The sequence below is a fragment of the Alteromonas sp. ABH4_453 genome (genome assembly GCF_056160665.1).
Genome location: NZ_JBSWXP010000004.1, coordinates 230686 through 288356 on the forward strand (window position 1 = coordinate 230686; position 57671 = coordinate 288356).

Here is a 57671-nt window from a genome sequence, read left to right on the forward strand (position 1 = left end):
CTCACAACCCGCTTTAGTGGCTTTGCTTACCATATTCTGACCAGCCGCATCACCGCAGGTGAAATTGAATCTTAACCAGCGTAGCTTAGATGCAGCGTACTGCTCAATATCCCTTAGTTTGCCCACGCTGGTGGTATTATCACAGGCTCGTTTGATGGCTACAAAGTTTTGCTCGACCCACCTGCCAAATTCTAGGGCTTCGCGTGCATCGGAAAACGCGAACATGGGCGCTCGCTGCATGGCATCGTCAATAACGGTGGTCGTTATGCCCCCAGCCTCTCTTGTTAGGCGCATGCCTCTACTGTAACTTGCGGTCAAGGTGCCCTCTGTTGTTGCCATTGGAACGTAGAACTCCCCTTTGGCGTGCTCTCCATTCACTAGCATCGGGCCTGCAAAGCCAATAGGCACCTGTGCAACGCCAGCAAAGTTTTCTACGTTTCCCGACAAGGCTTCAGGTTGAATAGAATAGTGTCCTAAGTGGTTTAGCTGGGTGCCGGTTTCGCGCGCAATAAACTCGCGGCGTGTTCGGCTCATCTCGTGGGTATAGTCGTTGTCTGAGGAACGTGGGATTTTAGGCATCGGGCCACTCCTTTTTTCTTTAATAATAGGAGTGCTGATACCGAATGAAAACTGTTTACAATTTATACATGGGGATAAGTGCCGCCTATGTATGCGCTTTTTATGTAGAAAGGCAGTAAATTCACCTTTCTACACGCAAAAAACAGGGGACATTGCTTATTTCGAACTCACTAGCGACGCGAGACTGCGCCGCATACTGCTGATGATGCTATGCTTTTTGAGTCAATTTTGCTTGAAGTACAGCAATCTCTTCTCGGCGTTTTTTATCTGCTAGAGGCCGGTTGGCTTTTTCTGGCGCGTTTTGAGCGCGGATTAAAAACGCTTGGGCCTCTTCGTATTCACCATCGTCGAAAAGAAACTCAGCATAGAAGAAGTTTTGGTCCATACCTTCTGGGTTAATTTCCAACGCACGCTTAAACAATTTTTTTGCCTTCTTATCGCTTCCAAAGCTAACTGGCCAGCCTGGAACTTTATGATAAAGTGCCGCTAATACAGTCAGTGCCGTCCCGTCTAATACCGCCTCCTCTTTTTTAATGGCACGTTCTAAGTTTTCCTTCGCACTTTCAGCAAAGTCTAGGGCACCCAAACCGCCTTTTGCACTGGCCATACTTGATTGAGAGATAGCTAGCCAGGTCAGTGCTTCAGCGCTATTTTCTGATTGCTCGACTAACACTTTCGCTTGCGCTATCAGTGCAGAAAATGCTTTTAATTGGGCTTCACCTTCAAGCTCATAGTTCGTTTTTGCCCACGCGTGTTGCAATGGTAGCAAATCAAGAGTGTTTGCATGAACCGTAGATATCGACAGCATAGTAAGAAGGATGAATAGCAAAGGAGAGAAGAAATTCTTTTTCTGCATGAAAAGTCGCCTTTATAAGAAAGAGGTAGTTAGAAATAAACTAGATAACTCGACGAAATTATTAGTAATTCCATGAATTATCGTTGAATCGGCGGCCAATCTAACGATATTTGCTGTGAAAATCTATCTAAATAGCTGCAGCTTCTGGTTTTTCGAATAAAAGTTCGAAGACGACATGAGCCTTTTAAGTATTACTCAATAAGCTCTTTCGTGAGTGCATCAATTGCTAGCTGTGGGTGTTTGTCCCAGCGGGCGTAGTTTATTCGATAAGGAATGTTGGGATTATCAAGATAGTGAATTTTACGTGTGCCACTATCGACGAGCTTTCCTGCCTCTTCGTGGTAGTCAAAGTAATTAAAAATGTTATTAAGTTCACCGTTTTCCAATATTCGAATAAGACCTATCTTCAACCTGTTGGCAAGCGCCTGATTATTTGGGCTTACAAAAAAATATTCATAGTTGGGATAATTGAGTAGGTGATATTGCTCTAAGGAAACATGCTTATCAGAATGGCGGGTCAAATCACGATGTACTTCAATGATGTTGCGGGGAAAGGCGTCAACAAGATTTTTCTCCACAAGAGAATACATAGAATTAAACCACAAGCTCCAATCCTCGCCTTCAACGTTGTAACCATTCGAGCTCAGTACAGTCAAGTCTGGCCAATCCGAACCCTGTACTAGGGTCCGAGTTTTCAGTGTTGAACTATCAATGGAATAGTCAAAATCATCTTGTTTATCTGGATTTATGACGAACACACGGAAGCCTGCAAAACCCTTGAGTAATGGAAGTCTGATTGGGGTAAGTTGTTTTTCTCTAACTTTACTGGTTGCGCTCCACATCACGTCAGCTTCGCCATTGATAAGTGACACCAGCTGACGGCTTTGACTCATGGGTTGTGGATGTGGAACTAAGTTTGTGGTCCCCAGCTCTGGGGTTGCATTAAGTGCGGCTTGCAAAACTGCGACGTGATAGTTGCCGTATTCGTCGTCTGCAAATGCGCGTGTGAAAATAATGCTCTTATTATTTTCTTCTTTGGCCGCTGCGTCGTAGCAAAGGAAAAATAACGCAAATGCACTAAAACATACCACTGATGAGATTTTCATTTGTTTTGTTTGTGATTAAAAATTCAACAAATAGAAGTTATCGCATATTTGATGTGTTGTCATTGTTTTAATGCCTAAATTATATTCATTTATTTTGCATTAGGGGTTCGCATTTATGTCAATTCCTGTATAATTCGCGCCCTGCCCAGTTACGCCCACCTTTGGGAAGGTGGAAGAATCAGCCGGCTCGAAGGGGTCTTTGTGTTGATTTTAAGGTGATTTCTGGTGTTCAGAAATCAGTAACGACGATATTATTCGGGTGAATTTGAAAATGAAAACTTTTGTTGCTAAGCCAGAAACGGTACAACGTGACTGGTATGTGGTAGACGCCACAGACAAAACTCTAGGCCGTTTGGCTTCTGAAATCGCACTACGCCTTCGTGGTAAGCATAAGCCAGAGTACACACCTCACGTGGACACTGGTGATTACATCATCGTAATCAATGCTGAAAAAGTTGCGGTTACAGGCCGTAAAGCGCAAGACAAAATGTACTATGCGCACTCTGGTTACCCAGGTGGTCTTAAAGAGACAAACTTTGAAAAACTAATTGCTCACAAGCCAGAAATGGTTCTTGAAAAAGCAGTTAAAGGCATGTTGCCAAAAGGCCCTCTAGGTCGCGCAATGTTCCGTAAAATGAAAGTTTACGCTGGTGCAGAACACTCTCACGCAGCACAGCAACCACAAGTTTTGGACATTTAAGGAGCTATTAACATGGCAGATACTCAATACTACGGCACAGGCCGCCGCAAAAGTTCTACTGCTCGTGTGTTCCTACGTCCAGGCACAGGTAGCATTAAAGTAAACCAACGCGCTCTTGACGAGTACTTTGGTCGTGAAACAGAGTGCATGGTTGTTCGTCAGCCACTTGAACTTGTTGAAATGACTGAGAAGTTTGACGTATACATCACTGTTAAAGGTGGTGGTTCTAACGGTCAAGCGGGTGCAATCCGTCACGGTCTTACTCGTGCTCTTATGGAGTATGATGAAGCACTACGTCCAGCACTTCGTAAAGCTGGCTTCGTTACTCGTGACGCACGTCGCGTTGAACGTAAGAAAGTTGGTCTACACAAAGCGCGTAAGCGTCCACAATTCTCAAAGCGTTAATTTTTACGTTTTTTGTATTGCAAAAACCCGGCTTCTGCCGGGTTTTTTATTGCTTAAAATCCATTATAGAGCGTCGATTTCCAAAGTGGGCTGAAGCCTATCTTGCCGTTTATTTCATAACAAAGGTTTAATTTGTGCGTGCTATATCGCCAAATATTCTTCAAAACCTTGATTTTAGGCTTTTCTCTCACTAAACCTAAACACACTAATTGAATTAAATTATCGCTTAAATATCAGTAAAACCTTGTGTTTATAAGGGCTTTTCTTTTATCATTTGCGGTCGAAAATTTTGAAAACTTTCGTGACCTCGTAAACCAGTAAATTTTTGCTGTTACGTTGCTGTCATGACAAGCCATATGATGTATGACGCAAGCGTGATAAAACCAGTATAAGCTTGGGTTACACATCATAATTATCCAAACCTGGAGAAATGTGGATGAGCAATGTATCTGTAGATGCAACAGAGTCTGCACACAATGAAAACCAGCCAGAAAACAACACTCGTCGTCGGTTCTTGACCGTTGCCACGTCGGTAGTTGGTGGTGTAGGTGTCGTTGGTGCTGCTGTGCCTTTTATTGCGTCCTGGAATCCAAGCGCCAAAGCGAAAGCCGCCGGTGCTGACGTTGAAGTAGATATCAGCGGGATTGAGCCTGGACAATTAGTACGTGTAATGTGGCGAAGCAAGCCTGTATGGATTGTACGTCGTACGCCAGAGATTCTTGAAGAACTTGGCACACACGAAGATAAGCTGAAAGATCCTAACTCTGAAGCTGAGCAGCAACCTACTTTTGCTCAAAACCGTTTCCGTTCGATGAAAGAAGAATACCTAATTCTAGTGGGTATTTGTACGCACTTAGGTTGCTCTCCACAGCACCTTAAAGACGGCGCTTTCGAAGAAGTGGTTGAAGGTGTACCAGACGGTTTCTTCTGCCCTTGCCACGGTTCAAAATTCGACATGGCTGGACGTGTATTCCAAAATGTACCTGCACCACTGAACTTGGTTGTACCGCCATATCAATTCGTTGATGACAATAACATCATCATCGGTTCAGAAGCGGAGGCTTAATTATTATGAATGCTTTCCTAGGTTGGATTGAAGAACGCATCCCAATGATGCGCGTTGCGAATATGCACGCCCTTCAATATCCTGCTCCAAAGAACATGAACTTTTGGTACGTGTTCGGTTTTCTAGCCACTATTGTTTTGGTAAACCAAATTGTTACTGGTATTTGGTTGACCATGAACTTCGTTCCATCTTCAGAAGGCGCGTTTGCCTCTGTTGAATACATCATGCGTGAGATCGACTACGGTTGGATAATCCGTTACATGCACAGTACTGGCGCATCGGCGTTCTTTATTGTGGTATATCTACACATGTTCCGCGGCATGATTTACGGTTCTTATCAGAAGCCTCGTGAGCTTTTATGGGTGTTTGGTATGTTTATTTACCTAGCACTTATGGCAGAAGCTTTCATGGGTTATGTACTACCTTGGGGACAGATGTCTTACTGGGGTGCACAGGTAATCGTATCGCTATTTGGTGCTATCCCTGTTGTTGGTCCTGACTTGGTAATCTGGCTACAGGGTGACTACGTTATCTCTGGCGCAACACTAAACCGCTTCTTCGCATTACACGTTATTGCGTTGCCGTTGGTTATCGTTATTCTTGTGTTCCTTCACATTATTGCACTTCACGAAGTGGGTTCTAACAACCCTGATGGTATTGCAATTAAGCACAAGAAAGGTTCACTACCTGAGTCTGAAAAGACTAAATATGAAATTCATGAATACTATACAAGCAAGTACGACATTGCTGATGACGTATTGCCGTTCTTCCCACACATCGTACTTAAAGACCTTGTGGCATTCTGCATATTCTTAGCACTATTTACTTATGTGTTGTTCTTTGCCCCTGAAATGGGCGGTAAATTCCTAGAGCACCCTAACTTTGAAATTGCTAACCCGTTGAAAACACCTGAGCACATCTTCCCTGTCTGGTACTTCACGCCGTTCTACGCAATTTTGAAAGCGGTACCTGATAAGCTGTTCGGTGTACTAGCTATGTTCGGTGCAATTGCTGCGCTATTCGCTCTGCCTTGGTTAGACCGTGGTCGCGTTAAGTCATGGCGCTATCGCTGTGGTCTACACAAAGTAAACCTTATTGTGTTCGCAATTGTGTTTGTCTTCCTGGGTTACCTAGGTGGTACGCCACAAGAAAACTGGAAAATCATTGCGTCGCAAGTTGCTACAGTAATGTACTTCGGTTTCTTCATTGCATTGTTCTTGTACAGCAAAAACGAAAACACTAAACCTGTGCCAGAGAGGATTTCTAAATGAAAAAAATGATGTGCTTTTTAGCCTTCTTCCTACCTGGCGTAGCGCTTGCGGCAGGCGGGAACGTACACCTAGATAAAGCGCCTATCGATTTAACCGATAAGGCGTCTTTACAACGTGGTGCACAATTGTTCATGAACTACTGCTTAGGCTGTCACTCAATGAAGTACCAGCGATATCAGCGTTCATTCCAAGATTTGGGTATTCCGGACGAACTAGGCCAAGAGTACCTGCAGTTTACGGGTGAAAAAGTATCTGACTATATCACTCGTGCAATGCCTGAAGAAGCTGCTGCTGGCTGGTTTGGTGCTGCTCCACCAGATCTAACCCTAGTGGCGCGTGTTCGTGGTGAAGACTGGATTTACACTTACTTGCGTTCTTTCTATGTAGACGAAAGCCGCCCGTTTGGTGTGAACAACACAGTATTCCCAGAAGTGGGTATGCCACACGTACTTCAACCACTTCAAGGCACGCCAACGCGTACTTATGAAGAGCAAATGGTTGATGGTGAGATGGTTAAGCGTTATGTAGGCATTAAGTCAGATGGTACTGGCGCAATGTCTCCTGACGAGTACGACCAAGCTGTTGCCGATATCGTGAACTTCCTAGAGTACACGGGTGAGCCTTCAAAACTTGAATCTCACAAAATCGGTAAGTGGGTACTTATCTTTATCGCAGTATTGTTTGTATTTGTTTACTTACTGAAGAAAGAATACTGGCGAGAAGTGCACTAATCGCACAGATTTATGTATAATATGAAAAGGGGGCTTCTCGCCCCCTTTTTTGGTATTTACTCGTGCTACCTGAAAACCCTTATGTATAGAGTGTTCAGGTAGCACGAGTTAACGTAATAAGCTTACCGTTTGTAAGCGTAAACTTGTTTCTCGACGGAGGAAATTGAATGGCCGTAGCCGCGAATAAACGTTCTATTATGACGTTGTTCTCTGACACAATTGATATTTATAGCCACCAGGTGCGTATTGTGTTGGCAGAAAAAGGTGTGGGTGTTGAAATCAGCTACACAGATCCTAGCAACTTGTCTGAAGATCTGTTGGAGCTTAACCCTTACGGTACTGTTCCAACTCTAGTTGATCGCGAGCTTGTACTTTACAAGTCGCATATCATCATGGAATACCTTGATGAGCGTTTCCCTCATCCACCACTTATGCCGGTTTATCCAGTATCACGTGGTCAAAGCCGCCTTATGATGCATCGCATCGAGCAAGACTGGTACTCGCTTGCCGCGCGTATTTTCCGTGGCGAAGGTGACGTAGAAGCGGCACGTAACGAGCTACGTGAAGCCTTGTTATCACTTGCGCCTGTATTTGGTGAAATGCCTTACTTTATGAGCGAAGAATTCAGCCTAGTTGATTGCTACCTTGCTCCGCTATTATGGCGTTTACCTGCACTAGGTATCGAACTAAACGGTGCTGGCAGCAAAGAAATTAACGCTTACATGAACCGTATTTTCTCTCGCAGCTCATTTAAAGCGTCTTTGACTGACCAAGAGCGTGAGATCCACAACCCGCTATGACATCTATGACGTCAAACCAGCCCTATTTGCTTAGGGCTTTTTATGAGTGGATTGTTGATAACGACTTAACGCCGTACATTGTGGTGGATGCAACTAACGAGTTGGTTGAAGTACCTCAGGAGTTCGTGAAAGATGGTCAAATTGTCTTAAACGTATCGCCAAGTGCGTGTGTTAACTTTTCTCTCGATTTAGATGGCTTATCGTTCCAAGCGCGCTTCTCTGGGCAACCTAGAAGATTAAGCATGCCTTGTGAAGCGGTAATGGCTATTTACGCAAGAGAAAATGGTGCAGGGACTGTATTCGCCACTGAAGAAGATATGGCTCGTGCGCAGCAAGAGCGCCCAGAAACATCTGAAGATGCTTCTCAACCTAGCGGCCCAACGTCGCTGGAAGATGCTGATGCAAGCGACGTGAAAGACGCACCTGTACCACCTAAAAAGGGTAAGCCTACCCTCAAGGTTATAAAATAGCTCATTAACTAGCTTATCAAATAATGTATTAGCCTGGTTTTGTGAAGTTTATCTACTCAGCAAAGCCAGCGCTAATCTTTCTTATTCCAGTTAAGCTTCATCTCTGGTTCCCCTACAAAAGTAAAAACACCCCATTAGCTGAGTAATAGGGTGCTTTAACGTGGCACTGCCGTTTACCAGTTAACGGGTTCGCGTTATCACAACACGACTTGTCGGAAAATCAAAGCGATGGGCTTCCGTTAGTACGGACGTTGACAAACCTTCACGGCTTGGGTCATTTACGTTTGCACTGGTTACCACACCTTGATGGAGCCTTACTGCATCGGCAAGGTCGTCCCTCACTACATCATAACCCGCTGCCTCTCCACCACCACCACCTGCTGCTCCTGCGGCAGGGCCCGGCATTGTGGCTGCTGTTTCTGTATTAGCCTCTGTACCGGCGTCCCAGGTCACTGTCATGAAAGTTTTCGCATCACCCACTGCCATATTACTTACGTTAGCTGCATTTAAGCCGGTAAATGCATCGTTGGTGTTAACCAACATGGTTGTTACCGTAAGACGTAGGTCGTCAGCATCGAGTTCTGGAACCACAAGAGTTAGTTCTGTGCCCATTGAACGAGGGCCCAATATGCCCCCAGAGTTTTGCGCATCTAAAAATTCCGTGGAGCCCATTGCTTCAGTAATGACCATAGACGGGTCACCGCCCTCAGCCATAATTTCAATGCCCATGCTGGCTGGCTCGCCCTCACTAAATGAATGGAAGCCTGACTCATGCAATATGACGGCGGCAGGTGCAAAGGGCTGGGAGTAGGTTAAGTTGGTAATTTGTACGGTATAAACCGCTGAATTACCATTGATACCATCTTGGCCGTTAGAACCATCTTGCCCGTCTGCGCCATCGGCACCATCTTGACCGTCGACTCCAGCTTCACCTTGAGGACCAGCGGGTCCTTGAGGGCCTGTATCACCATCGTCGCCGCACGCCGCTAAAAGAGCTGATAGCATTAATAACGTACTGAGTTTTACTATTGGATTAGTCATTGTAATGGCTCCTCAAGATGCAGGAACAGTTATAACAACACGTGCAACGGGGTTTAACCAACGGTGTACGGTAGAGTCCAGATCACTGGCACCAGCAACGCTATCAGTGTCGCCAAGCGCATTGCGGTGAATGTGTACTGGGCCATCTTCACCATCTTCAATTTCGCCATTAACGATTTGTGCACCCACACCCGTGCCACCCGTACCTAAGTCAACGATACGAGTAGGTGCTCCACCACCGGCAACACCAGGCACGCCATATCCCCCCAGCGCATTTCCAGTGCCAGCTTCAACAACGTCAGTACGAGCACTATTTAGTTCATCGTTTAACTCAGTGCCGGCATCGTACGCATTTAGATAATACGTATAGGTGCCAGGCTCTGTAGGGATTTCAATACTGTCCATACCAACAAAGGCATCGTTAGTAGGTATTAGCATTGAAAGTAGCGAAAGATAAGGCTTGTCCATAGTATCGAATTCGTAGCTTAACGTAGCTTTCGGGGCTACGAGGCCGCCAAAACGATGCCATGTGTTCGAGCCATTGTCTGTATCGACAGGACCCAATAACGCCTCAAAATTTGCGCCGCTTGAATCAGCGTTTTGTTCATCGTCAATAACACCCGCTTCAGCAAGCCACGCTAATGCCGATGACGCTGGCTGTCCGACTTCAAAAGCGTCAACGGTGTCATCGTGCGCAATAACTAGGCGTGGCGTAAAGCTTTGCGCTTGGGTTAGGTTAGTAATTTCAACATCTAATGTTACTGCTTGGCTTACTGAAATTGTTGCGAGCGACAGTAGGGTAGCGCTAGCAAGTTTATTGAATTTCATCTTATTGTCCTTGTTTATGGCTTAAATCGCATAAAATTTAGGGCAGTAAAATTTTTAATTCATCACAGAACTATCACAAAAAACACACAGATTTATATCGATAAATAACAATATTGTTAGAAATTTTGAGTGCTTATTTGTGAGTCAAAAAATTGTTATCAATGTGAAATAAAAACACGAAGGGTCGGGTCTTGTTTTTTATTGGCGAATTAGGAGCGAGATATGATCCTTATCATCTACACTGGAAATAAGTTTCAACACAATATATCGCAAAGCTTAAGTAAGCATAGCTTTCTTTACGACGCAGTCTCTAATTTTCAATCAGCAGAGTCGTTGCTTAGGGCGCAGCAGTATTCACTTATTATTGTCGAATCGCACAGTAATACTATGTGCCTAAAGCGTATTAGACGTTTAGTAGAAGCTAACCCAGAGAGCTGGGTGGTGGCCGTGGAAAGCGATATGCCGAGAACTGATACGACTGACGATACAGTAGATGAAGCTAACTACTATGAAGCAGGTGTCGATGACTACCTTTCTGGAACGTTTAACGAGCGTATGTTTTCAGCACGAATTCGCTCCCATATGCGAAGAAGTATGCCCAACCAAGAAACCTTGAGAACTAACGATGGTAGCGAAGAACTCATCGAAATTGGCCCGCTTAGGGTAGATCAGCGTTATCACAGCGTGACGATCAATGGTCAAATACTGGCATTAACGGCACGTGAATTCACTTTGTTGAATTATTTCTGTCGTCACCCCAACCAGGTGTTTTCCCGCAATCAGCTACTTAGCGAGGTTTGGGGATATAACCATGAAGGTTATGAGCATACGGTAAACACACATATTAATCGTCTTCGCTCTAAACTTGACAAGGTTAACAGTATTGAAAATGGTGGGCAGCTGGTACAAACCGTATGGGGTGTCGGATACAAACTGAATATTAATGGGTATACAGCTAGGGCGTTAAGCGCCTGAACGATATAGTTTAAAAAATTACTTGAGCCCTAGGAACAGAGAAATCTTTACCGACTTAAATTAAAAACAGCGTTGCCGTACCTAAGAATGCAAAAATACCTACCACATCAGTTATCGTAGTTAAGATAACGCTTCCAGCTAGGGCAGGGTCTATCTTAAGACGCTTCATAATCATAGGTAAGGTTGCACCTGCAAGCGCAGCCGCAATCATGTTTACCATCATGGCAAACGCAATTATAACACCTAGCATGTAGTCTTGTTTCCATAGGGCAATGACAGAAGCAATAAGCACTGCCCAAATTGCACCGTTTAGAAAGCCGATGGATATCTCTTTACTGATAAGCCAGCGCGAGTTACTGGCATTTACATGACCGAGCGCCATACCGCGAATAACAAGGGTCAGCGTTTGGTTACCAGCCACGCCGCCCATGCTCGGTACGATGGTATTCAATATAGCTAGTACGGCAAGCTGGCTTAGCGTGGCTTCGAACAAGTCACTCACCATTGCTGCCATTAGCGCTGTCACTAAATTAACTGCCAGCCACACGGAGCGGCGTTTAGTACTTTGCATAACCGGTGCAAAGGTATCTTCATCATCATCAAGACCCGCCATACTCATCATTGAGTGCTCGGCGTCCTCACGAATAATATCAACCACGTCATCAATGGTAATTCGGCCCACTAAGCGATGGTTTTCATCTACAACAGGTGCTGAAAGCCAATTGTATCGCTCGAACAGGCTTGCCACTTCATCGTCTGGCATATTCACAGGAATCGCTTCAGATTCCTCGTCCATAACGTCAGACACTTTATCGTCGGTATCTGCGGTGAGTAAACGGGTAACTGGCACAATACCAACAAGGTTATCAGTTCGATTTACTACGTAAAACGTATCTGTATTCTCTGGCAGCTCGCCTTTTAAACGGATATAGCGCAAAACCACGTCAATGGTTACATCTGGTCGCAGGGTGATGGTGTCGGTGTTCATGATGAAACCAGCGGTTTCTTCACCGTAAGACAGCGCTTGCTCTGCACGTACGCGGTCTTGTGCATCCATTGAATCAAGAATGTCTGCCAATACAGGTTCAGGAAGGCTACTCAGCGTTTCTGCCAAGTCATCGGTATCCATTTCTTCAAGTGCATCAACCACATTGGCGGGGAGCATCTTTGTGATAATACCGTTTCGAACATCATCAGATAGCTCTTCTAAAATATCACCGTGAAAGTCGCTATCAATCAGCTCCCATAACTCATCACGGGTCCTGCTAGGGCTAGACTCGAGAATATGAGCAACGTCTGAAGGGGGAAGTTCAAGCAGAAGCTTACGTACAGATACAAATTGACCGTTTATCAACGCTGCGTTAAGTGCGCGTAATTGGGTTTGTACGTATTTAGAAACAAGCGCTTCTGCCATAAGGCGTTATTCCTACTAAGCTGATATGGAAAATAAAGGCTGTGTAGCCTAAGTGTGCGTAGAATATCGCAATTATATTGAGTCTGTCATGATAATTGCGTGGCTTTTACGCAAGAATTTGGAATTACTAAGCTAGCTGTTGATTAATTCATCAAGGAATATTCGGGTTGAGACTATTCGTCTTCGTTAAATCTGCCCTCAATAAGCTCTTCTATGGCAGCAAGTGCATCGACCGCGCCATCACCATCGACAATAACATCTACCTGTTCGCCTTGGTGACTTTCCAGCATCATCAAGCCTAAGACGCTGCTTGCATCGGCTTCTTTATCGCCTTTTTTTAAAATGATTTTGGCATCAAACTGATTAGCAAGCTGAACCAATTGCGTGGCTGCTCTCGCGTGTAAGCCTAGTTTATTGACGATGGTAAGCGTTTTTTGAATAGTCATTACTGGTTCAACTCTCTGTGACGAATTTGAACATCAGGATGTATTTCGCTGAAGGTTTTTGACAAGGTTTGGGCAATGTAGACAGAGCGGTGTTGGCCACCAGTGCAGCCAATCGCTACGGTTACGTAACTTCTATTATTGCGTTCTAAATGAGGCAGCCATGTCGTTATTAAATTCTGAATTTGCCAAATGAACTTGGTCACTACAGGCTGCGACCCCAAAAATACTTCTACTGGTGCGTCTAATCCGGTCAGATGTTTAAGGTCGGGCTCCCAATGGGGGTTAGGTAAAAAGCGGGCATCAAAAACGTAATCCGCATCTTTAGGAATACCGTGCTTAAAGCCAAACGACTCAAACACAAGCACAAGGCGTGAGCTTTTCTTACCCAAAATACGCTCTCGAATTAACTCTGCCAGTTGGTGAATGGTAAGCTTATCTGTGTCTAAATATAAATCTGCGCGTTCAGCAATAGGAGCAAGTAGGGCAGACTCGGCTTTAATGGCTTCTGAAAGCGATTTATTAAGCTTGGCGAGAGGGTGAAGACGACGTGTTTCGCTAAAACGCTTAACCAGAACATCATCGCTCGCGTCAATGTAAACAATGGTCATCGACCACGAAGAAGGCAGGTAGTCTAGAATTTCGACCAAATCGTCAGGATTTTTAGGTAGGTTTCTCACATCGATACTTACCGCGACCTGATCGTACTCGTCAACAACTGTATGGGTTAAGGTGGGAAGTAAGTTTACCGGGATATTATCAACACAGTAATAACCTAAATCTTCCAATGCGCGAAGTGCGACAGACTTACCAGACCCCGAACGACCACTGATTATTATCAGCTTCACCTACTTTCTCCCTAATACTCTGGTTTTATCACATACGCGTTGTTGAATTAGGCACCTACTAAACGGTTAATAGGCGCTTAATGTTTAACTTATTGCAGATAGAATATCGTCACTTGTCGTTGCGCGACGTATTGCTTTAATCGTTTCTTTGTCGCTTAGTTTACCAGCCACGGTGGCCAGCGTTTGAAGGTGTCCTTCGGTTTGTTCCTCGGGAACGAGTAGCGCAAAAAAGATGTCTACGGGTTTCTCGTCAAGGGCATCGAAGTCAATTGCTGGCGTGCTGGTTACAACAATGGCAATCACTTTCTCAAGGCCCGGCAGGCGTCCATGGGGCAGGGCGATACCATTGCCAATGCCTGTACTACCCATACGCTCTCGAGCCATCAAACTGTTGAGTACCGTTGCCTGATCAATGTTCTCGTTTTGCTTGGCAGCGATATCAGCGATGATCTCAAGAATTCGCTTTTTACTATTACACTGAACCGCACACTCGGTGCGGTCCAGACTTACGATGGCTTGTATATCCATGCTCAATTAACTACTAATGTTTTTTCAGTTTTTCCTTATGCTTGATTACCTGCCGGTCGAGTTTATCAACCATGCTGTCAATCGCCGCATACATGTCGGTATTTTCTGAGGATGCGAATACTTCAGCGCCACTTAAATGAACGGTCGCTTCGGCTTTTTGATTTAATTTTTCAACGTTCAGGATGACATGCACATTAGAAATGTGATCAAAGTGACGTTCAAGTTTGCTGAACTTCGTATCGACATAATTACGCAAAGAGTCGGTGATTTCGACATGATGACCAGTAAGGTTGATTTGCATATTTCGTCTTCCTTATATTATTAAGCCCGTTTAAATAAGGCTTTTGCGTTGGTTCGACGGCGGGATCGATAACGATTCCCGGTATTTTGCTATTGTTCGCCTAGCGACTTTTATGCCTTGCTCGGCCAACAATGAAGCAATCTTGCTATCACTTAGCGGCTTACTAGGGTTTTCCGCAGCCACTAACTTCTTGATCAATGCACGAATCGCTGTAGATGAACACTCACCACCGGACTCGGTTGCTACGTGGCTTGAGAAGAAATACTTCAATTCAAAGATGCCACGGGGCGTATGCATATACTTCTGCGTTGTCACGCGCGAAATAGTCGACTCGTGCATATCTACCATTTCTGCGACATCATTTAGCACCATTGGTTTCATCATTTCCGGGCCGTGCTCAAAAAAGCCCATTTGCTGCTGCACAATGCAATTTGCAACCTTCATCAAAGTATCGTTGCGAGATTCAAGGCTCTTAATGAACCACTTGGCCTCTTGCATGTGTGAGCGGATGAATTGCGAGTCACTACTGTTTTTGGCACGGCGACTCATGGCAGCGTATTGCTGGTTTACACTTAACTTAGGCAAACTGTCAGGGTTCAGCTCAACCACCCAACGGCCATTTTTCTTGGTTACTGAGACATCAGGAATAACGTACTCAGGCTCTTTAGTAACTAAAGCACTACCTGGGCGAGGATTCAAGGTTTGGAGTAAACGCATTGCTTCGCGCAGCTGATCTTCTTTCAATCGGCTCTTACGCATTAGCGTGCGGTAGTCTTTACTACTCAGTAAGTCTGAATATTCTTCGATAAGTTGCTTCGCCTCTGTAAGCCAAGGCGTATCGTCTGAAAACTGACGCAACTGCACCATAAGACACTCTTGAGGTGTACGAGAACCTGAACCAATGGGGTCGAACATCTGAATGCGTTTGAGCACGCACTCTATTTCGTCCATTTCGATAGGCTCTTCTAGATCATCGTCGTTGACCGCTTCTAAGATATCGTCAAGAGTAACGGTTAAATAGCCTGATTCGTCAATTGAATCGATGATTGCTGTAGCGATGGCGCGGTCATTATCTGAAAAGTGAGTGAGGCGCATTTGCCAAAGAAGATGTTCTTGGATGTCTTCTGTGGTCTCACCTTGGAAGATTTGTTCATCATCATTAGAAGGACCAGGTGCTGGCGCGGAAGAAGCCGAATAATACTCATCCCAGGTACTGTCGATAGGTAGCTCATCGGGAAGATCATTTTTCTCCAGTGCATCTCCTGCTTCTAGCGTATCGCTTGATGCTGAAGCTGTAGCTTCAGCCGCGCTATCGTCACTATCGACATTATTCTTTTCTACCTGCGGCTCGTCGTTACCTTCTTCCACTTCTAAAAGCGGATTTGAATCGAGGGCTTCTTGTATCTCTTGCTGGAGATCAAGTGTAGAAAGCTGCAGCAGTTTAATAGCCTGCTGAAGCTGAGGTGTCATTGTAAGTTGTTGGCTAAATTTTAGCTGTAAAGATGGTTTCATCTACGTCTTATTTAAATGCTCTAAATTAAATATACCAGAGCGAAACTGAAAAATGACAATTAGGTTACACTAACTATAGCCTGAATTGTTCGCCTAGGTATACGTCCCTTACTTTTTGATTACTTAAAACCTGTTCCGCAGTTCCTTGCGCAATAAGCTCGCCATGACTCACAATGTACGCTTTTTCACAAACATCCAATGTTTCACGTACGTTATGGTCCGTGATAAGGATACCAATACCCCTATCTCGCAGATGCTGTATTATCTTCTTTATATCATTAACTGATATTGGATCAACACCGGCAAATGGTTCGTCTAACAAAATAAATTGTGGTTTTGCTGCCAGAGCGCGGGCAATTTCAACGCGGCGCCGTTCTCCCCCTGACAAACTCATCCCGGTACTATTACGTATATGGTTGATATTAAATTCATCAAGTAGGGCGTCTGCTTCTTCTTCTTGTTGTTGTGAATTTAAATCTTTACGGGTCTGCAAAATGGCCATGATATTTTCATGTACCGTTAGCTTTCTAAAAATCGATGCCTCTTGCGGGAGATAACCTATACCACGGCGTGCACGCTCATGCATTGGCTGATGAGTAAGCTCATTGTCATCAATTTCGATCTTACCTTTGTCTAAGTTGACCAAACCGACAATCATGTAAAAAGTAGTAGTCTTACCAGCGCCGTTGGGGCCAAGAAGACCGACAATTTGACCAGTAGACACTGAAAGACTTACGTCGCGCACTACCTGTCGCGATTTGTACGATTTAGCAAGGTTTTTAGCGCTCAAAGTTGCCATTGCTATTCATTGTCCTCATTATCTTTCTTAGACGATGTTTTTCGAATGGTGTCAGGAGTAAACACTGTGGTTACACGACCTTCACCATCTTCACCGGAGCCACCCGTTGCAAGCAATTGTTCAGTAATCATATCAAATGTAATCTTATCACCTTGCACCTTACTGGTATCTTGCTGTAGCTCAGCGTTGCCCGCCAAAGAAATGGTGCGATTGACTACTTCATAACGAATTTCATTGGCTTTTGCTGATACCGGTGTGCCGTCTTCTAGTGATTGAGAATAGCTTGCAGGGTTCCCTCGGGCGATGAATATTTCACGGCCGCTGCCATCTGTAGCTATAACTTCTACCTCATCAGCTTCGATTAGGAGTGAACCTTGGGTAATAAGTACATCTTCCTTGTACAGCGCTGTTTTGTTTTTACCATCAATAAACTGGGTGTTTGACCCTATCTTAATGGGTTGTGAAAAATCGTCTTCACTGGCAAGCACCGCACCACTAGCGATGGCAAGCATAAAACTAGTTGCTAGGGGAATAAGTCGTTTGTACATGATCTAAAAGCTCGTATTCTTGTGTGCGTAAGTTCGCGTTAAACCCATTACTTAAAATAAGGTATTGTGTACCCAGTATCTCAACGGGTTGATCAGATGTCATTTGTTTCGTTTCTAAATTTATCTGTATGTATTCGGTTGATAAACTTTTGACAAAATCATCGCTGGTTTGATTTTCAATAACAACGCTATTTTCAAGTTGGATTAGTTCATTGTTATAAAGCGTTCCCTCTTGTGCTGTTACAACCCAGGGTGATGAAGCGTTTTCCGTATACAATGTATACTTTGGCTGTTGAAATAAAACAAAACCCAACTGGTCGTAGTGTTCCATCGACTCTGCAAAGACTTTGTGGTTCAACTCACCGTCTTGATTGTACAACGTAGTCGTTAGGTTTTTAGCCTTATATGCTGGCTTCAATGCGTCATTTTCGCTACTGCCTTGAGTTTCAGGCTGCTCTTCCATCCACGTAGGGATGTACATCAAAAGCGCTAAGATAAATAGCGCCGATATACTTAAACCTAAGCGATTGAAGCCAAATAGGCTCATACACTCGCTCCAAAAATCTCGTTTGCTACCCCTTTGGCTTGCAAAATAGTGTCTGATATTTCTCTCACCGCACCGAACCCACCTGGAAGTGTAGTGATCCAGTTCGCTTGTTTTGCAACAAAAGGGTGAGCATCTGCAACCGCAATTTTCACTGCAACATGCTCATACATACCTGTGTCAGGCATATCGTCTCCTACGGCGGCAACTTCGCTTGAGTTCAACCCAAGGCTTTTCATTAACTCGCCGAGCGCGTCTGCTTTGTTTTCTTCACCCTGAATAATGTGTGCTACGTTTAGCGCTTTCATTCTATTTTTTACTATTGCTGAGCGTCGCCCAGTGATAACTGCGACATTCACACCATTGCTTACTAGCGCTTTTACACCATATCCGTCGCGTGTGTGAAAGGCTTTAAGTTCTTCACCCTCATTGCCTAAGTAAATGCGACCGTCAGAAAACACGCCATCTACATCACACACCAGTAGCTTAATATGCGCTAGCTTTTCAAAAAGCCCTTGGTCTAGATCGGTATATAAGGTTGTCGTCATTTAGAGTACTCCTGCTTTCAGAAGCATGTGCATATTGAAGGCTCCGACAGGGTTGCGCTTTTCATCGGTAACCATTAATGCGCTTATCTTATGGGTTTCCATTAGATTTAGGGCTTCTACAGCTAGCTGATCTGCTGTGGTTGTTTTGCCGCCTTTGGTCATCACATCTTCTACTGTCGCACTGTGTACATCTATACGGGCGTCGAGGATTCGGCGTAAATCACCATCAGTAAACACGCCCGTTAACGAACCATCGGGTGCGATAACACCAGTCATGCCTAGGCCCTTTTTAGATATTTCCAAAAGCGCGTCAGCAACAGATGCATTTAAAGTTACTAGTGGGATATCGCTGCCACTTAGCATGATATCACTCACTTTAAGCAACAGTTTTCTGCCCAAACTACCGCCGGGGTGCGACAGCGCAAAATCATCTGACGTAAAGCCTTTTTGGTCGAGTAACGCCACCGCAAGGGCGTCGCCCATAACCAAAGTGGCTGTTGTGCTTGACGTAGGGGCAAGACCTAGTGAACAGGCTTCTTTTTCGACGCTAATATCAAGTACGACATCTGCGTGCTGACCCAACGAACTGGATGCACTATTTGTCATGGCCACAACGTGTATCCCCAAACGCTTAACGACAGGCAAAAGATTAACTAACTCGTTAGTTTCACCAGAATTAGAGATAGCTAATAAGACGTCTCCTTTACTCAGCATGCCTAAGTCGCCGTGATTGGCTTCGCCTGGATGCATGAAAAAAGCAGGAGTTCCTGTACTGGCTAGCGTAGCGGCAATTTTATTTCCAATGTGCCCAGATTTTCCCATACCGCTAACGACCACTTTACCTTTGCATGAAAAAAGAATGTTACATGCGGTGATAAAATCATCATTTAAGCGTTCTGCAAGATTGGCAATAGCCTGCATTTCGATGTCGATAACACGCTTTGCCGATTCGATATAGTGCATCTGAGTTTTTGTATTCATGGTTATCCGAACAGCCAGAATTGATAGCCGATAAAGCAAGCCAGAAGTATAAATCCATTTGTTCTTGAAATTGTACGCTTGCCAATTAAATCGAAGCTGAACAAAAACAATAACAAAGTTAAGCCGAGCATAACGTACATATCTCGATTATAAACATCCGGGTCGAGAAGGCCTGGGGCAATTAATCCAGGCATACCAAGTACGGCAAGTAGGTTGAAAATGTTAGAACCGATGATATTACCCAGAGCTAAATCGTCTTCGCCTTTTAGCACGCCTGCTACACTTGCTGCAAGCTCTGGCAGGCTTGTGCCAAACGCAATAATGGTCAACCCGATAACTAAGTCTGATATACCCATGTATCTGGCAATTTCTACTGCCGAATTGACAAGAAAGTGGGCACTTAATGGTAATACGATAAGGCCAACACCAATCCAGATAAGCGCTGAGGTGTTAGAAACGCCTTGAGGGATTTCATCTGCGGTCTCAGCAACTAGGGGGTCTTCTTTGTCTACTTGAAGTGATAACCAAGCCATCATTGCCAAAACAAAAATGAATAGGCCTAGTAAAATTATCCCTTCGTAAGATTTCAGTTCGCCATCGAACATAAAGCCAATAGCAATTAACGAGATAATGAGAAGCGCTGGAAGTTCACGTTTAAGCGTTGTTGACGAAACAAGCAAAGGTTTTACTAGAGCGGTTACACCTAACACCAGCGCAATGTTGGTTATATTTGAACCGAGTGCGTTACCCACGGCTGTATTCATATTGCCATTGGCAGAGGCAATAGCAGATACCACAATCTCAGGTGCCGATGAGCCCATAGCGACAATCGTAAGCCCGATCATCATAGGAGAGATGCCAATGTTTTTTGCTAGCGCTGAAGCGCCATAAACAAAACGGTCCGCACTCCAACTTAAGACAATCAGCCCAACCAGAAAAATGACAATGTTTAAAAGCACAACAACCTGTAATAGTTAGTATTTCGATAGATTGTCGCAAAAAGAGTGCCATTTGCCTATGCTCGCATTGCTTTATTTTCATAAAAAGAGACTGATTGCCGTTAATTTCCGCTTATCAAACCCGTTACAGCAGTTCGAAGGTATTCCTAGTAAGCGTTCAGTTTCAGTTAATACCTAGGGAAATAGGATGGGAACTGGAACTACATGTAAGAGTTAGCTAAGGCACAGATATCACTTCAACGTGAGATAACATTCGTCTTAGCGTGGACAATTCGTCTTAATCGAACATAACTTGTAACTTTTTGACTTTGGCGAGTGTCTTGAAAAAGCGTACAATGGCACCAAATAACACGGCCCAGAGGTTGTGTCTGCTGGACAAGCCAGCCTGTAAGCATAAAAAACTACACTGCAGAGTAAACTTTTTTGAATTTGTTGGCTCTTAAAAGTAAACTGTTCAGTAAACTTTATGGGTTATGTGTGCGAAGGCATAGAAATTGAATATGCATATCGCTCATATACTTTTAATATTTTCTAAGTAGATTGATAGCGGCGTTCAAAACCAACTCAATCCAGCGTCAGGGGTCGACATTTTAGTAACTATGGATCATTTAGTTGAAGTAGATAACCTAACCTTTAAGCGTGCTGATCGTATCATTTATGATGGGATTTCATTGAAGGTACCTAAGGGCAAAATTACTGCAGTAATGGGGCCAAGTGGAATAGGTAAAACCACGCTGCTGCGCCTTATTGGCGGGCAGTTAACACCAGACGAAGGCGACGTTAAATTCGACGGCGATTCAATTGTCTCTATGTCGAGAAAATCTCTCTACGAAACTCGTCGTAGAATGAGCATGCTTTTTCAAAGTGGGGCGCTATTTACCGATATGAGTGTGTTCGACAATGTGGCGTTTCCGCTTCGCGAACATACTGATCTATCAGAAGACTTGATAGCAACTATTGTCGCTTTAAAGCTACAGGCAGTAGGATTGCGCGGTGCTGCCAAGTTAATGCCCAGCGAACTGTCTGGTGGAATGGCGCGCAGAGCCGCACTTGCAAGAGCGATAGCGCTAGACCCAGATTTAATCATGTACGACGAACCCTTTGCCGGCCAAGACCCCATTTCCATGGGCGTGTTGGTGAAGCTTATTCGTGAACTGAATGACGCGCTTAATCTCACCAGCATAGTAGTAACCCACGATGTAACCGAAGTGCTGACCATCGCTGATTATATTTACATTTTGGCGGATAAGCGGGTTATTGGTGAAGGTACAGCGCAACAAATTAAAGAGAGTGACTCTGAATTAGTTCAGCAGTTCTTGAAAGGAAAAGCAGACGGTCCGGTTCCCTTTCATTACCCTGCCCCTGATTTGAAAACAAGCTTTTTGGGGGCAGATAAATGAAGTTCTTCCAATCAATAGGTGCTAAAACGATAGGGAAAGTTACCGCAATCGGTAGAGCCGCGCTGATGTTGTTTGGTGCACTTGTCGCTGTCCCTCGAGTAAAAAATATTCCACTGACTATCAAACAACTTTATGTAGTTGGTGTTCAGTCACTGCTCATCATCATGGTGTCGGGGCTGTTTATTGGTATGGTAATGGCACTTCAAGGCTATACCATTTTAGTCGATTACGGTGCAGAGGGGAGCTTAGGTCCCATGGTTGCACTGTCTCTTTTACGAGAACTCGGCCCGGTGGTTACGGCTCTACTGTTTGCTGGACGTGCTGGGTCAGCGTTGACTGCTGAGATTGGCCTTATGAAAGCCACTGAGCAGTTAAGTAGCTTGGAAATGATGGCAGTAGATCCCTTAAGGCGAATAGTAGCTCCGCGCTTTTGGGCAGGAATGTTTGCTATGCCTATGCTGGCCATTATTTTTAGTGCAATTGGTATTTTAGGTGGCCATTTGGTCGGCGTAGACTGGTTGGGTGTTGATGCAGGTAGCTACTGGTCAATCATGCAGTCAACCGTTGATTGGAACCAAGATGTCATAAACGGCGTGATAAAAAGCCTTGTATTTGCCTTGGTTGTGACGTGGATTGCCATATTTAAAGGTTACGATTCTATTCCAACATCGGAAGGGATCAGCAAAGCGACTACCGAAACGGTGGTCTATTCATCATTAGCAGTATTAGGGCTGGACTTCGTGCTTACCGCCCTTATGTTTGGTATCGAGTAGGGGATTGGAATGAGTAAGTATAAAACGGAAGTAATGGTTGGTGTGTTTGTCATGCTTACGATTGGTGCCTTGTTATTATTGGCACTAAAGGTTGCAAACCAAACGGTAGCCACCGAAGGCGATACCTACACCCTATATGCGAAGTTCGACAATATTGGCGGATTAAAGCCTCGCTCAGCGGTGAAAGTGGGTGGAGTAACAGTTGGCCGTGTGTCATCAATTACGCTAGACCAAGAAGATTTTACGCCAGTGGTTGAACTGTCAATCCTAAATGAATACAACGGTTTCCCTGAAACCAGCTCGGTGTCTATTCTGACGTCTGGTTTATTGGGGGAGCAATATGTTGGTTTCCAACCAGGGTTTTCTTTTGACGGTGTCGCTAACCTTCAAAATGGTGATTACCTACAAGATACGAAGTCAGCCTTGGTGCTAGAAGACCTTATTGGACAATTCTTATTTAACCGCGGCAGCGATGAAGACTAATCGCTGCATAGAATCCGAACGTATATAACGTTGACGTCAATTAATTCCAGCGGCCTGATGAAACTAAATGCTTGTTTGTCAGGTCTGCTAAATAGAGTTTAAGTTAGGAGAGTGATTTTGAAAAAGTTTATGGTAGCAATTGGCATCTTTATGATGTCTGTAGCAGGAATAGCCAATGCGCAAGAAGTTAATGAGCAGAACCCCTATGAGCTAGTTCAGGATGTGGCTAACCGCACATTTGAGCGAATTAAAGCGAATCAAGCTGAAATTAAAGCTGACCCTGAAATGCTACGCACTATTATGGAAGAAGAGTTGGTGCCGCACATTGACTACAAATTTGCGGCTTTTATGGTGCTAGGTAAGCATTTTAAGTCGGTTCCTCAAGAAAAAATGGGTGAATATATCAGCGTATTTCGTCAGTATTTGGTAACAACCTATGCTGTTGCTATGGGCTACTACGACAACCAAGAAGTTATTTTTGAGCCTGAATCCTCTTTTGATGATAAGAAATCTGTGACGGTTCGCGCGGTTGTTCAAGACCCCAACCGTCCTGAAATTAAAATTGCCTTTAAAGTTCGTAAAGACAGCAAAACCAATGAATGGAAAGCCTACGACATGGTGGCTGAAGGCATTAGCATGCTAAACAGCAAGCGCAGCGAATTTGAATCAATACTTCGTCAAGACGGCATCGATGCAGTGATTGCGCTGATGCGCGATAAAATTGGCAAGCCAGTAGAGCTTAAGCAGGGTGAGCCAATTGAAGTCGAAGGAGAGGCTGAGTGAGCCTTTTTGAGGTAAACGACAAAGGCAATATCGTGGTTCACGGTCATCTCGACCGTGAAACGCTGTCGAAAAATTTCTGGGAAAGTTTAAACGGTAACCAACGTAGTGCTCTGATTACTAAGAAAAGATGTCAAATCGATTTGAGTGATGTAGAGCGTGCAGACAGTGCCGGTTTAGCGTGGCTTATTAATGCTGTTAGGGATGCAAAGCAAAATGGTGTTAGCATGACCCTCTATAAAATGCCTGAGAAGCTACAGAAGCTTGCGAAAATAAGCGACGCAAATAGCTTTTTACCCGTAGAATAAACACCCGTTAGCGAATAAAGAAGTAAGTTATGGAATTGTCTGAAATTGAAAAGATCTTGAAAGATGCGTTAGACCTGCACGAAGTCCACGTGAAGGGCGAAGGTTCGCATTTTAATATTATTGCGGTAAGTGATGCATTTAATGAAATGAGTCGTGTAAAGCGCCAACAAGCGGTATACGCGCCTTTAGCTGATAAAATTGCAGACGGCAGCATGCATGCAATTACCATCAAGACGTTTTCAGTAAAAGACTGGGAGCGTGAGCGCCAGTTTAATATTCCTCAATAATAGGCGCAGCACGTGGATAAACTCGTAATTAAAAAGAGCCCTGCGCTCAACGGAAATGTGCGTATCTCCGGCGCTAAAAATGCGGCGCTGCCGCTTTTGATGACTAGCTTGCTCACCGATTCCCCTTGTCGTTATACCAACGTCCCCCGTCTTCGTGACATCAACACAACTACAGCGCTTTTGCGTGAATTAGGCGTAGAAGTAGCGTTACCCGCGCCTAACGACATTGTTATTGATGCAAGTACACTTGAAAGTGTGACCGCGTCTTATGATCTAGTGCGTACCATGCGTGCTTCAATTTTGGTGTTAGGCCCATTGCTTGCTAAGCAGGGGAAAGCGAATGTGTCTCTGCCTGGGGGGTGCGCGATAGGCGCACGCCCAGTGAACCTTCATTTAACTGGCCTTGAAAAGATGGGCGCAAAGATTGAAGTAGACGAAGGCTATATCCGTGCTGAAGTTGACGGTCGTTTAAAAGGCGCTCGTATCTTTATGGATATGGTGAGTGTAGGCGCTACCGAAAACCTTCTGATGGCAGCAGCGTTGGCAGACGGCACGACTATTTTAGAAAACGCGGCACGCGAGCCTGAAATTGTTGATTTGGCGAATTGTCTTATCCAGATGGGCGCAAAAATCACTGGTGCAGGAAGCGATAAAATTACCATTGAAGGTGTAGAAACCTTAAACGGTTGCGATTATGCCGTATTGCCTGATCGCATAGAAACCGGTACTTTCTTAGTCGCAGCGGCGGTAACTGGCGGTAAAATTCGCTGTACTCATGCGGCCCCTGATACGTTAGACGCTGTGCTAGATAAGTTAGAGCAAGCTGGCGCGAAAATCACGGTAGGTGAAGACTGGATTGAGCTGGATATGGAAGGGCGTAAGCCGCAGGCTGTTCGCGTTAAGACTGCACCACACCCAGCATTCCCCACTGATATGCAAGCCCAGTTTGTCACTCTAAACTGTGTTGCCGAAGGTACAGGTGTAATAACAGAAACTATTTTTGAGAACCGCTTTATGCATGTGCCAGAGCTACAGCGTATGGGCGCCGAAATCGCACTAGAAGCAAACTCAGCTGTATCCAAAGGTAGTTCAAGCTTGAAAGGGGCGCCAGTGATGGCTACTGATCTTCGCGCATCAGCAAGCTTGGTTATCGCTGGGCTTATTGCAGAAGGTGAAACTCACGTAAATCGGATTTACCACTTAGACCGTGGTTATGAGTCGATAGAAGAGAAACTTGGTGGTTTAGGCGCCATCATAGAGCGAGTTAAAGAGTAACGTTATCTTGTGAGTTTTTAGCATAAACAAAAGCGCCAGCTCATTACGGCGCTTTTTTTGTGCCTGATTTATCTCTATTACCAGTGGAGTTAAACCACAGCTGAGCAACTGCTATCTGCCTACATGGCGCTGAATATCTATAACAGTTATTGGCCCGCGCGAAGCTCTCCAACAGTAGCTGTAATAGTTATGGAGCGACCATCGCGACTAAGTTCAATCTCAAGTTCAGTACCTGGCTCGGTCTCTGCAATCATATCTAAGGTTTTGGAAGCACTTTCTAAACGCACGCCGTCTATGGCAACGATAATGTCGCCAGGGCGAATACCTGCAATATCGGCAGGGCTGCCTTTACCTACCGCTTGAACATCAATACCCGGCCGGTTGCGATTTTCACCGCCGACAAAACCTAGCTGGCCGCGTACAACGCGCCCGTTGCTAATAATTTCATCCATGACGCGCTTGGCCAATTCATAAGGTACTGCGAAATTGATACCATCTACACTGCGAGCGCGGTTATTAGAATCTAATACTTGGAAATTGGCATTGGTAATGCCTAGCAAAATGCCGTTGCTATCTACCAGCGCGCCACCAGAGTTACCTTGGTTCAAAACTGCATCGGTTTGAATGAAATCAACATAGTTTGAAAGACCATTACGACCCGCTCTACTGACAATACCTTGGGTAACCGTTTGGCCTAAGTCGAAGGGGTTACCAATCGCCATAACTACATCACCTACATGGGTATCAGGTTCTGATACTTGAGGAATAATATGCAGGTTATCTGCGGTTACCTTCAATACTGCTAGGTCGGTCAGAGGGTCCGTGCCGACAATCTGCGCTTCCAAAATGCGGCCGTCTTGCACAGCTACGTAAATACTGTCCGCATCGGCAACCACGTGGTGACAGGTCAGCAAGTAGCCATTCTCTGTCATAATAACGCCTGAGCCAAGGTTAGTGCGCCCACGAGATTGATTTCTAAAAATACCAGAGCCGTTTTCAATACTTACGCTATAAATATTAACTACTGCAGGTGCAGAGCTGCTTAACGCGGTGAAATAGCTCTCGCGGCTGGCGCTGACTGAATGAGTATTAAAGAAGCCCTGAGCAAGACCTTTACCATTGCGAAGCTCGGGGATAAACACCAACAGCAGTGCAGCAACAGCTACGCCAAGAATTACAGATTTTAGTAAGAAGTTTATTATTAAGCGGCCAGTCACAAATCACACTTATTGTTGTCTATCGCACTTACTCTATACGTACCGTCATAGCGGCACTACTTCACAAATTAAAAGCGCAACGTTTCTGAATTATCATTCGTAATATAAAGGATATCACTTTATTCAATAAACTACCGTAACGAAACGCAAATTTTGTGTCACTGAGGCCGGTTTGTTGTGCAATGGTATTATGCTGCAACGTGAGGGCAACGCTTAGTATTTTAATCTATTTCAAAAAAAACGGCGCGAAGGCGCGCCGTTTTGTATCTATAGCCAAATAGGTATGGCTAACTTACGTACTTTATTGCCTAATTACTAAATATAGCGTCGAGTTTCCACGTTTTACATTGAGGGCGATAACGCCTTTTGCTTCGTCAAGTGCATTTCTGAACTCTGCAACCGTAGACGTACGCACGCGGTTAACGCCAATTATAACGTCATCAGATTGAAGGCCAATTCGCGCTGCTGGCGCGCCACGCTCAATATCAGAAACCACTACACCAGCATTACCAGCATCGTCAGTGCCGTTAGACAAGGTTGCACCTTCAAGAGCTGGGTGAATTTGGGCAGCGGTTACCGTGGTATCAGTAGCGTCATCCAATACAACGTCCACATTCATTTGCTTACCTTTGCGCATAACGGTGAGTTCAACCTCTGCGCCAGCACCCATACTCGCAATTTTTGCACGTAGTTCTTGGAAGCTGTGAAGCTTTCGACCGTTAATCGCAGTAATGATATCACCTGCTTGAAGGCCGCCCTTCTCTGCAGCAGAGTCAGGCTGTACTTCGCTCACGAACGCACCAATATTTACTTCGGCATTCATGGCTTCGGCAAGGCCCGCGTCAATATCGCTACCTAAAATGCCTAATAAGCCACGGCGTACTTCACCAAACTCTGCAATTTGGTCAACTAAGCTCTTCATCATATTGGCAGGGATAGCAAAACCAATACCGACATTGCCGCCGTTAGGACCAAAGATAGCGGTGTTGATGCCAACCAGTTCACCGTGAAGGTTCACAAGTGCGCCACCTGAGTTGCCGCGGTTAATTGCTGCGTCAGTTTGAATAAAGTCCTCGTACCCACCAATGTTCAAACCGGAGCGACCTAAGGCACTAACAATACCAGAGGTAACGGTTTGTGAAAGCCCGAATGGATTGCCAATAGCAACCACAAAGTCACCAACACGCAGTACGTCAGAATCGGCTAGCGGCAAGGCTTTTAAATCATCCGGCTCAATCTTAAGCAAAGCGATATCACTTTGCTCATCAGAGCCCAGTTTTTTCGCTTTGAACTCGCGTCCGTCTGTTAATTTAACCGTGATTTCGTCCGCGTTATCAACAACGTGATTGTTGGTAACGACGTAACCTTTGTCAGCATCAATGATGACACCAGAACCCAGACCTCGGAAAGGACGCTCTTGAACCTGCTCTTGCGGGGCACCAAAGAAGTAGCGAAACATCTCGGGTACACGCTGCGTAGAGGTTTGTGTTCCTTCTACCGCAATGCTGACTACCGCTGGGGTAGCTTCTTCTAGCATGGGGGCTAAAGATGGCACTTCATCTTTTTTATCAGAAAAGAACGGTAACGCCGCCTGTGTGCTAGCAGTAAAGCCCAATGAACTTACAACAACGGCAGACGCCAATAGACAATGGCGGAAAGACATTTTCATGTTCGCTTACACTCCTTCATGTTATATGCGACATAGCATGGTTTCACTAAAAGAGTCCGAGGTCGTGATAAAGTTCCCGATGTTACTGTTTTTCTGCGGTATTCTTATCAGATCCGCCGACGAACAGCCCAGAACCCGAGTTAGCGAAGTCTCTTGGCTGTGTGTCAGATACACGCTTAACTCTCGATTTGTCAGACCCTTTCAGGTTGTTACGTAAATACGTGGTTGCTTGTTCCCCATAAAAAGGAACTTTGCTGTCATCATCGCTGCCTTGCTCAAGCAGCAATTCATACTCTTCAATCTGTTGCTTTAACGTTTCGCACTGGCTTTCAATGCTTTCTAAGCTTTGACGAGTTTGATGAATGTGGTGTTGCGCCTGCTGTGCGAGGATCTCTTTAACTTGCTTCTCAGTCTGTGCAGTATTGCCTGCGCCCTGCTTTTGTTGAAAAAAGCGACCTGCGAAAAAGCCAATAATTAACCCAACTACTAACAAAGCAAGAGATACTAACAATTCCATTATATTCTCCGAATCAATCTACATCTTGCAGCCGACCTTAACTTCTACGATCTAAAAGCTGCTTTCGACCATATGCTGAATATAGCAAGGTCAAACCCGAAAAGCGCATACATAGTTTCATTTATTCAGTGTATGTCGAATTTCAATGTGAGATTCTACCGTGATTTCCATTAAAATTAAGGTCATAATTGAGAAATTCAAGCAGGTCGGTGCAGCAAGCGCCGCTATTGACTTTTGTACGGAGTGGTTTCGGCGATGACGCCATGGGAAAAATATCAGTTAGATCTTCAGTCGTCTGACTTTCATTACGATGCGGCGCAAGAAAATGCAGTAAAAGAACTTCAACGTTTGTTTGATGAACTTACCCAGCCTGAAAAGAAAACGACGTGGCGGGTAAAGTTAAAAGCAGCGTTTGGAAAAGGCCACGCAAAGCCTGGCATTCAGGGCATTTACTTTTACGGCGGGGTAGGGCGGGGTAAAACCTATTTAGTCGATACCTTCTACGACTGCTTGCCGTTCGAGAAGAAAATGCGCGTGCACTTTCACCGCTTTATGTACCGTGTGCACGATGAACTAAAGCAGCTCAAAAACGCGCAAGACCCGCTAAAGTTAGTAGCAGCCAAGCTAGCAAAAGAGGCGCGGGTAATATGCTTTGACGAGTTTTTTGTGTCTGATATAACGGATGCCATGATTTTAGGCACGCTAATGGAAGAGCTGTTTGGTCACGGTATCGTGCTGGTGGCGACGTCAAACATAGTCCCCGACGATTTATATAAAAACGGATTGCAGCGTGCGCGGTTCTTACCTGCTATCGATCTACTCAATCAGAATACCCGCGTGGTAAATGTTGATAGCGGTATTGATTATCGTCTTAGAACGTTAGAGCAAGCCGAAATTTATCACTACCCACTAGATGACGAAGCCACCGAGAACTTGCATAGCTACTTTTCGCAGTTAGCGCCAGAAGAAGGTTCTCAAGGCGAAGACATTGAGGTGAACAATCGCAAAATAGCAACCCTTAGAAACGCTGACGGCGTATTAATGATCGAATTTAACGCTTTGTGTGGCGGGCCCCGTAGCCAGAGCGATTATATCGAGTTAAGCCGTTGTTACCACTCTGTGCTTCTCGCCAATGTTAAGGAAATGGGCCAGCATAATGACGATGTGGCGCGCCGTTTTATTGCGATGGTAGACGAGTTCTACGAGCGAAATGTGAAACTGATTATATCGGCAGAAGTGGCGCTAGAAAGTCTCTACACAGAAGGGCTACTTAACTTCGAGTTTAGACGCTGTCTTAGCCGTTTAAAGGAAATGCAGTCACACGACTACCTAGCAACCGAACATCTACCGTAAACCAAAGTGTGTGGGGTCAGAGTACATTTACGCGTAAATAAGAACGGGTAAGTACTTCGCTTGCACCCTTTCCGAGGGGATTCACATTGGTATTAGAGGAAAATTAAGGTAGAATTTCGCACAATTTTTCTGTGTCGCTAAGTCAGCGTTTAGTTTGGGAAAGATTGCACTCAGCAATTTTTGCAATGCTTCGTTTCGCATTATTTCCAGATAAGACAAAGCGGCACAGCCTGAAAAAGGTTCAGGCAAATAGTACCCCGATAAAACCCAACGCAGCATTTCTAATTGCGAGAAAGAGAATTTTAAGATGGGAAGAGCATTCGAAGTTCGTAAAGCCGCCATGGCAAAAACTGCCGGCGCAAAAACAAAGGTTTATTCTAAGTACGGTAAAGAAATTTACGTGTGCGCAAAAAATGGTGGTGCCGACCCAGACACTAACCTTTCACTTCGCCGTCTAATGGAAAAGGCGAAGAAAGACCAAGTACCAAGCCACGTTATTGAAAAAGCGATTGATAAAGCCGCTGGTGGCGCTGGTGAAGACTTCCAGCCTATGCGTTACGAAGGCTTTGGCCCCGGTAACTGCATGGTTATTGTTGACTGCTTGTCTGATAATGCCAACCGCACTATTACTGAAGTTCGTAACTGCTTCACTAAAACCAATGCCAAGCTAGGTGCTCAGGGTGCGGTATCGCACATGTTCGATCACCAAGCGGTATTTCAGTTTGAAGGCGACGACGAAGACGCTATCTTAGAAGTGCTAATGGAAGCAGACGTAGACGTAACTGACGTTGAAGTTGAAGACGGCAAAGTAACGGTTTATGCACCGCACACCGAGTTTTACCAAGTAAAAACAGCGCTAACAGAAGCCTATCCAGATATTACGTTCATTGCCGATGAGATGAGCTGGATGCCTCAGACTGAAACTGAAATTAGCGAAGAAGACATGCCTATGTTTGAAAAATTCATGGACATGCTTAACGACTGTGACGACGTACAAGACGTTTACCACAATGCGATTACGCCCAATTAGAATACGAAGATATCCTGTTTTCAAAACTAAAGCCCCTCAGTTAGAGGGGCTTTTTTACAGGCTGGATGTTAAATTACGGTTACCCAGCTAGACGCCCAAGTAGGTCACCTCAAAGTAAAGGGCGAGATAAAAAATACCCTGTGCCCGGTCGCAGCAATGCCTCTCACCATTAGTAAGCATTTTATTAAATCATGCCTCTTTTCACCTCGTTCAATCAAAACTATTGTCAAAAATAATTAGAAACTGATTCGTCTTTTATCGGGCTTATCATTGAAAAGCTGAATCTATACCATACACACAGCCTTCAGATTGTTCCTATTTATATATTGAGGAGTTAGTTGTGTCTCATCCAATTATCGAAGATTTAAACACGCGTTATACAGTTAAGAAGTACGATGAAAACAAACGCATCTCTGCGGACGACCTTGCTACCATTCTTGAAGCTTTGCGTCTATCAGCGTCTTCTATCAACTCTCAGCCTTGGAAGTTTGTTGTAGTAGAAAGCGACGAAGCGAAACAGCGTCTGCACGATAGCTTTGAAAATAAGCATCAGTTTAACCAACATCACGCTAAAGAAGCATCGCATACTATTTTGTTTGCCTACGACCCCAAATTCACCAAAGAAAAATTCGTTAAGCGTGTAGATGCGGAAGTATCTTCAGGTCATTTACCCGAAGACATGCGTGAAAACTTTATGGGCGCTTATGCGTTTGCTGAAGCGAATACCGATGAAAATGGTAGCAACGCCGCGTGGACTAAAGCCCAAGTTTATTTGGCATTGGGTAATGTATTACACACTTTGGCCCGTTTAGGGATAGCTTCCACACCTATGGAGGGTGTGGATCCTGACTTACTTGGCGAACTATTCAAAGAAGAATTAGACGGTCACATTTGTGAAGTGGCACTGGCTATGGGCTACGCAGATACAGAGCAAGATTGGAATCACGGCCTTCCAAAAGCGCGATTGGCGAAAGAAGACGTTATTGCAGTGGTCTAATCCTCATAGAACAGCCAGCTGTTTTAAGTAAGCACAAAATGTAAAATAGCGCCTTTATTGGCGCTTTTTTATTTGTAACACACGCACAAGCTAGCGTTGAAAATGATCTGTTCGCCCCCACATTTGCTGCTTGTCTGAATATGTATTGTTAATTAAACCAGCCTAAATATTGTGCACGCTTTTATAAAACGCTATTACCCTTCTTCATTTACGCCGTTTCTTGTGGCGTGGGTATTGTCGTATCTTATTGTTAATACTGGTTTTCAGACATCTGATGTAGCGAATAATGCTGAAGCTACGTCGCAGTCTCCGCTGGCTAAGTTTGTACACAGTACGCAAAACTACTCTCTTAGGTTTAGCGCAACTAAGCTAACCAGTGATAAAGGCGAAAAGCCTACCGATGCAGAGCCGCAAGGTTTAATGTCGGCATTGCTAAACTTTGCCTTCCACAAAGCGCCATCTGACAGGGCGCCATCAGCAGGCTCTTTCTTCAATGCTAAAACGTGGGTAAAAGCGAGCCCTCGAGGTCCACCTTCCATCCTGAGTTAACCCTTTACACGCGCTAACGTGAAAGCAAAGCTTCTTTGTGTCTCGTTCAAGCGCTTCAAAAACAAAATTATTCAGGATTCTAAAATGGCACGATTTTCATTTCGTGGCTTTGTGTATGTGCTCATCATTATGCTCGGTTTACTGAGCGCTGCGCCCAACATATTGCCGCAATCAATTAAACAGCAGTTACCTACGTGGTACACCACTTCCACACTTTCTTTAGGCTTAGATTTGCAAGGTGGTTCGCATCTGCTATTAGCCGCAGACACCAACGCCTTATTTGAAAAGCAACTCAACAGCTTTTCGAGTGACTTACTTAGCGAATTGCGCAGTCAAAACGTGCGCTATACAAAGACGTCTCATTCACTCACTCATAAAGATAGTCGTTCTAGAAGTGTCGTCTTTACATTGCGTAGTGCAGATGATGCGAGAAAGGTAAAAGACACCGCATATCAAATTTCCGCTCAGCCAAATGGTTCAAGTGCACTTGATGTAGAGATAAAGAAAAGCACCGTTACCCTTACGCTTAATGAGCTATATACCGAACAACTGGTTAAAGACACGTTAAGCCGAAGTGTTGAAGTAGTGCGAAAGCGTTTGAACGAAACGGGGCTTACTGAGCCTAGCGTTACGTTACAAGGTAAAGACGCCATTTTAGTTCAGATGCCGGGTATGTCTGACCCCACCCAAGTTAAAAAATTATTGGGCACTACCGCACAAATGACTTTTCACTGGGCCGCGAATAGCCAGTCTGAGCAGGTTATGAATAAGCAAGATGCGGCGGGTAATACCTATCGCTTAGAGCAAAAAGTGGCGCTAGAAGGTGAGCATATTACTGATGCGGCAGGTGTCTTAAGTAGTGAAAATGGCCAGCCAGTAGTGACGTTCCGATTAGACAGTGCAGGTGCCAAGCAGTTTGCCACTATGACACGTGACAACATCGGCCGTGTGCTTGCTATCGTCCTTGACGACAAAGTGGTTACAGCCCCCGTCATCAACAGCGTGATCCCAGGTGGTCGTGGTGAAATAACTGGTAACTTTACGTTGCCCGAGGCGGCTAATACGGCACTAATGCTTCGCACTGGTGCGCTACCTGTACCGCTTTCCATAATAGAAGAACGCACGGTGGGGCCAGATTTAGGCAGCGATGCAATTCAAACCGGAGTGGAAAGCGGCGTGGCAGGTGCGTTACTGGTATTGGCATTTATGGTAGCGATTTACGGCAGGTGGGGCGCTATTGCAAGTTTTGCTCTTTGTATCAATATGGCGTTGGTGTTTGGCGCATTAACCCTGTTTGGCGCAACACTGACGTTACCGGGCATTGCTGGTTTGATCCTAACCATGGGCATGGCGGTCGATGCGAACATTTTGATTAATGAACGTATTCGTGAGGAAAGTAAAAAAGGCCGTCCGGCAGCCAGTGCAATAGAAGTGGGCTTTGAAAAAGCATTCGCGACAATAGTAGATTCAAACTTCACTACGCTCATAGCGGTAAGTTTGTTGTTTATGTTTGGTAGCGGCCCTATAAAAGGCTTTGCAATTACTATTGCCCTTGGTCTGGTGTCTTCGGTATTTACTGCTGTTGCCTTAACTAAAATGTTAATGCTAAGAGTGGTTAAGTTGAAAAAAAGAAACACAAGAGATCACACGCCCATGCGCTTCTCTTCACCGCTACTGCGTTTAAGCGATAAGCTAAGCGGTATTAACTTTCTGGATAAACGGAAGATTGCATTAGCTATTTCGGTAGTACTAACAGTGCTTTCAATCGGCTTGTTTGCTAAGCCTGGCTTACATTATGGCGTCGACTTTACCGGTGGCACCATGATTGAGTTGACCGCACCAACCCTTACTACCGATGAGCTAAGGAATGTGATTGAAAGCAATGGCTTTGATCAAATAGCAATTCAAGAATATGGCAGTGAACATCACTATTTACTGCGAGCACCTGTTCTAGATAGCAGTGGCGAGCTTGAAAATAGCAACGCAAAGCAGACTGACGCACTAAAGCGTGCGATTTCGCAAGCCGATAGTGAGGTAAGTTTTGATAAAATTGATATGGTTGGACCCAAGGTCAGCGGAGGCTTTGCCGAGCTATCCATTCTAGCATTGCTTATCGCAGGTGGCGGCATGTTGGTGTATCTGTGGGCACGCTTTGAAGCGCATTTTGCGAGCGCAGCGCTGCTAACCGTGATACTCGATTTAACCAAGACCATAGGCTTTTTCGCGCTTACGGGTATCGAATTTAACTTAACGGCTGTTGCAGCACTGTTGGCGCTCATTGGTTACTCTATAAACGATAAGGTGGTGGTGCTTGATCGTATCCGTGAATTATTGCGTTTAGACCCAAACAAGCCATTGGCAGATACCATTAATGAGGCCGTGAACAGCACGTTAAGCCGCACGGTGTTCACTTCCGTTACCACGCTGTTGGCGTTGTTACCAATGGCTATTTTTGGCGGTGATGCAGTAGAAAGTTTTGCAGTCCCTATGGTTTTTGCTGTCGTGATTGGCACATCATCGACCTTGTTTATCACCTCTACGCTATTGTATTTGTTAGGCAGCAAGAGAGAGAAACAAGGTAAAGCCCAGTTGAAGCCTACTGCAGAAGAGATTAAGGCTTCGTTGTCGCACATCCCTTAGGCGGCACAAGTTCCTTAACCCGTATGCCTTGGCGCGTTTTTGTCTCTAAATACTTTGACACAAAAACGCGATAAGTTAACAGTATTAACAGGAAGCCTTGATGCATTCACGCATACCCGAATAATTTGCGTGAGAGCATCAAGGGCAATAAGGAACGTATAATGTTTGCAGTTGATCACATTATTTTACTTAGCGCAGTGCTTGCTATTTTGGGCGTGCTGGCCAGCAAATTATCTCCGCGTTTTGGCGTACCTGTTTTAGTTTTGTTCCTTGGTGTAGGTATGCTTGCTGGTGAAGATGGTATAGGCCGAATCTTCTTTGATAATGCCGATGCTGCGCATGCTATAGGTACATTTGCGCTTATTCTTATTCTATTTGATGGCGGTCTTCAAACATCTAAAAAGTCTATAATTCAAGCGTGGAAGCCAGCGGCTTTGCTCGCCACCTTTGGCGTAGTGGGCACGGCAGTGCTCACCGGTATCGCTGCTATGGTTATTCTCGATTTACCGCTTTATAAAGGCTTATTGCTTGGCGCTATCGTGGGGTCGACAGACGCCGCTGCGGTATTTTCTGTTTTGCGTAATGCTGGTATACGCATTCCCGCTAAGATTAAGTCGACGCTGGAGCTGGAAAGTGCGTCGAACGACCCTATGGCCATATTCCTCACAATTGGTCTTATAACGCTTATTCAAGACAGCACCACTAAGCCAGTGGACTTACTTTCCTTATTTGCCAGTCAAATGGGTGTGGGAGCGATAGTGGGCTTTACCATTGGCGGTATTGCTGTATGGCTTTTCAGAAGAGTCACCTTAATGGCGATAGGTTTGTATCCCGTTTTTGTTATGTTATTTGGTGTATTATCTTTTGGCCTTGCTGCGAATTTAAATGGCAGCGGTTTTCTGGCTACTTTCATAACGGGCGTAATAGTGGGTAATAGCCGCTTTGCGTATCAACGTAACACCTTTGTATTTCTCGACGGCTTGGCGTGGCTTGGGCAAATTGCCATGTTCGTTATTCTCGGCTTGCTCGTTACACCCACTGAGCTTTTCGTAAACTGGAAAGAAGGCTTACTCATTGCGTTTGTGCTTATTTTTATTGCCCGTCCGCTGGTGGTTATGCCTATTTTGTTGCTTTCAAAATTCTCTTTCAAGGCATCATTGCTCATATCATGGGTAGGGTTGCGCGGTTCGGTGCCGATTATTTTGGCTATTTTCCCGCTAATATTCGGCATGCCATACGCCGAGCTCATTTTTAATGTGGTGTTCTTTATCGTGCTTATTTCCGCCTTATTGCAAGGTTCCACCTTACCCTATGCGGCGCGTAAGTTAGGCTTAGTGTTGGACGATGAAGTAAAGGAGTCGAGTACGCTGGAAATTGTTAAAGTCGCTAAGAGCAAGCGCGAGCTTATAGAAATAGAAGTTTCTAAGTTATCACCGGCGCTAGATAAAACTATTAGTGAATTATCGCTTCCTGACAATACTGTAGTGGCGATGATTGCCCGTGGTGAAGAAACCCTTATACCCAAAGGAAGCACTAAAATAGAAATGGGCGATCAAATTTTTATTATCACCAAACTGCTCGATAAAAATGCTGTTGAGCAATGCTTTTACAACGAGCAGGAATAGGGTGCTATTGTAGGGCACTTCATGTAGAATGCGCCGCGGAGTTGGCCAGGCAATCGCCGCTTTCGTAAGAAAGGGGAGGAAAGTCCGGGCTCCAAAGGGCAGGGTGCCAGATAACGTCTGGGCGGCGTGAGCCGACGACAAGTGCAGCAGAGAGAAGACCGCCTAAGCATGTTTACATGCCGGTAAGGCTGAAAGGGTGCGGTAAGAGCGCACCGCACCTCTGGTAACAGAGTGTGGCAAGGTAAACTCCACCCGGAGCAAGACCAAATAGGATCCCTCAACGTGTGGCCCGCATGGGGATCGGGTAGGTTGCTTGAATCAGTGAGCGATTGCTGATCTAGAGGAATGGTTGCCCACGACAGAACCCGGCTTACGGCCAACTCCACTCTTTTCTTAGATAGCTTTTCGAAGCGCTCTGATTGTCCCGCTTATCGTTGAAACTTTTTCCTAAAGTCGGTGAAGGCTACTCGTATACGGGTGAAGCCTCTACCTGAAGGGACATTCCCTCAGGCAGAGACATATATCGCTCGTTACTGGAAGAAATAGCGGAACGTCGCGCCTACTGTACGAGGCTGGTTCACCGTAAATCCAAGTCGAGCACGTCCACCACGTTCTCTATCAAACGAAAGCTGTGCGTTTTCATCAAACAGGTTGTTTGCATACAGCAATATTTCATAGTCATCGTAGGTAAGACCAAAGCTCATATTAAGCGTGCCGTAGTCGTCTAACAACAAGTCTAATTCCGTTGTTTCTGCACCAGTGGCACCGCCAAAGGCAAGGCCTGAAGTGAATATACCTGCGCCCGCAACTTGGTCACTAGGCTGGGTTATACGGTCACCAACATACTGGTAAGAGCCTTGGAAATAGGTGCTGTTTGAAGAGAATAAAGGTTGCGCTAAATCATAGGTAAATGCGATAGCGAAGCTTTCTTCTGGTACTGACGCCAAACGGTTGCCATCTTCAACGCCACCTAGCACCGCACCATCACCGTCAACAACGGTTGAATCGAACTCGGCTTCAATGATGCTACCCGTTAATGAGAAAAAGAGCTGATCAGTAAACTGACGTGTAAGCTCAAATTCAATTCCTTGGGTGTGGGCGTCAGGCACGTTAAATGATACACGTGATGAGCAAGAACCGGCATCCAATGTAACCTGAAGATCTTCGATATCGTTATAGAAAGCTGAAACGTTAGCTGTCCAGCCTCGACCTGATGACTTCATGCCAATCTCATAGTTGGTGAGCTTTTCATCGTCATAGTCTTGGAACGAACCAAAGATGGCTTCATCTTGGTCGGTACACAGGCTGCGGTTTAGCGGATCGTTAACGCCGCCTAGCCTAAAGCCTTGCGACACTTGCGCATTTAAATTCACGTTTTCGTTTACGCTATACTGACCAATTACACGTGATGTGAAGCCGTCTGACTCTGTGGAATCGCTTTGGTTGTCGCCGTTGGCGAATAAGCCGCCGGAAATAAACTGACGCTCTTCTTCATAATCGTAAAAACGAGAGCCCACGGTCATTTTAAAGTCATCGTTCACTTGATAGTTAACTTCACCAAACACAGCAAGCTGCTTTAGGTCGTAAGGCAAGTAGGCGTTGTACGGCGAATCGGCTTCAAAGCCATTGGCAACCGCTGCTGACGTGCCTTCACCTAATGTAGCGTCGGTAAACGCATCATAGCCGGGGGTAGGAAGTGATTGGTCGTAAACACGCTCTGTAGAAGAGTAGAAAGCGCCAACTAACCAGTCTAGTGCGCCATCGCCATTAGACGCGGCGCGAAGCTCAAAGGTGTCTTGCTCTACTTCGGTTCTGTCTAATAGGTTCGACGGTAATAATACGGCTTCATCAGGAAAACCTAAGTCGATACTTACTGAGCCTGAAAGCGCGCTGGCATCACGGCTTACAAGAATATCGCGGTCGGTATAGCTATAAACAAAGGTAAAGTCAGCAACGTCAGCTTGATATTCAGCAGTTACATCAGCTATCAAGGTTTCATCAGTAAACCCTTCCTCAAGCAACAGATACTGTTCGCGCTCACCCAATTGAATAGCAGGGCGTGTCGTAGTGTAAGGGTTTGCAAACACGTTATAGACTTCTTCTCTGTTAAACCCGTTCATCTCGAGTTCTTGGTAGATAAGTCGTGGCGTTATGGTGAGCTTATCGTTGGGTGCGATAACAAACGCTACTCTTCCGCCAGTTCTGTCACCGTCATTAACGTCCTCGCTAAACGCGCCGTTTTCACCTAACGCATCTATAAAGCCTGCGTAATCAGTGCGGTATACCACCGCGCGCATGGCAATGGTGTCGGAAATAGGTACGTTTACCATGCCTTTTACGTGACCGCCCACGCCACCGTCTGTCACACTATTAAGATTAGCTTCAAACTTACCTTCAAAGGTGTCTAATTCAGGCTGGTTGGTAATATAACGAAGAGTACCGCCGATAGAGCCAGATCCAAAAAGTGTACCCTGCGGTCCACGTAGGGTTTCTATACGGTTAAGGTCGAAAAGGTCGAGATCTGGAGTAAATAAAGACAGCGAGATCACGCTTTCATCGAGGTATACGCCGACCTGCTCCTTAACGCCTGGTTGGTCTCGTACAATTTGACCCGCTGAAACGCCACGCATAGATACTTGGCTTTGGCCTGGTCCTAAGTTTTGAATTGAGACGCTCGCCACGTTTCTAGCTACATCTTCTAAGTTTCCTGCACCGCTGCGTTCAAAGTCTCGCTGCGTTTGTGCGTTGATTGAAAAAGGAATGTCTTCAATGGATTCTGCACGCTTTGTTGCAGTTACTATGATCTGCTCAAAGTCATTGTCATCCTTTTGTTGTGTGTCCTGCGCCATTGCACCGGAGCTAAGCAGCCCCATTACTGCAACGCTAAGTGTGCTTCGTCTAAACGACGATTTTTCTATTTTAAACATAAGTCCATCCAGGTTGGTTGTTTCTATTTTGTTATCAGGCAAGGGCGTAATGTGGCAAAAAAGTTTGGTTATTTCCATAACTTGCGAAACAAATATTTCATTTTTTGTTGTATCTAGCGCCGTGAATTTTGTTTGTAAGATTTGTGTTAATTCTGAGTGTGTGGGGAATGTGCGTCTAAAAGGTCAAAAGAAGCGTCTATCTGACTAATTACAAAAGCAATAATCTAAGTATCATCCCTAAACAGAAAATGTCGGCGTTTAGGGCACGTGTGGTTGAGTAATGAAAGCTACGTGCGAAAACTAAAAGGATTAAAAATAAGGTGGAAAAAGCAGTGAATACAAGCGATGTAGTAAAAGGGGGCCTAGCAATTGTTATCGCAAGCTTTTTGTGGGGGACAACAGGTACTGCCGCCCAGTTCGCACCAGAAATCAGTCCGCTGGCAATCGGTGCCTTTGCAATGGGTATAGGCGGTGTATTGCTTTGTGTTAGTGCCCGAAAATCACTGGTAAAGGACGCACCTATTCTTTTTTCTACACCACTGACTTTTCTGTTTGGCAGTGCATGTGTTGCAATTTATCCGCTGGCCTTTTACAGCTCAATGCGTTTGTCAGGCGTTGCCATAGGCACAGTGGTTTCTATCGCCAGTGCACCACTCTTCGCTGCGCTTTTAGAGTACTTTTTAAGTAAAAAGCCCGTGTCTTTAAAATGGTTTATTAGTTTTGTGTTTGGTGCGTTTGGGATTGGCATGTTAGCCATGGGCAAGGCACATGACGCAATGGCTTTGGCTGCATCTAAAGATGATCAGGTGTTCGGCGTTATATTGGGTTTAATTGCAGGTTTAACTTACGCTGGATACTCATGGGCTGCGAAGCAACACATTGACGCTGGCGCAAATTCAAAATCTGCCATGGCCGGACTTTTCGGTTGCGCTGCAGTCGCTCTGTTGCCTTCTCTCTGGTTTACCGGTCAAAACTTGTTTGCTAACACTATCCACATTAGCGTTTCACTCTATATGGCTGTGGTGCCGATGTTTCTTGGTTATTTGCTATTTGGCTATGGTCTTCGCACCACCGAAGCGAGTAAAGCTACGCTTATTACGTTAATTGAGCCACTGGTTGCGACACTTTTCGCTATTTTTCTAATTGGTGAAGTATTCAAACCGGTGGGGTGGGTTGGCATGACGCTGGTGTGTCTTTGCCTTTTAATCCAATCGATAAAATTTCCATTTGCTGTAAAACGCTCTCGTCAAAAGGCGACAGCGTAGCGATATATTCAAACTATTACATTGTTTCTTTCAACACTCGCCCAATGATCAACTTTATCAATGAGATCAACAGCGTCGAAAGGTTTACTTAAATAGTCATCCATACCCACTTTTACACAGCGCTCTTTGTCACCTTTCATCGCATTTGCAGTGAGTGCGATAATAGGCACGTTAAGGTATCGCTCTCCTGCCTCACCATTTCTAATGCGCTTTGTTGCTTCAAAGCCATCCATTTCTGGCATTTGGCAATCCATCAAAATGACATCAAAGGTCACTTTCATTTTATTCAATGCTTCTAATGCCTCTAAGCCAGATTTAGCGCTAAGTGTAGTATGGTTATTCAGGTGCTGTTTCACGATAATTTGGTTAATATCATTATCTTCGACAATCAAGACTTTGCGCTTCTTTCCTTTTTCTCGCGTTAAAGCAGATGCATGGTGCACGGGCTTCAGTACCGTCTCATCAGCAGGCTCAAGTGAAATAGTGAAAGAGAACGTACTTCCGTTGCCTTTGACACTTTCAAGAGTTATATCACCACCCATGAGTTCGCAAAGCTGCTTGCTTATTGATAAGCCAAGTCCAGTGCCACCAAACTTACGGGTAGTAGACAGGTCTTCTTGTGTAAAGACTTCGAAAATGGTGGCTTGTTTTTCTTGAGCAATACCTATCCCCGTGTCTTTCACACTACATAAAAGTGTAAGACTATCGTCAGCGTTTTGCTTGATACTAGTCGTAACATCAATATGCCCAGCGTCAGTAAACTTGACGGCGTTACCTAACAGGTTCGACAGAATTTGCCTGAAGCGTACATCATCACCTTGGACAACGTGGAAGCCTTGTAAGTCAAAGTGGAAGTGTAGCTCAAGGCCTTTCTCTTGGCACATGATGGCGTACTGACTTTGAAGGTTTTCAAGTGAATCTAAAATGTCGAAAGGGTTCTCTTCAATTTGTAACTGACCGGCTTCAATTTTAGAGAAGTCCAAAATATCATTCACAATATGCAGAAGGCCTTGAATGCTGAACTTCGCCAAAGAAAGATAATGCTTCTGCTCTTCAGTCAACTCAGAGTTAGCCATGAGCTGTAAAACGCCGGATATCCCGTGAATAGGTGTGCGAATTTCATGACTCATACTAGCTAAGAAACTAGATTTCAATCGAGCAGACTCTTCTGCCTTCTCTTTTGCATCTTGAAGAAATTGTTCAGTTTGCTTTTGCTGTGTAACATCTTGTTGGAAACCGATATAGTGGGTAACTTCGCCGTTCGTTTTAACTGGCGTCAAATTTAATCTGTTGTAGAAAAGGCTCCCATCTTTTTTATAATTAATAAGCGTTGTTTCAATAGGCTCGCGCGTTGCTATGGCATTGCGAATTTGCTCAACAGTTTGTTTACTGGTCTCATCACCCTGCATAGAGCGGCAGTTGTGCCCAATGATTTCACTGCGATTGTAGCCAGTTAATTCCTCAAATGCGCTATTCACATAAATAACGGGCTGACCGACCCGTTTAACGTCAGAAATAATAATTGAAACCGTTGCTTCATCCATCGCATGGGTGAGCACGTTCACATGGCTTTCTAACACGCGCTGTTCGGTAACATCACTTCCAACATATATGTTGCCACGAATGTTACCCGTAGCATCGGCTAACGATGCCTTCGTCCATCGAATGTAACGCTCTTTGCCTGTGGTTACTGAAAAATGCGTAAGCTCATCGCTCTGCTTCTCTGCTAGCTTTCGTACTATGAGTTTTAGGATTGAATTTTTTTCGCCGTATTGGTCGTCGCAAAAACCTTCGAAGCGCTTATTTGCAAGCAGGATGTCCTGATTCTTGTCGACTACCACCAACATATCGCCCATCGACTCCAATACATTCGAAAATTGTTCGTTAGACAGCGACACTTCTGTTAAGTCCCAAATAAGCTTATCAAAAGCGGCTCTGATGGCTGCCAGTTCCTTGGCCTCTATTGGTTGGTCATTTGGAAGAGATGCTGCTTTTTTGCTGGTAAGTTGATTTTTAATATCCTTGTACAGCGTTGAAAGCGTGCGCTCTGCCAAGGTGCCGGTCATCTTCACCATATGTAATATGATGAAGATAAACCCCACTATCATTGAAACTAAAACGATACCTGTCCAAGCCATCTCTCTGTATGCAGTAATCGTTGGTTTTACGCTATATAACTGCAAGTTCTTCCAACTCGTTTGCTTAATAGAATAGCCACTTTGATTAAAGTTTGAAAAGTATGAACTTGGAGCAATGAGTGAGGGCTCACTGCTAAACAGAACATTTCCGTTAACATCAGTGACTAACTGATTTGTGAGGCGTGGATATGGCGCAAGTAATGATTGAAGGCTGTCAACGTACATCACAAGGGCACCTTCAGAGACGCCGTTTAGTAAGACAGGAACGCTAATGACTACACCATGCTGTGATACAGAAAAAAACGTATTTGATGAACCCAAGGTTTGCTGGCGCCACGCATTACTTAACGACTCAGGAAGCGCCGCACTCCAATTTTTATCAATAACCTGCTTTCCAGCAAAATCAAACAGCGCAAATTCAACACTCTTTGCTTGGGTAAGATTCAAAGAGCGAAAAAACATAGGAAGGTAGTTGTCCCGCTGTTCTATATCTACCAGCGAATTGATGATTATGTCGTTAGCTGCTAAATCTGCTAGCTGACGCGTTGTATCACTAACAATGAAATTGATGTCTTGCTCTAACCCTTTCACTGATTGCTGTTGGAGGTGGTCAGTTTGCTTAACGATAAAGTGAAAAGACAGCGCAAAGAGCGTGATGGAAAGTACTGTGATTAACAATGCCAGCCTAGGGAGCATGCTTGATAGCAAAAGAGAACGTAGTCTCATATGTTCCTGCTGCATTATTTATCGCCTACTGTGACCAAGTGGCCTTTATCGTTAAAATTTGTCATAAAATAATCCTTTGACCAAAGCGCATCATGCCGTTCTTTTGTAAATGGGGCCTCGTAGTATTTCACTGCACCCTGGATGTTTTCAAGTGATTCGAGGGCGCCACGCAGCGCCTCAATATCTGTACTTCCTGCTTTATCGGCAGCAATGGCAATTAAATGAATTAAATCATACGCATGCGCTAACCCTGTGACACCGTCAATGGCTGCAGCATCGATTAACCCATATTTATTATAGTAGGCCTCTAAAAGCTGTTTAGCTTTGTTGTTTTTTTGATGGTCGAAGTGAAACGTTTGAAGGACTGAAATATCGTACTCGCTAATTGGGTTAGCTAATCGAGATGCAAACTGACCTGAAGCAATACCCCAATGGGAAGCAACCGGAAGCGAACTCAACCCTTTCTCAGCCAAAGCGTCGACGACAACCGTACCTTCAGGTACGTTCGTGACCAATATGACACCGTCAGCTTTTGAATTTTTAATTGCAGCGGCATCTTCGGAAAAATCTTTTTGCTGCCAATTTATCCAGTGAGTTGCACTGATATTTACGCCATGTACTTGCGCAGCTTGAGTTAACGATTCTAGATTAGAGCGCCCCCAGGCTGTGCGTTCAAGCACCAAAGCAATGTTAGACAGCCCCCTAGTTTTTACATAATCAATAAGTACCGATGCAGCCTCAGCGTCACGAACTGAAACTCGAAAGACGTTATTAGGAAAATGCTGGTTATCAATAATTGGTGTGCCAGCGGCCCACGGTACCAGCATCAGCACATTTTTGGCATGTAAAATATCTATTTCGGCTAGAACGACAGGGGTGTGAACTCCACCAACTACGGCTAGCAGGTTGGGCATTTGGGCGAACTGTTCAATATTGAATATGCCGCGAGCTGGGTTACCTCGATGGTCTTTGACAATCACTGAAAGCTTACGCCCGAGAATCCCGCCCTTTTCGTTAATTTCTTCTACGGCTAGCTCGACGCCTCGAGTAATAGCAATACCTCCCTCAACCGCTACCGCTGAAAGGTCGGCATCTATACCGATAATTAAAGGTGCTTGGTTGTTGTCAGCTAGGCACGAATTAAAAAGAGAAAAAAAGCAGAAGAGCGCTGATAGAAAAAGATTTGCACGCATGGTTTAGCTACCTGATTGATTACCCTGAAAGTGTATAGCAATGCGCTAAGCGTTTTGTCATTTACGTATTATCCTTTAGTATAAATTTGCGTTTTTTATGAACAATTCCTCCTTTTTAACACCGTATTCAGTTTAGTCGGATAGATAGCAATGTGGCACGATTCTGCTATTGCGTTAGAGGTGTAAAGTTGAGTGGTTGTTTTGTGAGGGGGCTAAAATAGCGCCCGAAACAGTTGTTTAAAAAATTTTTCTGTACCAATGTGAAAGGTATCTTCTTTTACTGACACACATTAAGGAGAACAGTAGTTTGGAGTATAAGTGCGAAATACAACACTGCCGACAATAATAGATGTGGAAGCAAGTGGTTTTGGGGCAGCGAGTTATCCTATAGAGATTGGCATTGTGCGCTATGATGGTGCAAAGTGGTGCAAATTGCTTAGACCATTTTCCTCTTGGGTGCATTGGGACTCGCAAGCTGAGTCGCTACATGGCATTTCTCAGCAGATGCTGCAAGCACGAGGTGAGGACCCTTATAAAGTGTGTGTTGAGCTTAATAATTTTTTAGGAAACACGATAGTGTACAGCGACGGATGGGTAGTGGATAACCCTTGGCTTATTAAGCTTTACGCTGCAGCGAACGTCGACATGTCTTTCACCTGCCGCGCTCTTGAATATATTTTAACCGAGCCTCAAATGGAAAAATGGCACGATGTAAAAAATAGCCTTGTAGCCGAGAATGATGTTAAGCGCCATAGAGCAAGTTCAGATGCGATGATTATTCAACAAACTTACGCGAGAACCATTGAACTCACGCAAGGGTAATACCAAATCGCATAGATAATTGCCTACTCAGAAAGAGCAGGAACGTTTCTTAGGAAAGGTTGATAGTGCAGTAGTGGCTTAAATGAACTCGGACAGCAAGTATATGACGACCATTGTTAGCGGGAAGCTAACAGTTCATCAGAACAGGTAGTTCACTCCCAAAGAAAGGGCCATGTTTTCTTCTTCCCCCACTTGTCTATGCTCTATTTCTACAGCCATATTTAGACCTTTGTTTTTGCCAAGTAGCCAGCCTAAACGGGTAAACGTACCGATATCGTGAGGTAAATAAAGCCACTCAGCATAATGTTGAAAGGCGGTGTTGTTCGTTTTATAGGTCGCATAAACCTTTTGTGGAATCCATGTGTCAAACCGTCGGCTGGCGCTGAACATGCCTTGTGATCCTGCTGGGTAAGTATAGCTGTTGTCGTATAAGAAGGTTTCAGTTGTAGATTGAACGCGATATGTACTGTTTAACTGCCAGCGAGCTATCTTTTTGCTTTTAAATTGGATTGGGCTGTAATTACTATTATTGTTACCCGCGAATACAGGTAAAGCAGTCAGCGAGACAGCCAGCGTGAGCGCTATGAGAGTACCAGTAACCACATTCATGGAAGAGTCCAAGGTGTTGTTATCTTGGCTTGTAAAACAACAAGAAACTACAAGCAACAGTGTGTTCGTTATTTAATCATAGCCGCAAAAAATAAATGATGGAAATATTCTTTGCTGTTTCTTATTTAATTCGTTGATTTAGCTAGTTAGCAAAGCCTAAATAGAAAACGCCGCTAGTTTGTATAACCACTTAAAACCCAAGCGTTATAAAAACTGAACGGCGTGTATAGAAGCATTACTTGATTGTCGAATTAGACCGATGCTTTTAACGCATCTGCTTTATCTGTTGCTTCCCATGGGAATTCGTTACGACCAAAGTGACCGTATGCAGCTGTTGGGCGATAAATTGGGCGCTCAAGGTTTAGCATTTGGATAAGGCCGTAAGGACGTAAATCAAAGTGTTCGCGCACTAGTGCAACGAGTGTTTTCTCATCTACAACGCCAGTTCCAAAGGTATCGATGCTGATAGACGTCGGCTCTGCCACACCGATGGCGTAAGACACTTGAATTTCACAGCGCTTAGCAAGACCTGCTGCCACAATGTTCTTAGCAACATAACGGCCCGCGTATGCTGCGCTGCGGTCAACCTTTGATGGATCTTTGCCTGAGAACGCGCCGCCGCCGTGTCTAGCCATACCGCCGTATGTATCTACGATAATTTTACGACCTGTTAAGCCACAGTCGCCCATTGGACCACCGATTACAAATCGCCCCGTTGGATTGATGTGAAAACGCGTATTGCCATCTATCCACTCGCTTGGAAGCACAGGCTTGATGATTTCTTCCATTACCGCTTCACGTACTGTTTCAGTGCTTACTGAATCGCAGTGTTGGGTAGAAAGTACAACAGCATCAATGCCTACTGGCTTGTCGTTTTCGTATTTAAAAGTGATTTGGCTTTTTGCATCTGGACGCAACCAGTCTAGTTTGCCAGATTTACGTACTTCCGCTTGTTTTTGAACTAGGCGGTGAGAGTACGTGATAGGCGCCGGCATTAATACATCAGTTTCGTCGCTCGCGTAACCAAACATCAGACCTTGGTCACCTGCACCTTGTTCTTCTAAGCTTGCGCGGTCAACACCTTGATTGATGTCAGGAGACTGTTTACCAATTGCGTTTAATACAGCACATGAATCGGCGTCAAAGCCCATATCTGAGTGCGTGTAGCCAATTTCTTTAACAGTTTTTCGGGTAAGTTCTTCAATGTCTACCCATGCAGAAGTGGTGACTTCACCACCTACTAAAACCATACCGGTTTTTACATACGTTTCGCAGGCCACCCGAGCGCGAGGATCTTGTTCTAAAATAGCGTCAAGAACCGCATCTGAGATCTGATCAGCAATTTTGTCCGGATGTCCTTCAGACACTGACTCGGATGTGAATAAATGCGTGGCCATAAATGCTCCGTAAGCGTTAAATTATCAAAATAGTCGTATATTGTACTAAAACAAGTTATAAATACCAGTCTTTACTTCTAGACGTCTAAAAGTCTCTTTGTTACGAAATGTTGACATAACCCGATCAGTATTAAGGTTATTTGTATAAAATAAAAAGACTTAGGCAAAGGTAAGAGAGTTTTTATTACCGTGCTAATACGCATTGGTGAGCGTATAGACCATTTTTTACTATTACTTTCGCTATTGGCAATGAAAACTCATTGAACTGTTAGGTGGCATAGGTAAGAATAACGCCACATTCAATCGTATAAAGAAGTAGAGCAAACGCCTTATCTCTACGCTCGTCTAGCTCTGCTAGCCCGCTAAGATACGAAACAAAAGATACAAAATAAATCAGGAGACAACATGCCCTCTCGTCGTGAACTCGCCAATGCAATCCGTGCATTAAGTATGGACGCCGTTCAACAAGCTAAATCTGGTCACCCAGGTGCCCCAATGGGGATGGCTGATATCGCACAGGTACTATGGGGTGATTTCTTATCACACAACCCAGCAAACCCGTCTTGGGCTAACCGCGATCGCTTTGTGCTTTCAAATGGTCACGGCTCGATGCTGTTGTACTCTCTTCTCCACCTTTCAGGCTATGAACTGCCTATTGAAGAGCTGAAGAACTTCCGCCAATTGCATTCAAAAACGCCAGGTCACCCAGAGTACGGTTATGCGCCAGGCGTTGAAACGACCACTGGCCCATTAGGCCAAGGTATCAGTAATGCTGTGGGTATGGCGCTTGCTGAAAAAGTATTGGCGGCACAATTTAACCGCGACGGTCACAACATTGTTGACCATCACACCTACGCATTCTTAGGCGACGGCTGCCTAATGGAAGGTATCTCACACGAGACATGTTCACTAGCTGGTACACTAGGCCTTGGTAAGCTTATCGCATTTTGGGATGACAACGGCATTTCAATTGATGGTGAAGTGGAAGGTTGGTTCACTGACGATACGCCAGCACGCTTCAAGAGCTACGGTTGGGAAGTTATTGACGGTGTTGACGGTCACGATGCAGAGCAAGTAAAAGCCGCCATTGAAAAGGCACAGGCGAATACTGCGCAGCCTACGCTTATTTGTTGTAAAACTACCATTGGTTTCGGTTCGCCCAATAAAGAAGGTACCGAGTCTTGTCACGGTGCACCACTAGGTGATGACGAAATTGTTGCTACTCGCGAGAAGCTTGGCTGGAGCCACGGCGCGTTCGAAATTCCTGACGATATTTACGCAGGTTGGGATGGCAAAGAGAAAGGCTCAAAAGAGGAAAGCGCGTGGAATGATGCTTTCGCAGCATACGAAGCCGCCTACCCAGAGCTTGCAGCAGAATTCAAACGTCGTGTTAATGGCGAACTACCTGCAGATTTCAGCGACAAAGCAGACGCTATCATCGCTGAACTTCAAGCTAACCCACAAAACATTGCTTCACGTAAAGCGTCGCAAAATGCATTAAATGCGTTTGGTCCGTTACTTCCTGAACTATTGGGCGGCTCTGCCGACCTTGCTGGTTCTAACCTTACCATTTGGGAAGGTAGCAAAGGCGTTGAAGCAAACGATGCATCAGGTAACTACATTTATTACGGTGTACGTGAATTTGGTATGTCGGCCATGATGAATGGTATTGCTCTTCACGGTGGCTTCAAGGCATACGGTGCAACCTTCCTAATGTTTATGGAATATGCACGTAATGCGGTACGTATGGCCGCACTAATGAAGCAGCCTGCAATTTTCGTTTACACCCACGATTCAATTGGTCTAGGTGAAGACGGCCCAACTCACCAGCCGGTAGAGCAGGTGGTAGCGCTACGAGCAACGCCTAACCTTGATAACTGGCGCCCTTGTGATCAGGTTGAGTCTGCTGTGTCGTGGAAGTCTGCTATTGAGCGCACTGACGGCCCAACAACGCTTATCTTCACGCGTCAAGGCTTAGCGCAGCAAGAAAGAACGGCTCAACAAGTGGCTGATATCGCGAAAGGCGGTTACGTACTTAAAGACTGCGAAGGCACGCCAGAGCTTATTCTTATTGGTACTGGTTCTGAGGTTCAGCTAGCCGTTGAAGCAGCAGAAAAATTAACCGAGCAGGGTAAGGCCGTTCGCGTAGTGTCTATGCCATCAACTGACGTATTCGACCGTCAGTCTGCTGATTACCGTGAAAGCGTATTGCCTTCTAGCGTTGTTAAACGGGTAGCGGTAGAAGCGCTGTCTAAAGACAGCTGGTATAAGTACGTTGGCTTCAATGGCGCTATCGTGGGCATGGACACCTTTGGTGAGTCTGCGCCTGCTGGCGATTTGTTTAAGCACTTCAACATTACCACTGACGCTGTAGTAGAGGCTGCACTGTCTCTGTAAGAGGTAATAGATAAGCCTATGGTAAATATTGCCATAAATGGGTTTGGTCGCATTGGTCGCAACGTGTTGCGTGCGCTTTATGAAAGCGGGCGCAACAACGAATTTAACGTAGTGGCTATTAACGACATTGCTAAACCCGAAGGCATTGCACATTTACTTAAATACGATACCGCCCACGGGCGGTTCCGTTTTGATGTGGCCTTAAAAAACAACACGCTTAATGTGGCAGGCGACGATATTACACTGCTCGCGATAAGCGATATTAAAGACCTACCGTGGAAAAACTTAGGCATTGATATTGTGCTTGAGTGTACGGGTAAATTTGATGACAGAGCGTCGGGGCAAGCACATTTAGATGCAGGCGCTGGCCAAGTGCTGTTCTCATCTCCCGGTTCACCAGATTTAGACAATACAGTCATTTTTGGAACCAACGAAGACACGTTGACCAGTGAACAAAAATTAGTCTCTAACGGCTCTTGTACCACAAACTGCATTGTTCCTGTTATCCAAGCACTAGACGCTGCGTTCGGTGTTGAAAGTGGTACGATCACAACCATTCACGCGTCTATGCACGACCAGCAGGTTATCGACGCCTATCACGAAGATTTGCGCAGAACCCGTGCTGCAAGTCAGTCAATTATTCCCGTTGATACCCGACTTGCTGCCGGTATAGAGCGTATTCTGCCTAAGTTTGCGGGTAAGTTTGAAGCCATTGCGGTTCGCGTACCTACTATTAATGTTACTGCCATGGATTTAAGCGTAACGCTTCAATCTAAGGTAACGATTGAGCAAGTAAACCAAGCCCTTCGCAATGCAAAAGCGGGGCGTTTACAGGGCATTTTGGATTACACCGAAGAGCCTTTGGTGTCGGTAGATTTCAATCATGACCCTCACTCGTGTATTGTAGATGGCACACAAACAAGAGTTAGTCACAAACAACTGGTTAAAACACTGGTGTGGTGTGATAACGAATGGGGTTTTGCAAACCGTATGCTCGACACAGCTAAAGTGATGTTCGACGCAAAATAACGCATTGATGCTGCCAGGGCTGGTAGCACAGCCCGCGCAGCTTTCACAGTTAATTTGAGCGTGCTTTTAACGCATGCTCTGCTGAATTTAAATTAACATAGGAAAGACGATGGCAATTCCAAGCATGAGCGATATGGCCCTACAAGGTCAGCGCGTACTAATTAGACAAGACTTAAATGTGCCGGTAAAAGACGGCAAAGTAACTTCTGATGCCCGTATCAAAGCATCAATCCCTACGATTAAAGCAGCCCTAGAAGCTGGTGCGGCAGTTATGGTGATGTCTCACCTTGGCCGTCCTACTGAAGGCGAGCCTGCGGATGAGTTTTCTCTTCAACCTGTTGTTGATTACCTTAACGATGCCCTAGACGTACCGGTTAAGCTTGTGAAAGACTACCTAGACGGTGTTGAGCTTAGCGAAGGCGAATTGGTTATCCTTGAAAACGTACGTTTTAATAACGGCGAAAAGAAGGACGACGAGACGTTAGCGAAACAGTACGCAGCACTTTGCGATATTTTCGTTATGGATGCCTTTGGCACCGCTCACCGTGCACAAGCGTCTACTCATGGCGTTGCTAAATTTGCGCCAAAAGCCTGTGCTGGCCCATTACTTGCCGCTGAATTAGATGCACTGGGTAAAGCGCTGGATAACCCTAAGCGCCCAATGGTTGCTATTGTTGGTGGTTCAAAAGTATCGACCAAGCTAACCGTACTAAAAACACTAGCTGAAAAAGTTGACCAGCTGATTGTTGGCGGTGGTATCGCTAATACGTTTATCGCGGCACAGGGCCATAATGTGGGTAAGTCACTAGTAGAGATGGACCTTACCGAGCAAGCTACGCAGCTTATGAATGAAGCGCAGGCGAATGGCGGCAATATTCCAGTGCCAACAGATGTTGTAGTGGGTAAAGCGTTTGATGAGAATACTGAAGCGACGCTTAAAGTAGTGAGTGACGTTGCCGACGACGATATGATTTTTGATATCGGCCCAGACTCATCTAAGGCGTTAGAAGACATTATTAAAAACGCAGGAACTATCGTATGGAATGGTCCTGTAGGCGTATTTGAATTTGAACAGTTCAGTGCCGGTACAAAAGCGCTATCTGAAGCGATTGCAGCGAGCGATGCATTCTCAATCGCAGGTGGTGGTGATACACTAGCAGCCGTTGATAAATACGGAATTGCCGATAAAGTTTCGTATATTTCAACAGGTGGTGGCGCGTTCCTTGAATTCTTGGAAGGTAAAACACTACCAGCGGTAGCAGTACTAGAAGAAAAAAATAAATAAGCCTAAGCGCTGCATATTGAAGCAGCGTTCTATAGCGCATAAGAGTTCATAGAAGCTCATGAAAGCTAAGGCCTAGTGCAAAGTTGCCCCAACATGTGTCACGCTCAGTAACAGCATTTTTGAGCGTGACCATTTAATCGGAAACGATTACACCTGCGAAACAGTGAAGTGCGCAGGCATAAATACCAATCTTATTACAGATGTGTTTACTTTAGGTGTCGGCGTGCCGAGTCTGAGACAAACAGATCTTTAATAGAATTGGTATAACAATAAACCCTACACCTGTCTATTAAGGCAGTAATATACAAAAGGAGTGTTGCAATGGCATCACAAGCTCAGCAGGCAATGTTGGATAAACTGAAAACGCAAACCGGTTTTATTGCAGCGTTAGACCAAAGCGGCGGTAGTACCCCTAAAGCGTTACGCTTATACGGCATCGAAGAGTCTGAATATAGCTCAGACAAAGAGATGTTCAATCTTGTTCACGAAATGCGTACACGCATTATCACCAGCACCCCTTTCAGCGGCGAGCGCGTTCTTGGCGCAATCTTGTTTGAAAACACCCTTGATAGAGAAATTGAAGGCATGTCTTCTGCACATTTCTTATGGCAGAAGAAACGCGTAATTCCGTTCCTAAAGGTAGATAAAGGATTAGCTGAAGAAAGCAACGGCGTGCAGGTAATGAAGCCAATGCCTGGTCTTGATGCACTGCTAGCTAAAGCGGTGGCGCAAGATGTATTTGGCACTAAAATGCGCAGTGTTGTTAAGCTTGCTAATCACCAAGGTATTAAAGACGTTGTTGCTCAGCAATTTGAAGTGGGTAAGCAAATTTTAGCCGCGGGCCTTGTTCCAATCATTGAGCCAGAAGTGGATATTCACAGTCCACAAAAAGCGGAAGCAGAAGCATTACTTAAGCTAGAGATTTTGACCCAGCTTAATCTGCTAAACGAAGGTCAGGAAGTCATGCTGAAGCTAACGCTACCCACAGAAGCAAACTTCTATAAAGAGCTTGTTGACCATCCTCGCGTACTTAAAGTTGTTGCACTTTCCGGCGGCTACAGCCGTGATGACGCAAACGCAAAACTGGCGGAAAACCAAGGCATGATCGCGAGCTTCTCTCGTGCTTTAACCGAAGGTGTATCAGCACAGCAATCTCAAGAAGAGTTTGAAGCAACGCTAGATACTGCAATTGAAGGTATCTACCAAGCATCTAAGGCGTAGTAAAAAGCGTTGGTACAATATTCTTTGTAAACTCGTTAGAGCGCCACTGGCGCTCTTTTTGTTTTCGTCAGTTTTGTATGCTTTATTACCGCGTAAAGTCAAAACGGGTAAAGAAGCGTTCTGCTTCGTCTCTGTTATAGCTATAGCCCTTATCTGTCAGGGCATTTAAAGCATCTTGTACAGAATTGTAAAAGCAGTAAGGAACCTCAGCAGTGTTATAACACTGAGAAACCTGCTGCTTAGTTGTCAGCATAATGTCGGTATCTAGTATCACCACAGCAAGAAATGACAGGCCACGGGCTTTCCTTATCCGTGTTTGCTTAACAAAAATATCAAAGGCGGAAGGAGGCATCAGGCTTTCACCATAAAGACAACTTAACTGCGTCCATGGTTTACCTTGCTCGAATGTGGAGATATCGGACGACATCTTAATCACGCCATTTTTCAAGGTTTCATCATTCCATGGGCCGCGCGCTGTGAACATCAGCAACTGACCATTAGCTGTACTTTCAAATTCGCCGTGTGGATTATTCATGGTTAATACCTTTTTGCCATGTATAAAAGTTAGCATTCTGACGTTTTTGTGCAACTAACCATAAGGATAATTAATGCCAATCCGCATAGTTCACTGCTCTCTCAGAAGGCATTGGCAAGTGTCCAAGTAAAGCGCGGAAATGCAGGAATGTCGGTTTCCTTTCAAATTCCCAGAATGCGGCTAGGAAACTTGCCAGGGCTTCCCGAAGGACGAGTTTAAATTACTGTGTTACGTTTATTAGTTTGCGCTTAATCGTCTTGATGAGGGCGTTCAGCGTTTACTCTTTATCGAGAGAATTTATTCAGTAATACTGGAATTACAAAACCATCACGCAAAAGTGAGTACGCCAGAAAACAAAACGAGAGGACCTGATTTAAAGTGTTCCGCAAAGGTTTACAGGTCCATATAACGAAAAATAAGGTGAGGTATGTTTAGAAATAGAAGTCGCAGGTACTCGTCGGTAGTGATGCGTCAGGCAGCGTTAGCTGCACTTTTTTACGGGGGCGCTTTTGCATTATCAAATGTAGTGTTATCCAGTTCAGTCTTTGCCAATACTGAGGCTGGAATTACCGATACAGACAATAGCCACTATTTTAAATCGGAAGATATTTTTAATTTGGAATACGTGAGCGAAGTTCAGGTGTCGCCAAACGGTAAATATGTTGCATATGTGCGCCGTTCAAACGACATTACGTCAGACAGCAGTCGAGCGAATGTATGGCTAGCGTCGGTTGATGGGAAGTCACACCGCCCCTTACTGTCGTCGAAAAAGAGTTACTATTCTATTCGCTGGTCACCGGATGGGAGCCGGTTGGCTTACCTTTCTAATGAAGAAGGTAAACCGCAATTATATGTGCGATGGATGGATACAGGGCAAACGGCTCTCGTCACAAACGTGGCGTCGAGCCCGAGCAATATTACTTGGTCGCCAGATGGTAAATACATTGCCTTTACCATGAGCATAGATGCCAAAGAAAAGCCGCTAGATGTAAAAATGCCAAAAAAGCCAGACGGTGCAAAGTGGTCGCCTAAATTTCAGTACATCACCAAAGCGCGCTATCAAGCCGATGGGCGCGGGGTTCTTGAGCCAGCTTACACTCATATTTTCATCGTTCCTGCCGATGGTGGTACAGCACGACAGCTGACTTCAGGTAACTATCACCACAATGGGCGATTAAGCTTCTCCCCCGAAGGTGACAAAATCTATTTCTCTGCCAATCGCACTGATAATTGGGAGTATGAGCCTGTTGAAGCCGATATATTTTCCGTTGATTTAATGGGAAATATTGAACAGTTGACTCAGGATAAAGGCCTTGAATCATCGCCTGTCGTATCGCCCGACGGAAAACATATTGCCTATTCGTATCGCGACGACGAAAAAGTGATGTATAAAAATAGCTATTTATACCTGATGAATAGCGACGGCTCTGAACAAAGAAACTTAACAAAAGATATTGATAATTCAGTGTCTAATTTTCACTGGAAAGACAATAAACGTATTTACTTTCAGCAATCGGTACGCGGCTTGGCACAAGTTGATGTTGTATCGTTGTCGGGCAAAGTGAAAACAGTGGCGAGCGGTTTAGGTGGCACTACACTCGGCCGCCCCTACGTGTTTGGTACCTATCATGCGGTAGGTGATGTAGTGGCATACACTAAAGGACGAACCGATCGTCCTGCAGATCTATTTGTGACGACGCGAAAAGAGCGACAGCTTACTGCGCTGAACGAAGACGTTTTAGGGCATAAACAGCTCGGAGAGGTGAAAGAGATTGTCTATCCATCTTCTATTGATGGCGAAGAAATCCAAGGATGGTACATTCTGCCGCCAAATTATGACAGTTCGAAAACGTATCCACTTATTTTGGAAATTCATGGTGGGCCAAACCTCGCCTATGGCCCTGTATTTACTGCTGAATTGCAGCGCATGGCAGCAGAGGGTTATGTGGTGTTTTATGATAATCACAGAGGCAGCACAGGTTACGGAGAGCGCTTTGCACTGCTGCTTCAAGGTAAATACAGCTCGGAATATGACTTTGCCGACCATATGTCTGGAGTAGACGCGCTGATTGAAAAAGGAATAGCTGACCCAGAACGCCTGTTTATAACGGGTGGCTCAGCGGGGGGGATTGCATCAGCCTATGCCATTGGCCTTACTGACCGATTCAAAGCCGCCGTTGTTGCAAAACCCGTTATCAACTGGTTATCGAAAGTGCTGACTGCCGATTCAGGCCTGTATCAAATCCCTTTCCAATTTCCGGGCAAGCCGTGGGATAACGTAGAGCATTACTGGAAGCGTTCACCGCTGTCACTAGTAGGAAATGTAACTACCCCCACCATGTTGATCACGGGAGTGGAAGATAAACGTACCCCAATGTCTGAGACTGAACAGTTCTATCAAGCGTTAAAGTTTCAAAAGGTTGATAGCGTACTGGTAAAAGTACCCGGGTCTCCGCATGGAATTGCTTCTAAGCCTTCTAGAATGATTGGTAAAGTGGAAAACATTTTGGCGTGGTTTAAAAAATACGACAGCGCGCAGTCACAAAGTATGACAGTTGAAGCTCAATAACTAGTTCGTAAGAGTTATGCGTAAATGGGGCTATTGCGTCGATTCAATCGGTTCAAGGCCCCATTTTTTTAGTATTCGAGCATACTCGCCATTCGCTTTTAAAATTGAAAGCGCTTTTTTAAGCGAGTTTACTTTGTCTTTTTCAGTCTTAAGGCCGGTGGCAATAAAAAGGTCGGCACCTAATGCTTCAACGACATATTCGCTCGTTACGTCACTAGGATTAAAACCAGCGTCACTGATTTCATACTTTCCAGTCTCAAAATTGGCTAAAGCAAAGTCGATGCGTTCCATGTACAGCAACTTCCACAGTAGTGTAGGCTCAGCGACCAAAGCAAGGTTTTTATTTTCTTTAAAACCTTGTTGCTGTAGATAAAATGCTGAACCATAGCCGCGTATTGAGCC

55 protein-coding genes and 1 other RNA gene (2 of these 56 only partly in view) are annotated in these 57671 nt (G+C 44.9%); 29 read left to right on the top strand and 27 right to left on the bottom strand.

Annotated features, from left to right (window positions below; translation table 11 throughout):
- The 3 genes from ACXAGV_RS09725 to ACXAGV_RS09735 all read right to left on the bottom strand — a co-directional run.
- Positions 1-579 carry the beginning of a hydroxymethylglutaryl-CoA reductase gene (locus ACXAGV_RS09725; RefSeq protein WP_474873082.1) on the bottom strand. It extends 588 nt beyond the left edge of the window, so the window shows 579 of its 1167 coding nt (coding positions 1-579); the start codon lies at positions 577-579; its stop codon lies beyond the left edge, outside the window.
- Between the two features lie 208 nt (positions 580-787).
- A complete protein-coding gene (locus ACXAGV_RS09730; protein ID WP_474873083.1) occupies positions 788-1435 on the bottom strand; it encodes a tetratricopeptide repeat protein in 648 nt (215 codons plus the stop codon).
- 191 nt (positions 1436-1626) lie between these two features.
- A complete protein-coding gene (locus tag ACXAGV_RS09735) occupies positions 1627-2541 on the bottom strand; it encodes a hypothetical protein (RefSeq protein WP_474873084.1) in 915 nt (304 codons plus the stop codon).
- A 271-nt stretch (positions 2542-2812) separates the two neighbouring features.
- Between ACXAGV_RS09735 and rplM the strand changes: the two genes are divergently transcribed.
- The 7 genes from rplM (at position 2813) to ACXAGV_RS09770 (ending at position 7984) form a co-directional block, all read left to right on the top strand.
- On the top strand, positions 2813-3241 hold the full coding sequence (gene rplM / locus ACXAGV_RS09740; protein ID WP_012517329.1) for a 50S ribosomal protein L13: 429 nt from the start codon (positions 2813-2815) through the stop codon (positions 3239-3241).
- Positions 3242-3253: 12 nt separating this feature from the next.
- A complete protein-coding gene (gene rpsI, locus ACXAGV_RS09745) occupies positions 3254-3646 on the top strand; it encodes a 30S ribosomal protein S9 (RefSeq protein ID WP_014948330.1) in 393 nt (130 codons plus the stop codon).
- 436 nt (positions 3647-4082) lie between these two features.
- Entirely contained in the window at positions 4083-4712 is a 630-nt protein-coding gene (gene petA / locus ACXAGV_RS09750) for a ubiquinol-cytochrome c reductase iron-sulfur subunit (RefSeq protein WP_118490220.1), read from the top strand.
- A gap of 5 nt (positions 4713-4717) precedes the next feature.
- Positions 4718-5983 (top strand): cytochrome b, encoded by a 1266-nt coding sequence (locus tag ACXAGV_RS09755; RefSeq protein WP_474873085.1) that lies wholly within the window; start codon positions 4718-4720, stop codon positions 5981-5983.
- Positions 5980-6714: a cytochrome c1 gene (locus ACXAGV_RS09760; RefSeq protein WP_014948333.1), complete on the top strand. Its 735-nt coding sequence runs from the start codon at positions 5980-5982 to the stop codon at positions 6712-6714. The genes ACXAGV_RS09755 and ACXAGV_RS09760 overlap by 4 nt, the downstream gene beginning before the upstream one ends.
- Before the next feature lie 167 nt (positions 6715-6881).
- A complete protein-coding gene (sspA, locus tag ACXAGV_RS09765; RefSeq protein WP_012517332.1) occupies positions 6882-7514 on the top strand; it encodes a stringent starvation protein SspA in 633 nt (210 codons plus the stop codon).
- Positions 7511-7984 carry a ClpXP protease specificity-enhancing factor gene (locus ACXAGV_RS09770; RefSeq protein WP_474873086.1) on the top strand — a complete coding sequence of 158 codons (474 nt, stop codon included), beginning with the start codon at positions 7511-7513 and terminating at the stop codon, positions 7982-7984. Before sspA ends, ACXAGV_RS09770 begins: the two co-directional genes overlap by 4 nt.
- A gap of 180 nt (positions 7985-8164) precedes the next feature.
- Here ACXAGV_RS09770 and ACXAGV_RS09775 read toward each other — a convergent pair whose 3' ends face one another.
- Together ACXAGV_RS09775 and ACXAGV_RS09780 are read right to left on the bottom strand one after the other, a co-directional pair.
- Entirely contained in the window at positions 8165-9025 is an 861-nt protein-coding gene (locus ACXAGV_RS09775) for a spondin domain-containing protein (protein WP_474873087.1), read from the bottom strand.
- Between the two features lie 12 nt (positions 9026-9037).
- Entirely contained in the window at positions 9038-9853 is an 816-nt protein-coding gene (locus tag ACXAGV_RS09780; protein ID WP_474873088.1) for a spondin domain-containing protein, read from the bottom strand.
- 222 nt (positions 9854-10075) lie between these two features.
- Between ACXAGV_RS09780 and ACXAGV_RS09785 the strand changes: the two genes are divergently transcribed.
- Entirely contained in the window at positions 10076-10828 is a 753-nt protein-coding gene (locus tag ACXAGV_RS09785) for a winged helix-turn-helix transcriptional regulator (RefSeq protein WP_474873089.1), read from the top strand.
- A gap of 55 nt (positions 10829-10883) precedes the next feature.
- Here ACXAGV_RS09785 and mgtE read toward each other — a convergent pair whose 3' ends face one another.
- The 12 genes from mgtE to ACXAGV_RS09845 form a co-directional block, all read right to left on the bottom strand.
- A complete protein-coding gene (mgtE, locus tag ACXAGV_RS09790; protein WP_179982437.1) occupies positions 10884-12242 on the bottom strand; it encodes a magnesium transporter in 1359 nt (452 codons plus the stop codon).
- Positions 12243-12415: 173 nt separating this feature from the next.
- Entirely contained in the window at positions 12416-12688 is a 273-nt protein-coding gene (locus ACXAGV_RS09795; protein ID WP_474873090.1) for an HPr family phosphocarrier protein, read from the bottom strand.
- A complete protein-coding gene (gene rapZ / locus ACXAGV_RS09800) occupies positions 12688-13533 on the bottom strand; it encodes an RNase adapter RapZ (RefSeq protein WP_014948340.1) in 846 nt (281 codons plus the stop codon). The genes ACXAGV_RS09795 and rapZ overlap by 1 nt, the downstream gene beginning before the upstream one ends.
- Positions 13534-13617: 84 nt before the next feature.
- The gene (gene ptsN / locus ACXAGV_RS09805; RefSeq protein WP_474873091.1) at positions 13618-14061 is read right to left on the bottom strand and encodes a PTS IIA-like nitrogen regulatory protein PtsN; all 444 of its coding nucleotides are present in this window, start codon (positions 14059-14061) and stop codon (positions 13618-13620) included.
- A gap of 13 nt (positions 14062-14074) precedes the next feature.
- On the bottom strand, positions 14075-14362 hold the full coding sequence (gene hpf / locus ACXAGV_RS09810) for a ribosome hibernation promoting factor (protein ID WP_012517338.1): 288 nt from the start codon (positions 14360-14362) through the stop codon (positions 14075-14077).
- 30 nt (positions 14363-14392) lie between these two features.
- Positions 14393-15874 (bottom strand): RNA polymerase factor sigma-54, encoded by a 1482-nt coding sequence (locus ACXAGV_RS09815; RefSeq protein WP_474873092.1) that lies wholly within the window; start codon positions 15872-15874, stop codon positions 14393-14395.
- Between the two features lie 73 nt (positions 15875-15947).
- Positions 15948-16673, bottom strand: a complete 726-nt coding sequence (gene lptB / locus ACXAGV_RS09820) for an LPS export ABC transporter ATP-binding protein (protein WP_118490207.1) — start codon at positions 16671-16673, stop codon at positions 15948-15950.
- A 2-nt stretch (positions 16674-16675) separates the two neighbouring features.
- On the bottom strand, positions 16676-17221 hold the full coding sequence (gene lptA / locus ACXAGV_RS09825; protein WP_474873093.1) for a lipopolysaccharide transport periplasmic protein LptA: 546 nt from the start codon (positions 17219-17221) through the stop codon (positions 16676-16678).
- Positions 17190-17768 (bottom strand): LPS export ABC transporter periplasmic protein LptC, encoded by a 579-nt coding sequence (gene lptC / locus ACXAGV_RS09830; RefSeq protein ID WP_474873094.1) that lies wholly within the window; start codon positions 17766-17768, stop codon positions 17190-17192. The genes lptA and lptC overlap by 32 nt, the downstream gene beginning before the upstream one ends.
- Positions 17765-18313 (bottom strand): 3-deoxy-manno-octulosonate-8-phosphatase KdsC, encoded by a 549-nt coding sequence (gene kdsC, locus ACXAGV_RS09835; protein ID WP_474873095.1) that lies wholly within the window; start codon positions 18311-18313, stop codon positions 17765-17767. The genes lptC and kdsC overlap by 4 nt, the downstream gene beginning before the upstream one ends.
- Positions 18314-19294 carry a KpsF/GutQ family sugar-phosphate isomerase gene (locus ACXAGV_RS09840; protein ID WP_474873096.1) on the bottom strand — a complete coding sequence of 327 codons (981 nt, stop codon included), beginning with the start codon at positions 19292-19294 and terminating at the stop codon, positions 18314-18316.
- 2 nt (positions 19295-19296) lie between these two features.
- The gene (locus ACXAGV_RS09845; RefSeq protein ID WP_474873097.1) at positions 19297-20253 is read right to left on the bottom strand and encodes a calcium/sodium antiporter; all 957 of its coding nucleotides are present in this window, start codon (positions 20251-20253) and stop codon (positions 19297-19299) included.
- A 599-nt stretch (positions 20254-20852) separates the two neighbouring features.
- On the opposite strand from ACXAGV_RS09845, the gene mlaF reads away from it, so the two are divergent.
- The 7 genes from mlaF (at position 20853) to murA (ending at position 25559) form a co-directional block, all read left to right on the top strand.
- Positions 20853-21653 (top strand): phospholipid ABC transporter ATP-binding protein MlaF, encoded by an 801-nt coding sequence (gene mlaF / locus ACXAGV_RS09850; RefSeq protein ID WP_474873098.1) that lies wholly within the window; start codon positions 20853-20855, stop codon positions 21651-21653.
- Complete coding sequence (mlaE, locus tag ACXAGV_RS09855) at positions 21650-22426, top strand: lipid asymmetry maintenance ABC transporter permease subunit MlaE (RefSeq protein ID WP_474873099.1); 777 nt, start codon at positions 21650-21652, stop codon at positions 22424-22426. The genes mlaF and mlaE overlap by 4 nt, the downstream gene beginning before the upstream one ends.
- 9 nt (positions 22427-22435) lie before the next feature.
- Positions 22436-22909 (top strand): outer membrane lipid asymmetry maintenance protein MlaD, encoded by a 474-nt coding sequence (gene mlaD / locus ACXAGV_RS09860; RefSeq protein ID WP_014948351.1) that lies wholly within the window; start codon positions 22436-22438, stop codon positions 22907-22909.
- A 117-nt stretch (positions 22910-23026) separates the two neighbouring features.
- The gene (locus tag ACXAGV_RS09865) at positions 23027-23692 is read left to right on the top strand and encodes an MlaC/ttg2D family ABC transporter substrate-binding protein (RefSeq protein ID WP_474873100.1); all 666 of its coding nucleotides are present in this window, start codon (positions 23027-23029) and stop codon (positions 23690-23692) included.
- Entirely contained in the window at positions 23689-23997 is a 309-nt protein-coding gene (locus tag ACXAGV_RS09870) for an STAS domain-containing protein (RefSeq protein ID WP_474873101.1), read from the top strand. Before ACXAGV_RS09865 ends, ACXAGV_RS09870 begins: the two co-directional genes overlap by 4 nt.
- Positions 23998-24026: 29 nt before the next feature.
- Positions 24027-24284, top strand: coding sequence for a BolA family protein (locus ACXAGV_RS09875; protein WP_012517351.1), 258 nt, complete (start codon positions 24027-24029; stop codon positions 24282-24284).
- 12 nt (positions 24285-24296) lie between these two features.
- On the top strand, positions 24297-25559 hold the full coding sequence (gene murA / locus ACXAGV_RS09880; RefSeq protein WP_474873102.1) for a UDP-N-acetylglucosamine 1-carboxyvinyltransferase: 1263 nt from the start codon (positions 24297-24299) through the stop codon (positions 25557-25559).
- 146 nt (positions 25560-25705) lie between these two features.
- Here murA and ACXAGV_RS09885 read toward each other — a convergent pair whose 3' ends face one another.
- From ACXAGV_RS09885 to ACXAGV_RS09895, 3 genes are all read right to left on the bottom strand, one after another.
- The gene (locus ACXAGV_RS09885; RefSeq protein WP_474873103.1) at positions 25706-26776 is read right to left on the bottom strand and encodes a trypsin-like peptidase domain-containing protein; all 1071 of its coding nucleotides are present in this window, start codon (positions 26774-26776) and stop codon (positions 25706-25708) included.
- Between the two features lie 301 nt (positions 26777-27077).
- Positions 27078-28439 (bottom strand): DegQ family serine endoprotease, encoded by a 1362-nt coding sequence (locus tag ACXAGV_RS09890; protein WP_474873253.1) that lies wholly within the window; start codon positions 28437-28439, stop codon positions 27078-27080.
- 88 nt (positions 28440-28527) lie between these two features.
- Positions 28528-28962, bottom strand: a complete 435-nt coding sequence (locus ACXAGV_RS09895; protein WP_474873104.1) for a ZapG family protein — start codon at positions 28960-28962, stop codon at positions 28528-28530.
- 255 nt (positions 28963-29217) lie between these two features.
- Here ACXAGV_RS09895 and zapE point away from each other — a divergent pair, with 255 nt between their 5' ends.
- From zapE to rnpB, 7 genes are all read left to right on the top strand, one after another.
- On the top strand, positions 29218-30315 hold the full coding sequence (gene zapE, locus ACXAGV_RS09900) for a cell division protein ZapE (RefSeq protein WP_474873105.1): 1098 nt from the start codon (positions 29218-29220) through the stop codon (positions 30313-30315).
- A gap of 307 nt (positions 30316-30622) precedes the next feature.
- Entirely contained in the window at positions 30623-31345 is a 723-nt protein-coding gene (locus ACXAGV_RS09905; protein WP_334058918.1) for a YebC/PmpR family DNA-binding transcriptional regulator, read from the top strand.
- 340 nt (positions 31346-31685) lie between these two features.
- Positions 31686-32342, top strand: coding sequence for an NAD(P)H-dependent oxidoreductase (locus ACXAGV_RS09910; RefSeq protein WP_474873106.1), 657 nt, complete (start codon positions 31686-31688; stop codon positions 32340-32342).
- A 171-nt stretch (positions 32343-32513) separates the two neighbouring features.
- A complete protein-coding gene (locus ACXAGV_RS09915) occupies positions 32514-32891 on the top strand; it encodes a hypothetical protein (RefSeq protein ID WP_474873107.1) in 378 nt (125 codons plus the stop codon).
- Positions 32892-32975: 84 nt separating this feature from the next.
- A complete protein-coding gene (secD, locus tag ACXAGV_RS09920; protein ID WP_474873108.1) occupies positions 32976-35531 on the top strand; it encodes a protein translocase subunit SecD in 2556 nt (851 codons plus the stop codon).
- Between the two features lie 161 nt (positions 35532-35692).
- Positions 35693-37156 carry a potassium/proton antiporter gene (locus tag ACXAGV_RS09925; protein WP_474873109.1) on the top strand — a complete coding sequence of 488 codons (1464 nt, stop codon included), beginning with the start codon at positions 35693-35695 and terminating at the stop codon, positions 37154-37156.
- Between the two features lie 37 nt (positions 37157-37193).
- Positions 37194-37544: RNase P RNA component class A (gene rnpB, locus ACXAGV_RS09930), an RNA gene on the top strand.
- 142 nt (positions 37545-37686) lie between these two features.
- Here the strand turns inward: rnpB and ACXAGV_RS09935 are convergent.
- Positions 37687-40083 carry a TonB-dependent receptor gene (locus ACXAGV_RS09935; RefSeq protein WP_474873110.1) on the bottom strand — a complete coding sequence of 799 codons (2397 nt, stop codon included), beginning with the start codon at positions 40081-40083 and terminating at the stop codon, positions 37687-37689.
- A gap of 320 nt (positions 40084-40403) precedes the next feature.
- On the opposite strand from ACXAGV_RS09935, the gene ACXAGV_RS09940 reads away from it, so the two are divergent.
- Entirely contained in the window at positions 40404-41348 is a 945-nt protein-coding gene (locus ACXAGV_RS09940; protein ID WP_474873111.1) for a DMT family transporter, read from the top strand.
- Positions 41349-41356: 8 nt separating this feature from the next.
- Here ACXAGV_RS09940 and ACXAGV_RS09945 read toward each other — a convergent pair whose 3' ends face one another.
- Positions 41357-44212: a hybrid sensor histidine kinase/response regulator gene (locus ACXAGV_RS09945; protein ID WP_474873112.1), complete on the bottom strand. Its 2856-nt coding sequence runs from the start codon at positions 44210-44212 to the stop codon at positions 41357-41359.
- A 14-nt stretch (positions 44213-44226) separates the two neighbouring features.
- Positions 44227-45405: an ABC transporter substrate-binding protein gene (locus ACXAGV_RS09950; RefSeq protein WP_474873113.1), complete on the bottom strand. Its 1179-nt coding sequence runs from the start codon at positions 45403-45405 to the stop codon at positions 44227-44229.
- A 318-nt stretch (positions 45406-45723) separates the two neighbouring features.
- On the opposite strand from ACXAGV_RS09950, the gene ACXAGV_RS09955 reads away from it, so the two are divergent.
- Positions 45724-46227, top strand: coding sequence for a 3'-5' exonuclease (locus tag ACXAGV_RS09955; RefSeq protein WP_474873114.1), 504 nt, complete (start codon positions 45724-45726; stop codon positions 46225-46227).
- A 138-nt stretch (positions 46228-46365) separates the two neighbouring features.
- On the opposite strand, the gene ACXAGV_RS09960 is transcribed toward ACXAGV_RS09955, so the two are convergent.
- Together ACXAGV_RS09960 and metK are read right to left on the bottom strand one after the other, a co-directional pair.
- Positions 46366-46836, bottom strand: coding sequence for a hypothetical protein (locus ACXAGV_RS09960; RefSeq protein WP_474873115.1), 471 nt, complete (start codon positions 46834-46836; stop codon positions 46366-46368).
- A 251-nt stretch (positions 46837-47087) separates the two neighbouring features.
- Complete coding sequence (gene metK, locus ACXAGV_RS09965) at positions 47088-48233, bottom strand: methionine adenosyltransferase (RefSeq protein WP_474873116.1); 1146 nt, start codon at positions 48231-48233, stop codon at positions 47088-47090.
- A gap of 405 nt (positions 48234-48638) precedes the next feature.
- Between metK and tkt the strand changes: the two genes are divergently transcribed.
- From tkt to ACXAGV_RS09985, 4 genes are all read left to right on the top strand, one after another.
- Positions 48639-50630 (top strand): transketolase, encoded by a 1992-nt coding sequence (gene tkt / locus ACXAGV_RS09970; RefSeq protein WP_474873117.1) that lies wholly within the window; start codon positions 48639-48641, stop codon positions 50628-50630.
- An 18-nt stretch (positions 50631-50648) separates the two neighbouring features.
- Positions 50649-51659 carry an erythrose-4-phosphate dehydrogenase gene (epd, locus tag ACXAGV_RS09975; protein WP_474873118.1) on the top strand — a complete coding sequence of 337 codons (1011 nt, stop codon included), beginning with the start codon at positions 50649-50651 and terminating at the stop codon, positions 51657-51659.
- Positions 51660-51768: 109 nt separating this feature from the next.
- Positions 51769-52944 carry a phosphoglycerate kinase gene (locus tag ACXAGV_RS09980; RefSeq protein ID WP_474833770.1) on the top strand — a complete coding sequence of 392 codons (1176 nt, stop codon included), beginning with the start codon at positions 51769-51771 and terminating at the stop codon, positions 52942-52944.
- Between the two features lie 321 nt (positions 52945-53265).
- Positions 53266-54165, top strand: a complete 900-nt coding sequence (locus ACXAGV_RS09985) for a fructose bisphosphate aldolase (protein ID WP_474873119.1) — start codon at positions 53266-53268, stop codon at positions 54163-54165.
- An 85-nt stretch (positions 54166-54250) separates the two neighbouring features.
- On the opposite strand, the gene ACXAGV_RS09990 is transcribed toward ACXAGV_RS09985, so the two are convergent.
- The gene (locus ACXAGV_RS09990) at positions 54251-54700 is read right to left on the bottom strand and encodes a hypothetical protein (protein WP_474873120.1); all 450 of its coding nucleotides are present in this window, start codon (positions 54698-54700) and stop codon (positions 54251-54253) included.
- 427 nt (positions 54701-55127) lie between these two features.
- On the opposite strand from ACXAGV_RS09990, the gene ACXAGV_RS09995 reads away from it, so the two are divergent.
- Entirely contained in the window at positions 55128-57269 is a 2142-nt protein-coding gene (locus ACXAGV_RS09995; RefSeq protein WP_474873121.1) for a prolyl oligopeptidase family serine peptidase, read from the top strand.
- A gap of 30 nt (positions 57270-57299) precedes the next feature.
- Here the strand turns inward: ACXAGV_RS09995 and ACXAGV_RS10000 are convergent, their stop codons facing one another.
- Positions 57300-57671, bottom strand: the 3' end of a protein-coding gene (locus tag ACXAGV_RS10000; protein WP_474873122.1) for a substrate-binding periplasmic protein. The gene runs 396 nt beyond the window's last position; only the last 372 of its 768 coding nucleotides appear in the window; the start codon falls outside the window, past its right edge; its stop codon occupies positions 57300-57302.

Bases quoted from the DNA above. Each gene is read 5' to 3' on its own strand.
- ACXAGV_RS09895 (WP_474873104.1), bottom strand. From the start codon at position 28,962: ATGGAATTGTTAGTATCTCTTGCTTTGTTAGTAGTTGGGTTAATTATT.
- mlaF (WP_474873098.1), top strand. From the start codon at position 20,853: ATGGATCATTTAGTTGAAGTAGATAACCTAACCTTTAAGCGTGCTGAT.
- ACXAGV_RS09770 (WP_474873086.1), top strand. From the start codon at position 7,511: ATGACATCTATGACGTCAAACCAGCCCTATTTGCTTAGGGCTTTTTAT.
- ACXAGV_RS09775 (WP_474873087.1), bottom strand. From the start codon at position 9,025: ATGACTAATCCAATAGTAAAACTCAGTACGTTATTAATGCTATCAGCT.
- petA (WP_118490220.1), top strand. From the start codon at position 4,083: ATGAGCAATGTATCTGTAGATGCAACAGAGTCTGCACACAATGAAAAC.
- ACXAGV_RS09925 (WP_474873109.1), top strand. From the start codon at position 35,693: ATGTTTGCAGTTGATCACATTATTTTACTTAGCGCAGTGCTTGCTATT.
- mlaE (WP_474873099.1), top strand. From the start codon at position 21,650: ATGAAGTTCTTCCAATCAATAGGTGCTAAAACGATAGGGAAAGTTACC.
- ACXAGV_RS09995 (WP_474873121.1), top strand. From the start codon at position 55,128: ATGTTTAGAAATAGAAGTCGCAGGTACTCGTCGGTAGTGATGCGTCAG.
- mlaD (WP_014948351.1), top strand. From the start codon at position 22,436: ATGAGTAAGTATAAAACGGAAGTAATGGTTGGTGTGTTTGTCATGCTT.
- zapE (WP_474873105.1), top strand. From the start codon at position 29,218: ATGACGCCATGGGAAAAATATCAGTTAGATCTTCAGTCGTCTGACTTT.
- ACXAGV_RS09780 (WP_474873088.1), bottom strand. From the start codon at position 9,853: ATGAAATTCAATAAACTTGCTAGCGCTACCCTACTGTCGCTCGCAACA.
- kdsC (WP_474873095.1), bottom strand. From the start codon at position 18,313: ATGACGACAACCTTATATACCGATCTAGACCAAGGGCTTTTTGAAAAG.
- sspA (WP_012517332.1), top strand. From the start codon at position 6,882: ATGGCCGTAGCCGCGAATAAACGTTCTATTATGACGTTGTTCTCTGAC.
- ACXAGV_RS09875 (WP_012517351.1), top strand. From the start codon at position 24,027: ATGGAATTGTCTGAAATTGAAAAGATCTTGAAAGATGCGTTAGACCTG.
- lptC (WP_474873094.1), bottom strand. From the start codon at position 17,768: ATGAGCCTATTTGGCTTCAATCGCTTAGGTTTAAGTATATCGGCGCTA.
- ptsN (WP_474873091.1), bottom strand. From the start codon at position 14,061: ATGGATATACAAGCCATCGTAAGTCTGGACCGCACCGAGTGTGCGGTT.
- ACXAGV_RS09840 (WP_474873096.1), bottom strand. From the start codon at position 19,294: ATGAATACAAAAACTCAGATGCACTATATCGAATCGGCAAAGCGTGTT.
- ACXAGV_RS09815 (WP_474873092.1), bottom strand. From the start codon at position 15,874: ATGAAACCATCTTTACAGCTAAAATTTAGCCAACAACTTACAATGACA.
- rplM (WP_012517329.1), top strand. From the start codon at position 2,813: ATGAAAACTTTTGTTGCTAAGCCAGAAACGGTACAACGTGACTGGTAT.
- ACXAGV_RS09935 (WP_474873110.1), bottom strand. From the start codon at position 40,083: ATGTTTAAAATAGAAAAATCGTCGTTTAGACGAAGCACACTTAGCGTT.
- ACXAGV_RS09795 (WP_474873090.1), bottom strand. From the start codon at position 12,688: ATGACTATTCAAAAAACGCTTACCATCGTCAATAAACTAGGCTTACAC.
- lptA (WP_474873093.1), bottom strand. From the start codon at position 17,221: ATGTACAAACGACTTATTCCCCTAGCAACTAGTTTTATGCTTGCCATC.
- ACXAGV_RS09890 (WP_474873253.1), bottom strand. From the start codon at position 28,439: ATGTCTTTCCGCCATTGTCTATTGGCGTCTGCCGTTGTTGTAAGTTCA.
- tkt (WP_474873117.1), top strand. From the start codon at position 48,639: ATGCCCTCTCGTCGTGAACTCGCCAATGCAATCCGTGCATTAAGTATG.
- epd (WP_474873118.1), top strand. From the start codon at position 50,649: ATGGTAAATATTGCCATAAATGGGTTTGGTCGCATTGGTCGCAACGTG.
- ACXAGV_RS09980 (WP_474833770.1), top strand. From the start codon at position 51,769: ATGGCAATTCCAAGCATGAGCGATATGGCCCTACAAGGTCAGCGCGTA.
- ACXAGV_RS09735 (WP_474873084.1), bottom strand. From the start codon at position 2,541: ATGAAAATCTCATCAGTGGTATGTTTTAGTGCATTTGCGTTATTTTTC.
- ACXAGV_RS09990 (WP_474873120.1), bottom strand. From the start codon at position 54,700: ATGAATAATCCACACGGCGAATTTGAAAGTACAGCTAATGGTCAGTTG.
- ACXAGV_RS09905 (WP_334058918.1), top strand. From the start codon at position 30,623: ATGGGAAGAGCATTCGAAGTTCGTAAAGCCGCCATGGCAAAAACTGCC.
- ACXAGV_RS09755 (WP_474873085.1), top strand. From the start codon at position 4,718: ATGAATGCTTTCCTAGGTTGGATTGAAGAACGCATCCCAATGATGCGC.
- ACXAGV_RS09950 (WP_474873113.1), bottom strand. From the start codon at position 45,405: ATGCGTGCAAATCTTTTTCTATCAGCGCTCTTCTGCTTTTTTTCTCTT.
- metK (WP_474873116.1), bottom strand. From the start codon at position 48,233: ATGGCCACGCATTTATTCACATCCGAGTCAGTGTCTGAAGGACATCCG.
- secD (WP_474873108.1), top strand. From the start codon at position 32,976: ATGGCACGATTTTCATTTCGTGGCTTTGTGTATGTGCTCATCATTATG.
- mgtE (WP_179982437.1), bottom strand. From the start codon at position 12,242: ATGGCAGAAGCGCTTGTTTCTAAATACGTACAAACCCAATTACGCGCA.
- ACXAGV_RS09960 (WP_474873115.1), bottom strand. From the start codon at position 46,836: ATGAATGTGGTTACTGGTACTCTCATAGCGCTCACGCTGGCTGTCTCG.
- lptB (WP_118490207.1), bottom strand. From the start codon at position 16,673: ATGGCAACTTTGAGCGCTAAAAACCTTGCTAAATCGTACAAATCGCGA.
- ACXAGV_RS09785 (WP_474873089.1), top strand. From the start codon at position 10,076: ATGATCCTTATCATCTACACTGGAAATAAGTTTCAACACAATATATCG.
- rpsI (WP_014948330.1), top strand. From the start codon at position 3,254: ATGGCAGATACTCAATACTACGGCACAGGCCGCCGCAAAAGTTCTACT.
- hpf (WP_012517338.1), bottom strand. From the start codon at position 14,362: ATGCAAATCAACCTTACTGGTCATCATGTCGAAATCACCGACTCTTTG.
- ACXAGV_RS09730 (WP_474873083.1), bottom strand. From the start codon at position 1,435: ATGCAGAAAAAGAATTTCTTCTCTCCTTTGCTATTCATCCTTCTTACT.
- ACXAGV_RS09760 (WP_014948333.1), top strand. From the start codon at position 5,980: ATGAAAAAAATGATGTGCTTTTTAGCCTTCTTCCTACCTGGCGTAGCG.
- ACXAGV_RS09945 (WP_474873112.1), bottom strand. From the start codon at position 44,212: ATGAGACTACGTTCTCTTTTGCTATCAAGCATGCTCCCTAGGCTGGCA.
- ACXAGV_RS09985 (WP_474873119.1), top strand. From the start codon at position 53,266: ATGGCATCACAAGCTCAGCAGGCAATGTTGGATAAACTGAAAACGCAA.